This window comes from Streptosporangium amethystogenes, assembly GCF_000721075.1.
Classification (GTDB): Bacteria; Actinomycetota; Actinomycetes; order Streptosporangiales; family Streptosporangiaceae; genus Streptosporangium; species Streptosporangium amethystogenes.
In genome coordinates, this window is record NZ_JOEQ01000037.1 from 1 (window position 1) to 54,482 (window position 54,482).

The 54,482-nt window shown below is 68.1% G+C and carries 59 protein-coding genes, 2 tRNA genes and 2 pseudogenes (1 of these 63 running past the window's edge); 30 read left to right on the plus strand and 33 right to left on the minus strand.

Going from position 1 to position 54,482, the window contains the following annotated elements:
- Positions 1-320: 320 nt before the first annotated feature.
- Positions 321-4,190 carry a caspase, EACC1-associated type gene (locus tag IG98_RS0136145; RefSeq protein ID WP_169750246.1) on the minus strand — a complete coding sequence of 1,290 codons (3,870 nt, stop codon included), beginning with the start codon at positions 4,188-4,190 and terminating at the stop codon, positions 321-323.
- 28 nt (positions 4,191-4,218) lie between these two features.
- Positions 4,219-4,602 carry an effector-associated constant component EACC1 gene (locus tag IG98_RS0136150; RefSeq protein WP_051753396.1) on the minus strand — a complete coding sequence of 128 codons (384 nt, stop codon included), beginning with the start codon at positions 4,600-4,602 and terminating at the stop codon, positions 4,219-4,221.
- A gap of 170 nt (positions 4,603-4,772) precedes the next feature.
- On the opposite strand from IG98_RS0136150, the gene IG98_RS0136155 reads away from it, so the two are divergent.
- From IG98_RS0136155 to IG98_RS54975, 3 genes are all read left to right on the plus strand, one after another.
- On the plus strand, positions 4,773-4,964 hold the full coding sequence (locus IG98_RS0136155; RefSeq protein ID WP_157594719.1) for a transposase domain-containing protein: 192 nt from the start codon (positions 4,773-4,775) through the stop codon (positions 4,962-4,964).
- A gap of 11 nt (positions 4,965-4,975) precedes the next feature.
- A complete protein-coding gene (locus tag IG98_RS45735) occupies positions 4,976-5,263 on the plus strand; it encodes a hypothetical protein (RefSeq protein ID WP_030923024.1) in 288 nt (95 codons plus the stop codon).
- 429 nt (positions 5,264-5,692) lie between these two features.
- On the plus strand, positions 5,693-6,343 hold the full coding sequence (locus tag IG98_RS54975; RefSeq protein WP_245651873.1) for a hypothetical protein: 651 nt from the start codon (positions 5,693-5,695) through the stop codon (positions 6,341-6,343).
- An 84-nt stretch (positions 6,344-6,427) separates the two neighbouring features.
- Here the strand turns inward: IG98_RS54975 and IG98_RS54980 are convergent.
- From IG98_RS54980 to IG98_RS51290, 3 genes and pseudogenes are all read right to left on the minus strand, one after another.
- Positions 6,428-6,610 (minus strand): annotated as a pseudogene (locus IG98_RS54980) (transposase); the annotation flags it as partial.
- Between the two features lie 625 nt (positions 6,611-7,235).
- Positions 7,236-7,308, minus strand: a tRNA-Arg gene (locus IG98_RS0136180).
- A 490-nt stretch (positions 7,309-7,798) separates the two neighbouring features.
- Positions 7,799-8,398: a hypothetical protein gene (locus tag IG98_RS51290; protein WP_157594720.1), complete on the minus strand. Its 600-nt coding sequence runs from the start codon at positions 8,396-8,398 to the stop codon at positions 7,799-7,801.
- Between the two features lie 535 nt (positions 8,399-8,933).
- Here IG98_RS51290 and IG98_RS0136195 point away from each other — a divergent pair.
- Entirely contained in the window at positions 8,934-9,968 is a 1,035-nt protein-coding gene (locus IG98_RS0136195) for a M15 family metallopeptidase (protein WP_051753397.1), read from the plus strand.
- Positions 9,969-10,230: 262 nt separating this feature from the next.
- Positions 10,231-11,118, plus strand: a complete 888-nt coding sequence (locus IG98_RS0136200; protein WP_030923029.1) for a polysaccharide deacetylase family protein — start codon at positions 10,231-10,233, stop codon at positions 11,116-11,118.
- Positions 11,119-11,516: 398 nt separating this feature from the next.
- Here the strand turns inward: IG98_RS0136200 and IG98_RS45740 are convergent, their stop codons facing one another.
- Complete coding sequence (locus IG98_RS45740; protein WP_084195909.1) at positions 11,517-12,392, minus strand: FtsX-like permease family protein; 876 nt, start codon at positions 12,390-12,392, stop codon at positions 11,517-11,519.
- Between the two features lie 109 nt (positions 12,393-12,501).
- Between IG98_RS45740 and IG98_RS0136210 the strand changes: the two genes are divergently transcribed.
- On the plus strand, positions 12,502-13,260 hold the full coding sequence (locus IG98_RS0136210) for a sensor histidine kinase (RefSeq protein WP_051753398.1): 759 nt from the start codon (positions 12,502-12,504) through the stop codon (positions 13,258-13,260).
- A 640-nt stretch (positions 13,261-13,900) separates the two neighbouring features.
- Here the strand turns inward: IG98_RS0136210 and IG98_RS0136215 are convergent.
- Entirely contained in the window at positions 13,901-14,263 is a 363-nt protein-coding gene (locus tag IG98_RS0136215; RefSeq protein ID WP_030923035.1) for an ester cyclase, read from the minus strand.
- A 177-nt stretch (positions 14,264-14,440) separates the two neighbouring features.
- Between IG98_RS0136215 and IG98_RS0136220 the strand changes: the two genes are divergently transcribed.
- On the plus strand, positions 14,441-15,013 hold the full coding sequence (locus IG98_RS0136220) for a TetR/AcrR family transcriptional regulator (RefSeq protein ID WP_211264276.1): 573 nt from the start codon (positions 14,441-14,443) through the stop codon (positions 15,011-15,013).
- A 92-nt stretch (positions 15,014-15,105) separates the two neighbouring features.
- Here IG98_RS0136220 and IG98_RS0136225 read toward each other — a convergent pair whose 3' ends face one another.
- Both IG98_RS0136225 and IG98_RS0136230 read right to left on the minus strand, forming a co-directional pair.
- Positions 15,106-15,303 (minus strand): DUF397 domain-containing protein, encoded by a 198-nt coding sequence (locus IG98_RS0136225; protein WP_030923041.1) that lies wholly within the window; start codon positions 15,301-15,303, stop codon positions 15,106-15,108.
- A gap of 101 nt (positions 15,304-15,404) precedes the next feature.
- Positions 15,405-15,995, minus strand: a complete 591-nt coding sequence (locus tag IG98_RS0136230; RefSeq protein WP_030923045.1) for a TetR/AcrR family transcriptional regulator — start codon at positions 15,993-15,995, stop codon at positions 15,405-15,407.
- A gap of 92 nt (positions 15,996-16,087) precedes the next feature.
- Between IG98_RS0136230 and IG98_RS0136235 the strand changes: the two genes are divergently transcribed.
- Both IG98_RS0136235 and IG98_RS0136240 read left to right on the plus strand, forming a co-directional pair.
- Complete coding sequence (locus IG98_RS0136235) at positions 16,088-17,515, plus strand: MFS transporter (RefSeq protein WP_030923050.1); 1,428 nt, start codon at positions 16,088-16,090, stop codon at positions 17,513-17,515.
- Positions 17,516-17,553: 38 nt separating this feature from the next.
- Positions 17,554-18,504 carry an SDR family NAD(P)-dependent oxidoreductase gene (locus IG98_RS0136240; RefSeq protein WP_030923054.1) on the plus strand — a complete coding sequence of 317 codons (951 nt, stop codon included), beginning with the start codon at positions 17,554-17,556 and terminating at the stop codon, positions 18,502-18,504.
- Positions 18,505-18,721: 217 nt separating this feature from the next.
- Here IG98_RS0136240 and IG98_RS0136245 read toward each other — a convergent pair whose 3' ends face one another.
- Both IG98_RS0136245 and IG98_RS0136250 read right to left on the minus strand, forming a co-directional pair.
- Positions 18,722-19,330: an RcpC/CpaB family pilus assembly protein gene (locus IG98_RS0136245; protein WP_245651867.1), complete on the minus strand. Its 609-nt coding sequence runs from the start codon at positions 19,328-19,330 to the stop codon at positions 18,722-18,724.
- Between the two features lie 295 nt (positions 19,331-19,625).
- Positions 19,626-20,435 (minus strand): S-methyl-5'-thioadenosine phosphorylase, encoded by an 810-nt coding sequence (locus tag IG98_RS0136250; RefSeq protein WP_030923060.1) that lies wholly within the window; start codon positions 20,433-20,435, stop codon positions 19,626-19,628.
- Between the two features lie 239 nt (positions 20,436-20,674).
- On the opposite strand from IG98_RS0136250, the gene IG98_RS54670 reads away from it, so the two are divergent.
- Positions 20,675-20,815 carry a hypothetical protein gene (locus IG98_RS54670; protein ID WP_342666876.1) on the plus strand — a complete coding sequence of 47 codons (141 nt, stop codon included), beginning with the start codon at positions 20,675-20,677 and terminating at the stop codon, positions 20,813-20,815.
- Between the two features lie 14 nt (positions 20,816-20,829).
- On the opposite strand, the pseudogene IG98_RS54675 reads toward IG98_RS54670, so the two are convergent.
- The 3 genes and pseudogenes from IG98_RS54675 to IG98_RS0136270 all read right to left on the minus strand — a co-directional run.
- Positions 20,830-20,970: pseudogene (locus tag IG98_RS54675) on the minus strand (FmdB family zinc ribbon protein); the annotation flags it as partial.
- 118 nt (positions 20,971-21,088) lie between these two features.
- Positions 21,089-22,594 (minus strand): potassium/proton antiporter, encoded by a 1,506-nt coding sequence (locus IG98_RS0136260; protein WP_030923062.1) that lies wholly within the window; start codon positions 22,592-22,594, stop codon positions 21,089-21,091.
- Positions 22,595-22,781: 187 nt separating this feature from the next.
- Positions 22,782-23,363 carry a 5-formyltetrahydrofolate cyclo-ligase gene (locus tag IG98_RS0136270; protein ID WP_030923065.1) on the minus strand — a complete coding sequence of 194 codons (582 nt, stop codon included), beginning with the start codon at positions 23,361-23,363 and terminating at the stop codon, positions 22,782-22,784.
- 25 nt (positions 23,364-23,388) lie between these two features.
- Here IG98_RS0136270 and galU point away from each other — a divergent pair, with 25 nt between their 5' ends.
- The 7 genes from galU to IG98_RS0136305 all read left to right on the plus strand — a co-directional run bounded on the left by galU (position 23,389) and on the right by IG98_RS0136305 (position 28,042).
- Positions 23,389-24,288: a UTP--glucose-1-phosphate uridylyltransferase GalU gene (gene galU, locus IG98_RS0136275; protein ID WP_030923078.1), complete on the plus strand. Its 900-nt coding sequence runs from the start codon at positions 23,389-23,391 to the stop codon at positions 24,286-24,288.
- Between the two features lie 5 nt (positions 24,289-24,293).
- Positions 24,294-25,481, plus strand: a complete 1,188-nt coding sequence (gene glp / locus IG98_RS0136280; protein ID WP_030923080.1) for a molybdotransferase-like divisome protein Glp — start codon at positions 24,294-24,296, stop codon at positions 25,479-25,481.
- On the plus strand, positions 25,478-25,954 hold the full coding sequence (gene moaC / locus IG98_RS0136285) for a cyclic pyranopterin monophosphate synthase MoaC (RefSeq protein WP_030923082.1): 477 nt from the start codon (positions 25,478-25,480) through the stop codon (positions 25,952-25,954). Before glp ends, moaC begins: the two co-directional genes overlap by 4 nt.
- Positions 25,951-26,424, plus strand: coding sequence for a MogA/MoaB family molybdenum cofactor biosynthesis protein (locus IG98_RS0136290; protein WP_037972228.1), 474 nt, complete (start codon positions 25,951-25,953; stop codon positions 26,422-26,424). The genes moaC and IG98_RS0136290 overlap by 4 nt, the downstream gene beginning before the upstream one ends.
- Before the next feature lie 55 nt (positions 26,425-26,479).
- Entirely contained in the window at positions 26,480-27,133 is a 654-nt protein-coding gene (locus IG98_RS0136295) for a GNAT family N-acetyltransferase (RefSeq protein ID WP_030923087.1), read from the plus strand.
- Positions 27,134-27,257: 124 nt separating this feature from the next.
- The gene (gene sepX, locus IG98_RS0136300) at positions 27,258-27,908 is read left to right on the plus strand and encodes a divisome protein SepX/GlpR (RefSeq protein WP_030923089.1); all 651 of its coding nucleotides are present in this window, start codon (positions 27,258-27,260) and stop codon (positions 27,906-27,908) included.
- A gap of 57 nt (positions 27,909-27,965) precedes the next feature.
- Positions 27,966-28,042: transfer RNA gene (locus IG98_RS0136305), tRNA-Ala, on the plus strand.
- A gap of 241 nt (positions 28,043-28,283) precedes the next feature.
- On the opposite strand, the gene IG98_RS0136310 is transcribed toward IG98_RS0136305, so the two are convergent.
- From IG98_RS0136310 to IG98_RS51295, 3 genes are read right to left on the minus strand one after another with little or no spacing between them, the layout of a single operon-like run.
- Positions 28,284-30,077: a hypothetical protein gene (locus IG98_RS0136310; protein ID WP_051753399.1), complete on the minus strand. Its 1,794-nt coding sequence runs from the start codon at positions 30,075-30,077 to the stop codon at positions 28,284-28,286.
- Positions 30,074-30,790 (minus strand): hypothetical protein, encoded by a 717-nt coding sequence (locus tag IG98_RS45745; RefSeq protein WP_157594721.1) that lies wholly within the window; start codon positions 30,788-30,790, stop codon positions 30,074-30,076. The genes IG98_RS0136310 and IG98_RS45745 overlap by 4 nt, the downstream gene beginning before the upstream one ends.
- Positions 30,751-30,996 carry a hypothetical protein gene (locus IG98_RS51295; protein WP_157594722.1) on the minus strand — a complete coding sequence of 82 codons (246 nt, stop codon included), beginning with the start codon at positions 30,994-30,996 and terminating at the stop codon, positions 30,751-30,753. Before IG98_RS51295 ends, IG98_RS45745 begins: the two co-directional genes overlap by 40 nt.
- A gap of 72 nt (positions 30,997-31,068) precedes the next feature.
- Here IG98_RS51295 and IG98_RS45750 point away from each other — a divergent pair, with 72 nt between their 5' ends.
- Positions 31,069-31,383 carry a helix-turn-helix domain-containing protein gene (locus tag IG98_RS45750; protein WP_051753401.1) on the plus strand — a complete coding sequence of 105 codons (315 nt, stop codon included), beginning with the start codon at positions 31,069-31,071 and terminating at the stop codon, positions 31,381-31,383.
- 257 nt (positions 31,384-31,640) lie between these two features.
- On the opposite strand, the gene IG98_RS0136325 is transcribed toward IG98_RS45750, so the two are convergent.
- The 4 genes from IG98_RS0136325 to IG98_RS0136340 all read right to left on the minus strand — a co-directional run bounded on the left by IG98_RS0136325 (position 31,641) and on the right by IG98_RS0136340 (position 35,311).
- Positions 31,641-32,060 carry a non-structural maintenance of chromosomes element 1 family protein gene (locus tag IG98_RS0136325; protein WP_030923095.1) on the minus strand — a complete coding sequence of 140 codons (420 nt, stop codon included), beginning with the start codon at positions 32,058-32,060 and terminating at the stop codon, positions 31,641-31,643.
- Positions 32,005-33,099 carry an integrase core domain-containing protein gene (locus IG98_RS0136330; protein WP_051753402.1) on the minus strand — a complete coding sequence of 365 codons (1,095 nt, stop codon included), beginning with the start codon at positions 33,097-33,099 and terminating at the stop codon, positions 32,005-32,007. The genes IG98_RS0136325 and IG98_RS0136330 overlap by 56 nt, the downstream gene beginning before the upstream one ends.
- A 419-nt stretch (positions 33,100-33,518) precedes the next feature.
- A complete protein-coding gene (locus tag IG98_RS0136335) occupies positions 33,519-34,814 on the minus strand; it encodes a TolB family protein (RefSeq protein WP_030923102.1) in 1,296 nt (431 codons plus the stop codon).
- On the minus strand, positions 34,811-35,311 hold the full coding sequence (locus tag IG98_RS0136340; protein ID WP_030923105.1) for a SigE family RNA polymerase sigma factor: 501 nt from the start codon (positions 35,309-35,311) through the stop codon (positions 34,811-34,813). Before IG98_RS0136340 ends, IG98_RS0136335 begins: the two co-directional genes overlap by 4 nt.
- A gap of 309 nt (positions 35,312-35,620) precedes the next feature.
- On the opposite strand from IG98_RS0136340, the gene IG98_RS0136345 reads away from it, so the two are divergent.
- Positions 35,621-35,917, plus strand: a complete 297-nt coding sequence (locus IG98_RS0136345) for a hypothetical protein (RefSeq protein WP_030923108.1) — start codon at positions 35,621-35,623, stop codon at positions 35,915-35,917.
- Between the two features lie 76 nt (positions 35,918-35,993).
- On the opposite strand, the gene IG98_RS47715 is transcribed toward IG98_RS0136345, so the two are convergent.
- A complete protein-coding gene (locus IG98_RS47715; protein WP_051753403.1) occupies positions 35,994-36,743 on the minus strand; it encodes a hypothetical protein in 750 nt (249 codons plus the stop codon).
- Positions 36,744-36,919: 176 nt separating this feature from the next.
- Between IG98_RS47715 and IG98_RS0136355 the strand changes: the two genes are divergently transcribed.
- The 4 genes from IG98_RS0136355 (at position 36,920) to IG98_RS0136365 (ending at position 39,983) form a co-directional block, all read left to right on the plus strand.
- Positions 36,920-37,165 carry a hypothetical protein gene (locus IG98_RS0136355; protein ID WP_157594723.1) on the plus strand — a complete coding sequence of 82 codons (246 nt, stop codon included), beginning with the start codon at positions 36,920-36,922 and terminating at the stop codon, positions 37,163-37,165.
- Positions 37,147-37,269: a hypothetical protein gene (locus IG98_RS54985; RefSeq protein ID WP_425428145.1), complete on the plus strand. Its 123-nt coding sequence runs from the start codon at positions 37,147-37,149 to the stop codon at positions 37,267-37,269. Before IG98_RS0136355 ends, IG98_RS54985 begins: the two co-directional genes overlap by 19 nt.
- A 479-nt stretch (positions 37,270-37,748) precedes the next feature.
- Entirely contained in the window at positions 37,749-38,693 is a 945-nt protein-coding gene (locus IG98_RS0136360) for an RNA polymerase sigma-70 factor (RefSeq protein ID WP_030923113.1), read from the plus strand.
- Positions 38,694-38,786: 93 nt separating this feature from the next.
- Positions 38,787-39,983, plus strand: a complete 1,197-nt coding sequence (locus IG98_RS0136365; protein ID WP_030923116.1) for an NAD(P)/FAD-dependent oxidoreductase — start codon at positions 38,787-38,789, stop codon at positions 39,981-39,983.
- Positions 39,984-40,426: 443 nt separating this feature from the next.
- Here IG98_RS0136365 and IG98_RS0136370 read toward each other — a convergent pair whose 3' ends face one another.
- The gene (locus IG98_RS0136370) at positions 40,427-40,846 is read right to left on the minus strand and encodes a hypothetical protein (protein ID WP_030923119.1); all 420 of its coding nucleotides are present in this window, start codon (positions 40,844-40,846) and stop codon (positions 40,427-40,429) included.
- A 740-nt stretch (positions 40,847-41,586) separates the two neighbouring features.
- On the opposite strand from IG98_RS0136370, the gene trxA reads away from it, so the two are divergent.
- From trxA to IG98_RS51300, 5 genes are all read left to right on the plus strand, one after another.
- Entirely contained in the window at positions 41,587-42,030 is a 444-nt protein-coding gene (gene trxA, locus IG98_RS0136375; protein WP_030923123.1) for a thioredoxin, read from the plus strand.
- Positions 42,014-43,684, plus strand: coding sequence for an FAD-dependent oxidoreductase (locus IG98_RS0136380; RefSeq protein WP_037972231.1), 1,671 nt, complete (start codon positions 42,014-42,016; stop codon positions 43,682-43,684). The genes trxA and IG98_RS0136380 overlap by 17 nt, the downstream gene beginning before the upstream one ends.
- A 26-nt stretch (positions 43,685-43,710) precedes the next feature.
- Positions 43,711-44,160 carry a DUF1931 family protein gene (locus IG98_RS0136385; RefSeq protein ID WP_030923129.1) on the plus strand — a complete coding sequence of 150 codons (450 nt, stop codon included), beginning with the start codon at positions 43,711-43,713 and terminating at the stop codon, positions 44,158-44,160.
- Between the two features lie 177 nt (positions 44,161-44,337).
- Entirely contained in the window at positions 44,338-45,489 is a 1,152-nt protein-coding gene (locus tag IG98_RS0136390) for a glutathione-independent formaldehyde dehydrogenase (RefSeq protein WP_030923131.1), read from the plus strand.
- Between the two features lie 93 nt (positions 45,490-45,582).
- The gene (locus IG98_RS51300) at positions 45,583-45,747 is read left to right on the plus strand and encodes a hypothetical protein (RefSeq protein ID WP_157594724.1); all 165 of its coding nucleotides are present in this window, start codon (positions 45,583-45,585) and stop codon (positions 45,745-45,747) included.
- Positions 45,748-46,061: 314 nt separating this feature from the next.
- On the opposite strand, the gene IG98_RS0136400 is transcribed toward IG98_RS51300, so the two are convergent.
- The gene (locus IG98_RS0136400; RefSeq protein ID WP_051753404.1) at positions 46,062-46,559 is read right to left on the minus strand and encodes an Lrp/AsnC family transcriptional regulator; all 498 of its coding nucleotides are present in this window, start codon (positions 46,557-46,559) and stop codon (positions 46,062-46,064) included.
- Positions 46,560-46,657: 98 nt separating this feature from the next.
- On the opposite strand from IG98_RS0136400, the gene IG98_RS0136405 reads away from it, so the two are divergent.
- Positions 46,658-47,869 carry a trans-sulfuration enzyme family protein gene (locus IG98_RS0136405; protein WP_037972234.1) on the plus strand — a complete coding sequence of 404 codons (1,212 nt, stop codon included), beginning with the start codon at positions 46,658-46,660 and terminating at the stop codon, positions 47,867-47,869.
- A gap of 271 nt (positions 47,870-48,140) precedes the next feature.
- Here IG98_RS0136405 and IG98_RS51305 read toward each other — a convergent pair whose 3' ends face one another.
- Positions 48,141-48,443: an Arm DNA-binding domain-containing protein gene (locus IG98_RS51305; RefSeq protein WP_030923142.1), complete on the minus strand. Its 303-nt coding sequence runs from the start codon at positions 48,441-48,443 to the stop codon at positions 48,141-48,143.
- 115 nt (positions 48,444-48,558) lie between these two features.
- Here IG98_RS51305 and IG98_RS0136420 point away from each other — a divergent pair, with 115 nt between their 5' ends.
- On the plus strand, positions 48,559-49,092 hold the full coding sequence (locus tag IG98_RS0136420; RefSeq protein ID WP_030923145.1) for a GntR family transcriptional regulator: 534 nt from the start codon (positions 48,559-48,561) through the stop codon (positions 49,090-49,092).
- 95 nt (positions 49,093-49,187) lie between these two features.
- Here IG98_RS0136420 and IG98_RS0136425 read toward each other — a convergent pair whose 3' ends face one another.
- The 8 genes from IG98_RS0136425 to IG98_RS0136455 all read right to left on the minus strand — a co-directional run.
- Positions 49,188-49,790, minus strand: coding sequence for a hypothetical protein (locus tag IG98_RS0136425; RefSeq protein WP_030923149.1), 603 nt, complete (start codon positions 49,788-49,790; stop codon positions 49,188-49,190).
- A complete protein-coding gene (locus tag IG98_RS0136430; protein WP_030923152.1) occupies positions 49,787-50,113 on the minus strand; it encodes a PadR family transcriptional regulator in 327 nt (108 codons plus the stop codon). Before IG98_RS0136430 ends, IG98_RS0136425 begins: the two co-directional genes overlap by 4 nt.
- Positions 50,114-50,523: 410 nt before the next feature.
- Positions 50,524-50,691, minus strand: a complete 168-nt coding sequence (locus IG98_RS51310) for a hypothetical protein (protein ID WP_157594725.1) — start codon at positions 50,689-50,691, stop codon at positions 50,524-50,526.
- A 271-nt stretch (positions 50,692-50,962) separates the two neighbouring features.
- Entirely contained in the window at positions 50,963-51,136 is a 174-nt protein-coding gene (locus IG98_RS51315) for a hypothetical protein (protein WP_157594726.1), read from the minus strand.
- A 44-nt stretch (positions 51,137-51,180) separates the two neighbouring features.
- Positions 51,181-51,624 carry a Rossmann-fold NAD(P)-binding domain-containing protein gene (locus IG98_RS0136440; protein WP_051753405.1) on the minus strand — a complete coding sequence of 148 codons (444 nt, stop codon included), beginning with the start codon at positions 51,622-51,624 and terminating at the stop codon, positions 51,181-51,183.
- Entirely contained in the window at positions 51,621-52,583 is a 963-nt protein-coding gene (locus tag IG98_RS0136445) for an MFS transporter (protein ID WP_245651868.1), read from the minus strand. The genes IG98_RS0136440 and IG98_RS0136445 overlap by 4 nt, the downstream gene beginning before the upstream one ends.
- Positions 52,580-53,665, minus strand: coding sequence for an epoxide hydrolase family protein (locus tag IG98_RS0136450; protein WP_030923159.1), 1,086 nt, complete (start codon positions 53,663-53,665; stop codon positions 52,580-52,582). Before IG98_RS0136450 ends, IG98_RS0136445 begins: the two co-directional genes overlap by 4 nt.
- A 414-nt stretch (positions 53,666-54,079) precedes the next feature.
- A protein-coding gene (locus IG98_RS0136455) for a CGNR zinc finger domain-containing protein (protein WP_030923163.1) crosses the window boundary here: on the minus strand, positions 54,080-54,482 show its 3' portion. The gene runs 125 nt beyond the window's last position; only the last 403 of its 528 coding nucleotides appear in the window; its start codon lies off the right edge, out of view — the gene reads right to left on this strand; it ends in the stop codon at positions 54,080-54,082.

Genomic DNA, 54,482 nt, shown 5'->3' on the forward strand with positions numbered 1-54,482 from the left:
GCGTTGAACGCCTTCGCGATCACCTTCGAAGGTCGCCTGTCCCCGAGTTCTCGATAGAAAAATTTCAAAACCGAGTTACACCGTTAACTGGACACACCCAGGCTGGGATTGCTCAGGCCTGGCCGTTCATGCTCGGCGAGCGACGGTCGGGTATTGAGATGCCTGACAATCCCCTAAACTGTGGAGACCACCGCCCGAGCCCGCCGCGCTCAGCCGTATGGCACACCTGTCAATACGACGCATTGCAGCTCAAAGCCATGCTGCACCCCGCGAGTTCGTGTTAGAGGCTGAGAGAGTGGTCTGGTAGCTAATGCGACCAGTCAGGTCTCACAGATCTTGAGGGGATCCACGCCGCGAGCGTACTGCGACCATTCCTCCGAGCTGAGCTCTCGATCGAGGATTGCACAGGCGGCGTTCAGTGGTCGTGCGGTAATTTCAGTTACGCTGGTCAGATCCCAAACGATCGCGATGCCATCGAAACTTCCGGTGATCGCGGTGCGTCCGTCGGAAGTTAACGCCACCGCGTACACAAGGCCGGTGGGGTCTTTCATGGTGGTCACCCTGGCGGGTTGGGCGCGGTTGGTCAGGTCCCATACGATCGCGGTGCCACCATCGCCGGTGATCGCGGTGCGCCCGTCGGGAGTCACTGCCACTGCGCTCACGGGGCCGGTGTGGCCTTTCAGGGTGGTCACCTTGGCGGGTTGGGCGCGGTTGGTCAGGTCCCACACAATTGCGGTGCTGTCGTCGCTCCCGGTGATCGCGGTGCGTCCGTCGAAGGTCAACGCCACCGCAGACACGTCGCTGGTGTGGCCTTTCAAGGTCGTTAGTTTGGCCGGGTGGGCGTGGTTGGTTACATCCCACACGATCGCGGTGCTATCAACGCCGCCGGTGATCGCGGTGCGCCCGTCGGGAGTCACCCCCACTGCGCTCACGGGGCCGGTGTGGCCTTTCAGGGTGGTCACCCTGGCGGGTTGGGCGCGGTTGGTCAGGTCCCACACAATTGCGGTGCTGTCACCGTCGGTGATCGCGGTGCGCCCGTCGAAGGTTAGCGCCACTTTTATCGCGGAGCGGGTGTGGCCTTTCAGGGTAGTCACCCTGACGGGTTGGGCGCGGTTGGTCATATCCCACACGGTTGTTGCGAGATCAACGCTACCGGTGATCGCGGTGCGCCCGTTGGGAGTCACCCCCACTGCGCTCACGGGGCCGGTGTGGCCTTTCAGGGTGGTCACCCTGACGGGTTGGGCGCGGTTGGTTACATCCCACACGATCGCGGTGTTATCAACGCTGCCGGTGATCGCGGTGCGCCCGTCGGAGGTTAGTGCCGCCGCGTGCACGGGGCCTGTGTGGCCTGTCAGGGTGGCTATCTTGTCGGGTTTGGTGCGGTTGGTCAGGTCCCACACCACAGCGGTGCCATCATCGCTGCCGGTGATCGCGGTACGCCCGTCAGAGGTCACCGCCACTGCGGACACCGAGCGGGTTTGGTCTGTCAGGGTGGCCAGTTTGGTGGGGTGGGCGCGGTCGGCCAAATCCCACACGATTGCGGTGCCGTCGTCGCTGCCGGTGATCGCGGTGCGCCCATCAGGAGTCACCGCCACTGCGGACACGGGGTCTGTGTGGTCTGTCAGGGTGGCCAGTTTGGTGGGGTGGGCGCGGTCGGCCAAATCCCACACGATTGCGGTGCCATCGCGGCTGCCGGTGATCGCGGTGCGCCCGTCAGAGGTCACCGCCACCGCGGACACGACTTTGGTGTGGCCTTTCAAAGTGGCTCGGTAGTGGTTGCCGACTAAGGTGGCGACCAGGGCGGCCCGGTTTTCGGCACTGGGATTGATCCTCATCGCGGCCGCGCCGAGGCGCAGGGCGTTACCGGGGTCGTCGTCGCGGAGTGCCGCAGCAACTAAGGACAGCTTCTGCGCCGCCGTGGTGCGCTGCTCATGGCCCAAGTCGACGCTCTGTTGCTGGAGCGCAATGCCGACTGCGGCGAGGGCGATCACGAGTACAGCCAGGACGGCGGTCGCCCCGGTGCGCAGCTGGTTGCGGCGGCGAGTGGCGCGCTGCTCGGTCAGGTCGGCTTTGATGGAGGCGGCCAGGAACGCCTGGCTGAGAGGGCCGAGCCGGTCGCGGTGTCGAGGGTCGGCGGCCCAGTCCGCAGCCAAAGTGAGCCGAGAGCCCCGGTAGAGCCCAGCCGGGTCGCGGCCGTCGTGGTCCCAGGTGCGGGCGGCGTCGGCTAGGTGTTGTTCGATCAGCAGTCCCGCCCGGTCGGTTTCAATCCAGGCTCGCAGTTGGGGCCAGGCCCGGATCAGCGCCTCGTGGGTGATCTCGACGGTGTTGTTGTCTACGGTGACCAGGCGGGCCTGGATGAACCGGTCGAGAACCCGCTGGGCGATGATTCGTTGCGGCTCGGTGGAGGGGGGAAGCAGATCCTCCAGGTGCAGCCGCCGGCGGGTGTCGTCGGTTGTTTCGCCGAGCCGGACCAGCCGGGGAAGCAGTTGCCGGGCGATCTGACGGCTAGCCAGGTCCAACGGCGCCAGGGTGGCATCGGCGGTCCGGGCCAGGGCCTGGCTGATTCCGCCGGTTGCCCGATAGCCCGTCAGGGTCAACGTCTGGTCCTGGCGGTGCTGCCAGGTCGCCAGCAGCGCATGCGACAGCAGCGGCAGCACACCCCCTGCCTCTATCGTTGTCATCCCGGCACTGAGATCTTCAAACAGCAGCTCCACCAGTCCGTCCTGCAGCACTAGATCGGCCTGGCGGGCGGGTTCTTCGATGACGCGCCGCAGTTGTGCCGAGGTCATCGGGCTGACGAACACCGCCCGCTCCAGCGCGGCCAGCAGTTCGGGGTAGGCGGCGCAGCGTCCGAGGAAGTCGGCGCGCATCCCGACCACCACGACTGCGGGCGCCTGCGCCAGCGGGGCCGCGCAGGCGGCGTGCAGCGCCTGGATGAAGATCTGGCGTTGCCGTTCGTCGGGGCAGGCGGTGAACAACTCCTCGAACTGGTCCACCACGATGACCGGACGTGCGGTGCGCCCGATGCGCTCTGTCCTCGCCGCCGATGTGAGCAGTTCGCGCAGATAGAGCGGATCGGCTTCCAGATGCTGCCGCACATCGGCCGAATACAGGCCGTTCAGCGGGGCGAAGCGCTCGGCAAGTACTTGCACTGGATCCTCGCCGGGGGTGAAGCTCACCCAACTGCCGGGGGAGGATCGGTCCAGGTGCGCGATCAGGCCGGCGCCCAGCAGCGATGACTTACCCGAGCCCGAGGGGCCGGTGACCAGCAGCGGTCCCTCCCGCTCCAATTGTTCAGAAATCCGCTCCAGCAGCCTGCGGGTCAGCTCCGCCCGCCCAAAGAAGAACCGGGCATCCTGCGGCCCAAAGGCGGCCAGTCCCCGATACGGGCTGAACTGCCCTACCTGCCCTACCTGCCCTACCTGTTCTGTCTGCCCTACCTGCCCTACCTGTTCTGTCTGTCCTGTCTGGCGAGAGTTGGAGTAGGCCGGGTTCTGGACAAACGGCAGCCGGTCACCGTGGCCGGCGGCCTGACGCCGCGGCTCGGGAAAGCCCTGCTCCAGCAGCGTCCGCGACAGGCACCAGTGGACGTCATCGAGGGTGAGTAGCCTGGGAGCCGTCGGATCCCCTTCGCCGAGCAACTCGATCAGCGCCCCGGAAAACGCGGTATGCGCCCGGCCCGGCGGCGCCCACGCCGCCTCATCGCGGTTGGTCGAGGTCAGCAGATACATGCCGTGCCGCACGCTCGCGAAGACCTCGCTCACCTCGGCTCGGGCAGCCCCCTGTGCCCGGCCGGAAAAGCAGCAGTCCAGCACGATCACGGTCAGCGCGGCCTTGCACTCATCCAGCACCTGCCGCACCTGCTCGTACGGCAGCGCCTGATACGCGGGAATCCCTCGGGTTAGATCCTGGGTGGCACGGGTGGCCAGATGCAACTCGTTGCGCGCACTCACCAGGCCGTGGCCCACGTAATACACGAACAACACATCCACCGCCTGCTCGGCGGCGGCCACCACAGCGGCCCCGAACACGCCCGGATCAGCCGGATCGATGAGCGTGGTGAGATGGGCGGGATCCAGTCCGGCCCGCTCCACCAGGCACCGGCCCAGATCACTCACGGTCGCGGCGGCTGCGGGTACCGCCGAGAGCCGGGAGCCAGCCGCGTAGGTGCCCGAGCCCACCAGCAGCACCCGAGCGCCCGGCGACCCCAGCAGCAGCTCACCCGGCTCCACGGGGAACCTCGGCGTCCTTGAGCACCTCGGCCAGGTGCATGGTCAGCGCGCGAGTCTGCGCTAGATCCAGAGACTTGACGCCCTTGGCACTGATCTCCGCCACCGCCTCACCACGGGTGAGCTTCACGGTCACCTCGCCGCCGCGATTGCCCAGCCACGCGATTACCACTCCGGCCAGAGTGGCCAGCGCACCCCCGGCACCGAAGACGACCTGCAGCATCTCTGGAACCGGACCGAGCGCCCCGGCGGCCGGTTCGGCCTCGACCAGACCCACCCGGCCGCGCAGCTCCGGTTCCTCCACCAGCCAGGACCGCAAATTACGCAGACCGTCCGCTGCATCACCGACTGTGACGGTAACCAGGATCTCCATCGGGCTCCTTGAGGCCAAGGACTCACGACACCATTACCGGCCGTCATGCTCCCCGACACTCCATGAGCACAGCCAACCACCAGCTTGACCCAAGTTAACGAGATCAGCCAGTGCAGATCGGGGGGGAATTCGTGGAGGGTATTGATCAGAGGGATCGGGGTGCTGCCCGGATGTTTCCTCTGGATCTCGCGATCGATGAGCGAATCCGGGTGCTGCTGGTCTACTACTCGACGGCGATCGCGTTGTTCTTCGACTCAAGGTACGGCGAGGTGTGGAACAGGCTGCTGTCGGAGTTGTCGTGGGCGCGCCGCTACCGGCAGTGCAGCCAGTCGGAGGCGCTGGCTAAGGCCCGTCGGCGCTGAGCTGGGAGTCGATGGCTGCGGTGCTGGAGAGCGCGATGCGCCCGCTCCAGACCGGTCCCAAGCAGGCGCCGTGGGCCTACTTTCACGGGCTGCACGTGCTAGCGATCGACGGGTTCATGATGAACGTGCCCAAGACGGCGGTCAATGTCATCGTGTTCGGGATGCCCTCCAATGGCTCCGGGACGGCTGCGTTTCCGCAGATCCGGGTGGTCGCCTGCCGAGATCGGGAGTCGGCCCCTACAGAGGGTCGCGATGGGGTCGCTGAAGCGGGGCAGATGGTGGTCTGCACGCTGCTGTAGCCGCGCCTTCGTACGGGTGATGTAGTGGTCGGCGATCGGGAGTTTTGTCGTATGAGGACCTAGCCGCCGTCATCGCCTCGCGCGGACGAGGTGCTGCGGGTCAGGGCAGAGGTCGATTTGCTCGCGCTCCCGGTCCTGCCCGATGACGGCTACCTGTCGCGGATCACCGACCCCGAGCATGCGACCCGCCTTCGCCGGTTCCTGCGGTTCAACGGCCTGGCGCTGGAGCACCTGATGGCCGAGGGCTCGAGACCGACTCGCTCCGTCCGACGCCCTCACATCGTCCCTGAGAGAGACATCGATACCGGCTCGAACGGTTGATCGCGCGGTGACGGAGCGTCATGCCCCTCCCGGGGTGAAACCCCTCCGGGTGATGTAGATCACACCTGCTCTGGTCAACCGAATTCGGCCACCACCGGTCTTCACGGTGTGAACAACGCAACGACTCGCACTCGCGCCGAGTTCAAATCCCCCACCACCGACCCGGTCAGCTCCCGGCGATCCGCCGTCGTGCTCGCCGTGCTCGCCGCCGTAGCCCTCACCTCGGGTTGCGCTGCCCAGGAAACCGCTACCTCTCCCACGGTCACGGCGACTTCTACGGCGCCGGCCACGCCTACCGAGCCTGCGGCTACCCTGACACCCTTCGGCACCGAGTTCCAGCCCGCCCTAGACCATGACTGGAGCAAGGGGCAGCCGCCTCCCTTCGAGGGCATTCTGCGGGGCTGGCTCACCTCGGTGGACGACAACGGCGTCGCCGAGTACAGGCCGATCCGATTCACCCAGATGGGCGGTGAGGACGGCCACTTCGAAGGGCTCCCGGAAGGCGATGTGACCCGCTATGCGGCCCCGATTGCTCAGGACGTGGAATTCCTCGCCGACAGCGGCTGTGACGGCAACCGCCAGACTTATGACAGGGCCACCAATTTCGGCACTGAGAAGTGCCCACGCCAAACGCTGATCGACAACGTGAAGGAGGCGGCAGCCCTTAACACGGAGGGTTTCTACCAGCCCGCGCTGATCACCACTGAGAACGGCCAGATCATCAGGGTCGTCGAGATCTTCTGGCAGGGCGGCGGCTGACCTATCCGGATATTGACGGTCTGATATGGCCCGCGCCCGAATGTGATCCGGGTGTGAGCTGTGCTCATGCTTGGCTTTAATCACCGCCGACAGCGTCTTGCAGCCGGTACGGGAGACATACCGGTTCGTCGCCCTGATCAAGTGGACGACGCAGGTTTGCACGGTGGCCTGCGGCCAGGTCACGACGACCTTGGTCTCCAGCCCGGACAGCCCGTCGCAACACGTGATGAACACGTCGGCCACGCAGAGGTTCTTCAGTTGCGTCAGATCCTGTCGGCGAGTTTGGCGGTGTCGACCCGCCCCGTCGCATCCGTGGTGATCGGCGTAGCCATCCGTTGGACGCGATCAGCTGGCCCAAGATGGGTTCAGCCAGTGGGGCGCCGCCTTTACCGTCCCACTGGGCGCGCCACTCGCCGCCGGGCAGCGCGGAAACGACGCGATTAGCTTTCTCTAAATGAGAGAAGTCCGAATAGTCGGTGACAGACCTTACCTCGCCTCGCTCGCGATCGACCGCCAGTGGTTCCAGTCTTCGGATCCCACGCCTCAACGTCCCGCATCCGCCCGATCTTGGTGTCGGTCCCCGTGAAAACCGCTGTCCAGCCAGTCGGATTGCAGTAGCGCATACTGATCATTCTCGCGGAGTATTCGCATCACAGAGTCTGGCCCTGGCAGATAAACCTTGGCGGATACGACACCAATGAGAGAGGAGGTGAACAGCTTGCGCGCCCTTGAACTTCTCAGCCCGACCCGGGTAGGCGACATCAAGATCATCACGTGCATGCTCCGTGACGACTGACATGCAGTTGCCTACAGTGGCATCGAGCTGCCTGCGACTGCCGAGGGGCGAAAAGCGAAAGCCCAGGTCACTGGGTGTTTTCGCTGGTCAGAAGAGTGCCCCCGGCATGATTCGAACATGCGACACCCGCTTTAGGAGAGCGGTGCTCTATCCCCTGAGCTACGGAGGCAGGGGCTCCTAGTAAGAGTAGCGAAAGTAGCGAGTGGTTGCGCGCTCGGAGGGGGAGTTCGGGGTGGACTGCGGGTTATCGGTTCGCTGAGCTGGAGTAAAAGGGCGGCAAGTGGGCGGGTGTGCGAGGTTGGGCGGGGTTAGCGTCACGCTCCGTGATTGACAGGAGACGGAAGCGTATCCGTGGGCGCCGGGCGCTGCGGCCGGCGGTGCTGTGTGGCGCGATGCTGGCGCCCGCGCTTCTGGCCGGGGGGTTGCTGGTGGCCGAGCTCACAGGCTATGAGGCGGCCATCCGGATGGCCGACGCCGGTACGGGGCCCGATGCGGCCGGGGAAGCAGGGCGCTGGGAGGGGCGCGGGGGGCGGCAGGGATCCCGGGAGGATGCCAGGAGCGGCGCGATGGCCCAGGTGGGGGGCGGTGGCGACGAGGCGTCTCGGGTGAATGTTGGGAGCGGTACGGAGCCTCGGATGAGGATTGGGGATGATTCGGGGCTACTGAACGGAGGAGTCTCGGAGGCGGATGCGGGGCTGTTGGGCGGGGAAGCGGTGGGAGAGGGGGCGGGGCTGCCGGGTGTGGAAGTGGCGGGAGAGGGTGCGGGGCTGCCGGGTGGGGGAGCGGAGCCACTGGATGGGGAAGTGCGGGGAGCGGGAGTGCTGGATGCGGGAGTGGTGAGGGAGGACGCTGGGTTGCCGGGTGGGGAAGTGCGGGGAGCGGGAGTGCTGGATGCGGGAGTGGCGAGGGAGGGCGATGGGCTCCTGGATGGAGGAGTGCGGGGAGCGGGGGCGGGAGTGCCGGATGGGGGAGTGGTGAGGGAGAGGGCGGGGCTGCCGGACGAGGGGGCGACGGGGGATCCGGTGGCCGTGGTGCCGGTCGCGGTTGGGGCTGTGCGGAGCGGGCTGTTCGGGCCGAGGCTGGTGCCCCCGCCCCTGCGGCCGGAGCGGCTGTACGGGGGGTGGGTGCTGGTCGCCGCGCAGTCGGGGGCCGGCCGCTCGGCGGGTGGGACCGATGGGCGGGGCGAGCCGGGCCGGCTCGGCGGGACGGGCGAACTGGGAGGGGTGAGTCAACCGGGCCGGCCGAACCAACTGGGTCAACCGAACCAACCGGGCCGGCCGAACCAACTGGGTCAACCGAACCAACCGGGCCGGGCAAGCCAACTGGGCCAGCCGAACCAACCGGGCCCGGCCAGCCAACTGGGTCAATCGGGCCCGCCAGGCGGACTGAGCCGCCTGGGTGGATCGGGCCGACGAGATGGGGTGGACAGCGCGGATGAGGCGGATGTGGTCGTACCTCTGAGGGTCCCCAGAGGCCCCAGAGGGCCGCGGAGGGCCGCGTTGCGGCCGCCTGTGGAGCCTGAGCCCCGGGAGGAGCGAGAGCCCTGGGACGGCTGTCCGACGGAGTGGCGGAGGACCTGGCTCTGGGAGGTCTGCAAGGAGCACGCGCGGCAAGAAGTCTGACTTGTCCGGTCGCAAAAAGGGGTGTTCGGCGCATAACGGCTGTGGAGGTCTGGCCCGGGTAGTTGGCCAGCTGTAGTAGCGTGCGTGCCTGACCCAGGTCACGAGTTCGCAAACGGAGGGGTCGAACGTGCCACCTCGTCGATCAGCGGGTCTGATCGCCGTCGTCGCGACGATGCTTTCCCTCCTACCGGGGGCCGCTGTCGCGCAGCGGGTGCCGGCGGAGGTTCAGACCGTCGTCGTCGCCGAGCCGGTGAATCTCACAGAGCTGCGTCGCGAGGCGGAGAAGGCCACAAAGGACCTTGAGGCCGCGACCAAGGCGCTGGAGCAGCGGCGGACCCAGATCCGTGACTCGGAGAAGCAGCTCACCGCCAAGCTGAAAGAGCTGCAGGTCGCCGAGAGGGCCTTCGACCAGGTACGGCAGCCGCTCTCGGACCTGGTCGGCTTCCTCTACCAGCAGCCTCTCGGCGGGGACGTGTCCGGTTTCCTGTCCGGCGAGTCCAGCGCGGACACCCTGCGTGCCATGGCCGGTGTCACCCACCTCGTCGCCGAGCGGGACCTGGTCCTCAAGGACAGCAGCCGCCTGCAACTGGAGCGGGAGCGGCTGGCGGGCGAGGCGCAGGAGCTCCGGGCGACCAACCTCCTCGCGGAGGCGCAGATGGGCGCCGAGATCGAGACGCTCAGGGCGCGCTCGCAGAAGATCGTGCAGTCCCTGACCAAGGCGCTGGTGAAGCTGGGCGTCAAGATCAACAAGAATGGGCGGCCGGCGGCCGGGTGCGACCCGACCAGGGCGACCTCGATGAGCGACTTTCCCAACGGGCTCATCCCGCAGGCGTACCTCTGCCCACTCCAGCAACCGGGCAACCAGTTGCGCGGTGATGCCGCGCTCGCGTTCATCAGCCTCAACGAGGCGTACAAGCGGCGGTTCGGCAAGCCCATATGCGTGACCGACAGCTACCGGAGCCTGGCCGAGCAGCAGTCGGTCTACTACCGCCGCCCCGGTTTCGCCGCGGTTCCCGGGCGGAGCAACCACGGCCTGGGGCTCGCGGTCGACCTGTGCGGGGGCGTCGACCGCTTCCGCTCGGCCGAGTTCAACTGGATGGAGGCCAACGGCAAGAGGTTCGGCTGGATCCACCCCCAGTGGGCCTACGTCAGCCCCTTCGAACCCTGGCACTGGGAGTACGACCCCAAGCTCGGCTCCCTGCTGTAGGGCTCCTGGCAGAACGGTCCTTGGCCTTAGAAGTCGATCCCCCAGAAGAGTGCGCCTGCCTCTTGCGGGTCCCTGAGGATCTCCACCAGTGGACCCGGATCAGAGCAGGATCTACTCAAGCCGCTGCCGGACGAACCGTTCGAGCGAGGTCTGACCGCTGTCACCGAAGATTGATGGCCAGTAGGTGCCAGGGCGGCGCGGAGACCTTCTGAGGCGGGTAATTCCCGTGCGCGACCTCTTGTTGGCGGCTCACACTTCGGGCATGGATGAATATGCCGTCGAGCCCGCCGCACCCTTGGTGCAGTCGAGCGAACTGCTGGGCTTCCCTCCCGATGCCCGGGTGCTCATCGTCAACTGCGACGACTTCGGGATGTACGACGCGATCAACGCCGCGGTGATCGACTCGATCGAGCAGGGGATCGCCAGTTCGTGCAGCCTGATGGCCCCGTGTCCATCGGCGCCGCACGCCATGCGTCTGCTTCGCAGGCGGCCGGAGATCCCGTTCGGGATTCACCTCACGCTGGTCTGCGACACGGCCTGCTACCGGTGGGGGCCGCTGACCGCGAAGGAGAGAGTGCCCTCGCTGCTCGACGACGCGGGCGAACTGTTCGTATCCACGCCCTCGGGGCGTTCGGAGTTCCTCGCCCAGGCCCGTCTCGACGAGGTGGAGCTTGAGTTCCGCGCACAGATCAACGTCGTGGCCGACGCCGGGCTCACACCAACGCATCTGGACTTCCACTGCCTGGCCGACGGCGGACGCGACGACATCCTCGACCTGACCGTGGCGCTGGCCGCGGAGTACGGCCTGGCGGTGCGCGTCTGGCTCGAACCCGGACGTCAGAAGATGCGACAGCGGGGCCTGCCGGTCACCGACAACGAATTCCTGGACAGCTTTTCCCTCAGCATCGAGGGTAAGCCGGCCCGATACGCCCATCTGCTACGCGAACTGCCGACAGGGCTCAGCGAATGGGCGGTGCATCCCAGTGTCGGCCGCGAGGAGTCGCAGGCGATCGACAGCGGCTGGCGCGTACGCCGAACCGACTACGAGTTCCTGACCTCGCCGGAGGCTCACGAACTCCTCCAACAGGAGGGCATCACCGTGATCGACTACCGGGCCGTCCAACGGGCATGGTCCAGCGCCACCCGATAGATCGGTGGTGCGCCTTCCAACTCAACGACGGTCGGCGCTGGACAGCCGGTCGCCGTAGGCACTCAGATGCTCGTTGGTTTGGGAGCAACGCCGTGACCGGCGAAGCGGCCGACGTGGGAGCCGCGGTCGCGATGGCCTCCGGGCTTTGCCGGACGACTGTCCCTCGCGGAGGTCGCCGATCTGTCGTCCAAGCCCTGGCAGACCCGTTGGAAGCATGTGGGCTCGGTTCAAAGAGTCGCAGTCACGGGACGGCGGCCGCCGAGGCGGGCGGGAACGGCGCTGAGCGCCGCCACCGCCAGCACGGTCGCCAGCACCAGGCCGATCAGCTGCCAAGGCACCGGAAGCGTGGCCTTGTCGCTGTCGCCGCCGGTGATCGCGTTGATGGCGGCGAACAGTGCTCAGCCCCCCGGGAAGACACCCAGGACGGCGCCGACGAGCGCGGGCAGCACCTGCGCGGCCGCCAGGGCGACGGTCATTTCCTGCGGGGTTGCGCCGAGGGCGCGCGCCAGCGCCGACGCGTGCCGGTTGTCGAGCACCGTCGCCCAGGTGATGACGATGGCGTTGACCGCCGCCAGGGAGAGCAGGATGACCGTCCAGACCAGGAGCACGTGCCGCAGCACCGCCACCTGAGCCTCGGTGTACGCGCCGGTACCCGGCTGGTCACCGAGGAAGGCGTTGAGCACCAGGAGGACGTAGATCCCGCTGACCGTGACCGCGATGCTGACCACACCCAGCGCCACCCGGCGCGGACGGCGGGCGGCGACCCGCAGAGCGAGCAGCAGCGGGACCGGCAGTCGCGCCGAGAGAGCGATCAGCCAGCCGGTACGGCGGGGTGGGCGTGCCGCGTCGGCCAGCGCGCTGACGGTGCTGGAGCGGGCCGCGCGCACGGCCGGAACTGCGGTCGCCACCACCGCGACGCCGAGTGCCACGGCGGTCACCAGACCGATCGTGGACCAGGTCAACGACGCCGTTCCCGCGCTGCCGACGAGGCCGGCACTGGACTCGGTGAGCAACGGAGCGGTCAGCGCTCCGATCGTCAGCCCGGTCGCGGCCGCGACGACGGCCACCAGGAGGTACTCCGCGAGCAGCACGGCGGCGACCAGGCTCGGGGTGCCGCCGACTGCCTTGAGGAGTCCGACGCGTCGGGTCTGGTCGGCCATCCGGCCGCCGACCAGCACCGAGAGACTGGCCACGGCGAGCAGGCCGAGCAGCCAGGCGCCGATCAGCAGCAGGATCTGGGAGTCCCGGGCCAGGTCGGTGGCGTCGGAGAGGATGCTCCCCCAGGTCTACATCGACATGGCGCCGCGGGTCCGGTCGACGAATGCCTGGGCTTCGTCCGGGTCGGCCAGCTTCAGGTTCATCACGTAGGACTCCGAACGCAACGTGCACGAGCGGCTGTCCCTGCCCGGCCGTCGCAACGAGCTGAAAGACCTCGCGGACACGGTGGACGGGCTGCTCGGCCGGTTGGAGACCGCTCTCGACACGAACAAACGGTTCGTCGCCAACGCCGCCCACGAACTGCGGACACCGTTGACGGTCGAACGCGCGCTGCTGGAGGAACCGCTGATCGACCCCGAGGCCGGCCTGGAGTCGTTCCGGGCCAACTTCGAGCGGCTGCTGGCCATCACCGACCAGCGGGGACGGTTGCTGGAGTCGCTGCTCACCCTGTCGGACAGCGAGGACGCCCACAGCCGGGACGAGCCGGTGGACCTCACCGGCCTGATCGAGAAGACACTCCAGGACCGGGCACCGGATGTGAAACGGCGCGGCCTGCGGGTGCGGAGCGTGCTCCGCCCGGTATGGATACCGGGCGACCAGGTGCTGCTCGCCCGTCTGCTGGCCAACCTCTACGACAACGCGATCCATTACAACGTGCTCGGCGGCACCGTCGAGATCGGCGTACGCCACGAGGCCGGGCGGGTCGTCCTGTCCGTGGTGAACACCGGCCAGGTCATCCCACCCGACCAGGTCGACCGGCTGTTCGAGCCGTTCCAGCTGCTGCGTCGTATCGCCGACGACGGCCATCACGGTCTCGGCCTGTCGATCGTGCGAGCCCACAGGGCGGATCTCACCGCCGTCGCCCGCCCCGACGGCGGCCTCGCCATCGACATCGCGTTCCCCAAGGTCACACCGGACCCGTGAAGCCGACCACCTCGGCCGACCTGTCTCCAAGCGAGGAACCGGCCGTCGCCAGGCGACAAGCGGCGAACAAAACCACACTCAAGCCTCTTCGGCCGCATTGAGCCGCAGGCGCCTACCTCCACAGCCTGTTGGCCGTGCTCGCCCTCATCCGGCACCGCCGGATGAGGAGATCCTGCGGTGGTCTCAGATTTCTCCCGTACGTGGCTTTGTAGGCCCAAAACGAGAGCCGAATGTTGTGGCGACGTCGGCCGTAGGGCCGTGTTGGTGAGTTTGAGAGCCACCCCGGCGGACCGGCCGGCGCGATGGCGGTTCCTGGTCTTCCTCGATAGTTGCCGCCTGTGCCGTCGGCGATGCCCCAGGTCCAAGTGGAGCGGCCCGAGCAAAGCAAGGGACGACTACCTGGAGGCGGCCCTCCGCTCCCGAACGTGTCCCCAGCCCCCGGGATGAGGCTCTGATTACGCTGAGGAGCCCTCGCTAGGGTGTCGGGATTAGCTCTAATCCCGACACTGAACACATGAGGGCCCCAGTCCCCAGCACGGGGCCTGGGACGCGTGTCTTATCGCCGCCTGGCCATTCTGATGTGGGTAGCGTCAGCGTGGCGGGGCTGATCTGCCGGAGGAACTTGCGAGACTGCGGGGCCTCAGTGACGTGGGTCCGGGCCCTCGGTGACGCCCCAGGTCTCCGCGAGTCGGCCGTTGTCAATGCGGAAGATCTCGATGAGCACGGGCCGGACGTCGCTACCCGGGGCCGCCATCCCCTCAACCGATGAGCGGATGGCAACCTTGTCGCCGTCGATCAGGATGTCGTCGGCGACAACGCGCATGGCCGGGAACCGGGCAACGACCTGGACCCAGGCCTCCTTGCCCGTTTCGAACCCGGTGGCGCCAAGCGGGTGGTTAAGGAAGTCAGGGGTGAACAGATCGGCGGCCTGGTCGAACTGCCGGGTGTTAAAGCATTCCTGCATCCGCAGCACCAGGGCGCTGGCTTCCTCGCGTGTGGTCATTGAAGGGACCTCCTCGTGTTCGGTGGGGTCTGCCTCATGGCGAAACGACGCAACCACGTAAGCGGGGCTTCGCCCCGTTTACGTGGGCAGCATACGGGGCGACGCCCCGGTTAAGCTAGGCGTGAGATGTCCAGTCGAACGCCTAAACACACTCCAGCCGAGCCACCGACGGCTCCCGTGAACGACCGGGAGCTACGGGCCGACGCGCGCCGCAATCGTGAGCAGGTATTGCGGACCGCGCAGCAGCTGTTCGCCTCACAAGGCCTCGGCATCTCGCTCGACGAGATCGCCCGCCGTGCGGGTGTCGGTCCCGGCACCGTCCACCGGCACTTCCCCACCAAGGAAGCGCTGTACCTCGCCGTCGCGATCGACCAGATCAGGCAGTTGGTCGCTGAGGGAGAAGCGCTCACCGGTACCGACGATCCGGCCGCCCTGTTCACGCTGCTGTCCCGGATGATGGCCTCAGGCGCGGAGAACGCGGCGGTGAAGAGCGCGCTCACGGCCGCCGAGTTCGACCTGCGCAACGCCGCTCCGGACGCCGCTGCCGACCTCACGTACCAGGTCGCGCACCTGCTCGATCGCGCCCATAGTGCCGGCGTCGTACGCCACGACGTGACAGTCGACGAGGTGATGGCAATCGTCGCCGGCGCCTTCGCCGCGATCCGACACGCTGACGCGGACACCAACCACGAACGCTCCGCACACATCGCCCAGATCATCCTCGACGGATTACGGCCCCAACCCAGATAACAAGGGCCCAGGCAGCTCCACCCCTAGCACGAGCTTCCGCGCGATCGGACGGTTTTCTCGCCGGTTCCAGCCGCGCGGTACCCGACGTCAGGTCAGATTTCTCCGCTGCGGATGCCTGAGAGGAAGCTGTGCCAGGTCGTTGGGGAGAAGGTCAGAACGGGGCCCAACGGGTCCTTGCTGTCGCGGACGGCGACGACGCCCGGCAGGTTCGTGGCCACTTCCACGCACGCATCCCCGCTGTTGCTGTAGCTGGACTTACGGAACTCGGCACCTGGCAGATCGGAGGACATGGCTACTCCTTCATGACCGCAGCGATCATCGCTTGCGCCGCTGGTCGATGGACGGCACCTGGGACGGGCTACGGGGTGTTTGGCCCTCGTTGGGGGCTTGATCAGGCTTCTTTGGGCGACTCGCGCCAGCCGGATTCGAGAAGGTCGAAGATGGCGTTCAGCGCGGCCAGGGGGTCGGGTTCCATGCCCGCGAGTTCGGGGATCTCCAGGACGTAGCGGGCGAGAGCGCGGACGGTCATGTCGGAGGGGTCGCGGCCGCTCTCGGCGGCGATGGCCTCAGCCAGGGCTCCCTCGCTGGCTATCCAGAGCTTGCGTGAGTATTCCCGCAGGGCGGGTGTGCTGACGATCAGGTCGCGCTTGCGCCGCAGTTCAGGCGGGAGATCGTTGGTGAAGGGTCCCCGGGCTGCCATGCACTGGTGCAGGGCTTCCAGCACTGACTGGCCGGGGGGCCGGTCGCGGACCGCGGCGGCCAGCCAGACGCGTCGTTCGGTGCCGTCGTCGAAGATCAGCGCTTCCTTGCCGTCTGGCACGTGCGCGAACAGGGTGGCGATGGAGACGTCCGCCTCGTCGGCGATCTGAGCGACGGTGACGCCGTCGTACCCGTGCTCGCAGAACAGCCGCAACGCGGCGTCCGACAACGCCCGGCGGGTCTGTGCCTTCTTGCGCTCGCGGCGCCCCATCGTCGTCGGCATGTCCCCATCATATCGGAACCTGGAACGCATCCGAATCTATAATGGTTATAGTTTCTGAGTCAGTTCAGATTCGTTCCGAATGGAGATGCGTCATGGCAACCCCCGCAACCGTCGGCCCGCCGACGACCGCGTCCACCCGCCGCATGTGGTCGATCTTGGGTTTGGTGCTACTCGCCGACGCCCTCGACATGATCGACGCCACGGTCACCAACATCGCCGCGCCCACGATCACCGCCGAACTGCATGGCGGCGAGGGCCTGATCAAATGGCTCGGGTCGGCCTACATGCTCGCGATGGGCGTCCTGCTCGTGGTCGGCGGGCGACTGGGCGACAAGTACGGCCAGCGCAGGCTGTTCCTCATCGGCATGAGCGGCTTCACGATCGTCTCGGCCGTGGCCGGGCTCTCACCCGACCCGGCTCTGCTGATCCTCGCCCGCGGCGCGCAAGGCGCGTTCGGAGCGCTCTTGATCCCGCAAGGTATGGCGATCATGACAAAGACGTTCTCGCGTGACATGCTCACCAAGGCGTTCGCGTTGTTCGGGCCCCTGCTGGGACTCGCCTCGGTCGGCGGCCCGATCCTGGCCGGGTTCGTCATCGACGCCGACATCGCCGGCCTGTCGTGGCGCCCGATCTTCCTGGTCAACCTGCTGCTCGGCGGCCTCGGCCTGGTCCTGGCCGTCCGGCTGCTGCCGCACGACGACGGCGACGCGTCCACCAGTGTGGACGGGGTGGGCTCAGGGTTGCTCGCCGCCACTATGTTCGGCCTGCTCCTGGGGCTGGTCGAGGGATCGAGCAACGGCTGGACCGCCATCCCGATTCTCTCGATCGCGGCCGGCCTGTCGTTCTTCGCCGCCTTCGCCCGCCGCCAGAGCACCGCCACCGACCCGCTGCTCAAGCCATCCCTGCTGCGCAACCGCGGCTTCGGCTCCGGACTGCTCGTCGGACTGATCGTCTTCGCCGCCACCACCGGGCTGGTCTATGTCCTCTCTCTGTTCATGCAGCAAGGGCTGCACGCCTCGGCGCGAGACACCTCCCTGGGACTGCTGCCGATGACCGTCGGCATCATCGTGGCCGCGGGAGCATGCATGGCGCTGATCAAGAAGCTGGGCCGCACCCTCATCTTCCTCGGCCTGGCCGTCATCCTGATCGGCTGCGGCTGGCTGCTCGTCCTGGTCACAGCCTCCGGCACTGGCCTGAGCCTGTGGGCCCTCGCACCAGCTGTCTTCCTCACCGGCCTGGGGATGGGCGCATGTTACGGCACGATCTTCGACGTCGCGATCGGTGACATCGATCCCGACGAGGCCGGCAGTGCCAGCGGCTCCCTGTCGGCGATCCAGCAACTGGCGGCCGGTATCGGCTCGGCCGCCGTCACCTCGGTCTTCTTCCAGTCGGCCGGTTCCGGTTCCGGCTTCGGCCACGCCATGACGGCCAGCCTCATCGTCGTCATAGCCCTCACCGCCATCACCGTCCCTGCCGTGATGCTGATGCCCAGACGAGCACCGGAAGAACTCCAGCACTAACGCAGACCCGACCAGCCATCAACGCAAGGAGCCGGACGATGTCCTCCCTCCACAGCCCAGCCCCCTGGGACGTACGGCGCCTGCCGCACGCCGAGGGCAAGAACTTCCTCGTCACCGGAGGCAACGCGGGCATCGGGTACTTCGTCGCCGAACAACTTGCCGGCACCGGCGCCACCGTCATCCTCGCCAGCCGTGACCCCGCCAAGGCCGAAGCCGCGCAGGTCTCGATCCGCACCCGCGTCCCCGGCGCGCACGTCCGTCACATCCGCCTGGATCTGGCCGACCTCTCCTCGCTCAAAGCCTCCGCGGACGCCCTGAGACTGGACAGACTGGACGCGGTCGTCTGCAACGCCGGAGTGCTGCTCGACCAGCCGCCGCGGCGCGAGACCATGGACGGCAACGAGCTGATGTTCGCCACCAACCATCTGGGGCACTTCGCGCTGATCTGGTGGCTCGCCCCCCTGCTGACGGCCACACCCGCGAGCCGCGTCGTCACCACCGGCAGCTTCACGGCAAAGTCCGAGAGCCTGGATCTTGACGATCTCCAGAGCACGCGCGACTACCGGCCAAAGCGCACCTACGCACGATCCAAACTCGCGCAGATGCTCTTCGGCTTCGAACTCGACCGCCGCCTGCGCGCCGCCGGCAGCACGACGCTGAGCGTGATCACCCACCCCGGCGGCGCACTCGACTCCCTCACCCCTTCACGCCCGCCTGTCCACGTCCGAACCAGCGGCGAACGACTGCGCGGCCTGCCCGCCGGCCTCCTCTTGCAGAGCAAGGAGGCCGCCGCCTGGCCCGCCGTCCGGGCCGTCCTCGACCCGTCGGTGTGCGGTGGCCAGCTTTGGGGGCCTCGGGTATTCGGGATCCGCGGCCTGCCCACCCTCGAACCCATCCAAGGTCACCTGGCCGACACTGTACTCGCGGCGCGTCTGTGGACCGCCACCGCCAGCCTGACCGGCCTCGATCCAAGCCCGAACCTCAGGTAAGCCGACGATGGCGGAGTTTCGCGCGGTGAACATCAAGCAGCCGGAATGGGTCAGCCGCCTGATGTCGGAGTACTTCCAGCCGTAAACCTGCCCGCCTCACCCCATGACAGGTCATGAATGCGGCTGGAGTACTGATCGGACAGGCATGTCCGATCAACTGACCACCCGACCTGAGAGACACGCCCTGGCCCCGGCGATGGGAACACGCTCCTGAGAATCACCTCGCGCGAGAGCCGATCGTGATGGAGAGCCGTCCGCCCGCCTGGGCGGAGGCCAGTTCGGTCGCTTGGGCCGAGGTGGTGGCCAGCACGACGAGGGCGCCTCGCTCGGACTTCTCGTCCGGGGTGGCCAGAACCGTGACGTCCTCGGCCACGGTCGTCGCGGGGGTGGTGCCGTCCCACGTCGAGGTGGCGGCGGCGAGCACGTCCACCACGTCACCCGGCGAGAGCAGGCGTGCGGTCTCGGGGTCGGCGACGCGGACCGGGGTGGCGACCGTCCCGGGGCCGTGGGCGGCCAGCAGGCCGGGGCCGAGCAGGCGGACGTCGGTCAGCGGCTCCCCGCGTCGCGCGGGACCGGCCAGGATCTTTCCGGCGAACGGCGTGCCGGGTCTCAGCGCGCCATCGGGGACCGTGCCGGGCCTCAGGGCCGCCGGTGTCAGGTCGGTCCCCTTCAGTACGCCGCCGGGGAGATCCCTGGCGGCGGTCAGGACGATCACCGAGGCGGTGTCCGGGCGTAGCGCCAGCACGGCGCATCCCATCGCCAGGGCGGCGACGAGGGCGGCGAGCAGGCGGTGACGGCGGCCGAGGAGGCGGCGCAGGGCGCGCATGGCTGACTCCATGGATGGGAGCCGGGCGGCGCGGTGCCCGTGACGGGATGCCCACCGGGTGGCGGGACAGGGACGACTCCCGCTGGGGGGCGGGTTGGCGATCCCCGATGAAATCGGTGATCGCCGAGCTGATGTTTCCCGGGGTACGGGTTCGGTCTGGGAGGCCGAGGCTCTCCGGAACCCCGGAGAGCGATGATCATCAGGAGGCGGAGGCTCAGCGGCGAGGCGAAGGGGGAGCGGTGTCGTGGGCCGGGTGGTCCCCCTTGAGGAAGGACCTTCCCGGCAAGGCATGGGCTCAGCCGGGGAGGTCGAAGGGGAGCTTCAGGCCGTCCAGGGCGGTGGGGCAGGGGCAGGTGCGGTCTTCGGGGAGGGCGGCGACGACGTCGGTGATCAGGGAGCGCATCCGGGTGACGTTGGTGGCGAAGAAGGCGAGGACCTCCTCGTGGGTGACCCCCTCACCCGCCTCGACCCCGGCGTCGTGGTCGGTGACCAGTGAGATCGAGGTGTAGCAGAGGGTCAGCTCGCGGGCGAGGATGGCCTCGGGGAAGCCGGTCATGCCGACGATCGACCAGCCGTTGCCGCTGAACCAGCGGGACTCCGCGCGGGTCGAGAACCGCGGGCCCTGGATGACCACCAGGGTGCCGCCGTCGGACACCTCCCACTCCGAGGATCGCGCGCTGGAGACCGCCGCCGCCCGGCCCGAGGGACAGTAGGGGTCGGCGAAGGCGACATGGACGACGCCGCCCTCGTCGTAGTAGGTCTGTACGCGGCCGGCGGTGCGGTCGATGAGCTGGTCGGGGACGACCAGGGCGCCGGGGCCGATCTCGGGGCGCAGCGAGCCGACCGCGCTGGGGGCGAGGACCTGGCGCACGCCGAGGGAGCGCAGCGCCCACAGGTTCGCCCGGTAGGGGATGAGGTGCGGGGGGAAGCGGTGGTCGCGGCCGTGGCGGGGCAGGAACGCGACCGAGCGCGACCCGATGTGGCCGACGGTGACGACGTCGCTCGGCGGCCCGTACGGCGTGGTGATCTCGATCTCAGTGGCGTCGTCGAGCAGTGAGTAGAAGCCCGAGCCGCCGATGACTCCGATATCCGCGCGAGTAACCATGGCGCCGAGATTAGCGCCACGGCCGGATCCTTGAGGAGCCCGGGTGACGACCTGTGGATAACCGGCGCCACAGCTGGCTTCGAGGGGTGACCTGACACCCGCGGCCCTGAGACCCGGCGCGACGACCGACCGACCGCCCGTCGGGCGGCTGAGCAGCCGGGGCGTTAGGCCGCTGGACCGCCGAACGGCCGGGAGGCTAGGACGCCGCGGGAGCCGGGCTGCTCGCCACCTTCGTCGGCTTGGCGTCGGACTTCGAGTCCGACGAGGTCGAGGGGGTCGAGGAGGCCGACGAGTCGGACGACTTCGACGAGCTGGACGAGTCCGAGGAACCCGACGAGCTCACCGTGCTGGACGAGGACGACCGGCTGTCGGTCCGGTAGAAGCCCGAACCCTTGAAGACGATGCCGACCGCGGAGAACACCTTGCGCAGGTCACCCGCGCAGCTCGGGCACTCGGTGAGAGCGTCGTCGGAGAACTTCTGGACGATTTCGAACTGGTGGTTACAGGCACTGCAGGCGTACTGGTAGGTGGGCACGCGCTCCTCCTCGTGTGGTCCGCGCCGATTGGCACTCTAGTGGCGCGACTGCTAATGGTACGCAGCCGACAAGCTTAAACGCGAGTTGGCGTCTTCGCATTCCATAGGGAGATCTCGATCAGACACCGCGCTCGCCGTACCAGCCCGCGAGTTTGCCCCTGCGGCTGATCGCCCGCATCCGGCGCTCGACGGTGTCCCGGCAGGCGGCGGTCGTCACCACCAGGAGCTGGTCCTCGACCTTGAGCCTGGTGGAGTCGGTGGGCACGAACGTACGGCCCTCCCTGACGATCAGCGTCACCTGGGCGTCCTTGGGCAGCCGCAGCTCGAAGATCTCCACGCCCTGCAGCTTGGACGTCGGTGGCACCTTGACCTGGAGCAGGTTGGCGTTGAGCTCCTCCAGCGGCGCCGACTCGACCTCCAGGTCGAGCGCCTCGTCGGGGGTGGACAGCCCGAGGAATTTCGCCGCGAACGGCAGGGTCGGCCCCTGCAACAGTGTGTAGACGACGACGATCACGAAGACCTCGTTGAACACGAGCTTGGCCGTGCCGTTCTCGATGGAGGTGGCGGCCCAGGGGATGGTCGCGAGCACGATGGGCACCGCGCCGCGCAACCCGGCCCACGACAGGAAGGCCTGTTCCCGCCAGCTGAGCCTGGCGATGCCCGTCACGCGGGTCAGGAAGGCGGAAACCATGATCGACAGAGGGCGGGCCACCGCGACCAGGATCAGCCCGGCGACCAGGCCGGGTACGATCGCGGCCGGCATCTCCGAGGGGCTGACCAGTATCCCGAGCATGACGAACAGGCCGATTTGGGCCAGCCAGGCCACCCCCTCGGCGAAACCCCGCGAGGCCGCGCGGTGCGGCATCCGGGAGTTGCCCATGACCAGCGTTGCGAGATAGATCGCCAGGAAGCCGCTGCCGTGCAGCAGCGTGGCTCCCGCGTAGGCGACGAACGCCAGGGCCAGCACCGCGATGGGGTACAGGCCGGAGACGGGCAACGCGATGCGGCGCAGCGCGTAGATGCCGAGCGGGGCGACCGCCAGGCCGATGGCCGCGCCCACCACCAGCTCGAAGAGCACGTCGAACAGCGCGGTCCCGAGGCTGGGCGAGCTGGCGGCACTCAGCAGCATCACCGCGATCACCGTGGGCGCGTCGTTGAAACCCGACTCGGCCTCCAGGATGCCCGCGAGGCGCGGCGGCAGCGGCAGACGGCGCAGCACGGAGAAGACGGCGGCGGCGTCGGTGGAGGCGAGGATCGCGCCGACCAGCAGCGCGGTCCGCCAGTCCAGGCCGAGGATCAGGTGCACCGAGACCGCGACGGCCGCGATGCTCACCCCCACGCCGACGGTGGCGAGCACCAGGGCGGTGGGAATGGCTCCCTTGACGTGGCTCCAGGTGGTGGTCAGGCCACCCTCGGCCAGGATGATCGCCAGTGCGATCATGCCTATCTGCTGCGCCAGCTCCGGGTTCTCGAACTGCAGCCCGAGCCCGGACTCGCCGAGGAGCACCCCGAAGCCGAGGAAGAGCAGGAGGCTGGGCAGTCCGCTCCAGTGGGCGACACGTACGGCGACGATGGCCGCGATGACGACTCCGGCACTGAGAAGCAGCCAGACGTCCACCCCCATCTGGTCCCCTCTCTGTCTCCGGGGACCATTGTGTCGCATTCGGAAGGGGCGTCACACACGCCCCACGCGCACAACGGGTCACGGCCCGGGTGCACACCGACCCGGGACGGGCGGTGAATCCATCGCCGGTCGCGTGTTCACGATGGGGATTGCGGTGACTCACCGTGGTCGGGCCGGTCGGACGCCCTCAGCTGCCCGTGGTGCCCGTCCTGAAGATCCCCTCGGGTGTCGCCGCATAGCGGACCGTCAGGTCGTGCGGCTCGGCGGGCACGTCGTCGAGCAACTCGCCCTCGTGCAGCAGCGCCACGGTCGGCACGTTCGGGCCGACCCTGGCCAGTGCCCGGTCGTAGGAGCCGCCGCCCCGCCCGAGCCGTACCCCGGTGGACCTGTCCACCGCCAGCGCGGGCACGATCACCAGTGCCGCGGTCCTGATCGCGTCGACGCCGCGCCGGGTGTCGACCGGTTCCATGATCCCGAAGCGGCCGGGGGCCAGGGTGTCCGGGCCGTCGTACACGGCCCAGTCGAGATCGTTGTCGTCGCGGAGCACGGGCAGGATCACGGTCGCGCCGTGCTTCCACAGGGCGAAGACCAGCCCGTGGGTCGCGGGCTCCGTCCCGATCGACCAGTAGCAGGCGACGAGCCCGGCCATCTGGACCCAGGGCCGGTCCAGCAGGGATTCCCTGATCTGTACGGAGGCCGCATGGCGCCGCTCATCGGGGATCGCGGCCCGCGCCGCTTCGATAGTGGCACGCAGCCTCAGCTTGTCCACGGGTCCCTCCACTATGGTTTTGGTTATGGCCGACTTCGAAGCTGTGACGAAAGCCGTTGTCCCCGCGGCGGGTCTGGGCACCCGTTTTCTTCCGGCGACCAAGGCGACCCCCAAGGAGATGTTGCCGATCGTCGACAAGCCCGCCATCCAGTATGTCGTCGAGGAGGCGGTCTCCGCCGGACTGCTCGACGTCCTCATGGTCACCGGGAAGAACAAGCGTTCCATCGAGGACCACTTCGACCGGGCGGTCGAGCTTGAGGAGGCCCTGGAGGCCAAGGGCGACGACGAGCGCCTCTCCCAGGTACGCGAGCCCGCGGACCTGGCCACCATCCACTACGTACGGCAGGGTACGCCGCGCGGCCTCGGCCACGCCGTCCTCTGCGCCAAGCAGCACGTGGGCGACAACCCCTTCGCGTGCCTGCTCGGTGACGATCTCATCGACTACCGCGACGAGCTGCTCAAGCGCATGATCGAGGTGCGCGGCACGCACGGTGGCAGCGTCATCGCGCTGATGGAGGTCCCCAGGGAACAGGTCTCCCTGTACGGCTGCGCCGCCATCGTGCCCACCGACGAGGACGACGTGGTCAGGGTGACCGACCTGGTGGAGAAGCCGCCCGCGGACGAGGCCCCGTCCAACTGGGCGATCATCGGCCGGTACGTGATCGACCCGGCCGTCTTCGAGGTCCTGGAGAACACCCCGCCGGGACGCGGCAACGAGATCCAGCTCACCGACGCCCTGCGTACCCTCGCCGGGCGTGGCAACGACCAGGGCGGCCCGGTACACGGAGTGCTGTTCCGAGGCCGCCGCTACGACACCGGCAACAAACTCGACTACCTGCGGACGGTGGTGCAGTTCGCCGCCGACCGCCCCGACCTGGCGCCGGAGTTCCTCCCCTGGCTCAAGGAGTTCCTGACCGAGCGATGAGCTTCATGAGATCGGTAGACGACCACCTTTCCGACATCCTGCGTACGATCCGGGTCCTCGCTCCGCTGGAGGTGGAGCTGGAGCAGGCGCTGGGCACCACGCTGGCCGAGGAGGTCACGGCCCCGGTTCCGCTGCCGCCCTTCGACAACTCCGCGATGGACGGCTACGCCGTGCGGGCCGAGGACGTCGCCGACGCCCCGGTGACGCTCCCGGTGATCGACGACATCGCGGCGGGTGACGGCCGGGTGCAGGCCATCGGCCCCGGCATGGTCATGCGGATCATGACGGGGGCCCCGCTGCCCGCCGGGGCCGACGCGGTGATCCCGGTCGAGTGGACCGACGGCGGCACGGCGCAGGTGATGATCAACCGTTCCGCGCCGCCGGGGAACGCCATCCGCAGGGCGGGAGAGGACGTACGGGCCGGCGACGTCGTGCTGCCCGTGGGCACCCCGATCGGGCCCGCGCAGCTCGGGGTGCTGGCCGGGGTGGGCCGCCGCCGGGTGCTGGTGCGGCCCCGTCCGAGGGTGGTGGTGATATCCACCGGGGCCGAGCTGGTCGAGCCCGGCCTGCCCCTGGGCGACGGCCAGATCTGGGAGTCCAACAGCTTCGCCCTGATCGCCGCGGTCCGTGAGGCGGGTGGCGAGGGTTACCGGGCCGGGATCGTCGCCGACGACGCCGCGCGCTTCCTCGACCAGCTCGACGCGCAGCTGCTGCGGGCCGATCTGGTGATCACCAGCGGTGGTGTCTCGATGGGGGCGTACGAGCCGGTCAAGGAGGCGCTCGGGCCGCTCGGCACGGTCCGCTTCGATCGGGTCGCCATGCAGCCGGGCATGCCCCAGGGCTTCGGCGTGGTCGGTGAGGACCACATCCCGATCTTCACGCTGCCGGGCAACCCGGTGTCGTCGTTCGTGTCGTTCATGGTGTTCGTCCGGCCCGCGCTACGGAAGATGGGCGGTCTGGCCGCCGAGCCCACACCGACCGTGCGGGCGGTCACCACCGCTCCGCTCCGCTCGCCCGAGGGGAAGCGCTCCTACCTGCGCGGCGTGCTCGGCCCCGGCGGCACCGTCGACCCGGTGCGCAGGCAGGGTTCCCACCAACTCGCCGCGCTGGCCGCGGCCAACGCACTGATCGTGGTCCCCGAGGACGTCGTCGAGCTTCCCGAGGGCGCGAACGTGGAGGTCATCCCACTGTGACTGGATTCACTCACATCGACGAGACCGGCGCGGCGCGCATGGTGGACGTCTCGGCCAAGGACGTCTCCGTCCGTACCGCGACCGCCACCGGCAGGGTGTTGCTCTCGGCCGAGGCCGTGGCGCTGCTGCGGTCGGGGGAGGTCCCCAAGGGCGACGCGATCGGCACCGCGCGGATCGCCGGGATCATGGGTGCCAAGCGGACCCCCGACCTGATCCCGCTCTGCCACCCCATCGCGCTGCACGGGGTCAAGGTCGAGCTGGCCGTGGTCGACGACGGCGTGGAGATCACGGTACGGGTCAAGACCGCCGACCGTACCGGGGTCGAGATGGAGGCGCTGACCGCGGTCTCGGTCGCCGCGCTCGCCCTGATCGACATGGTCAAGGCGGTCGACCCGGCCGCCGTGATCACCGATGTCCTCCTTGAGGAGAAGACCGGCGGCAAGACGGGCGTCTGGACCAGGGGAACCTCGTGAGGGCTCTGGTGATCACCGCATCCAACCGGGCCGCCGCCGGGACCTACCAGGACACCTCGGGGAAGCTGCTGGCCCATCTTCTCGCCGAGGCCGGGTGCGAGGTGGACGGGCCGAGGGTGGTTCCCGACGGCGAGCCGGTCGAGGCGGCGCTCCGCTCCGGGGTGGCCGAGGGGTACGACGTGATCGTCACCACCGGCGGCACCGGGCTGACCCCGGCCGACCTCACCCCGGAGATGACCCGGCGGGTGATCGACAGGGAGGTCCCCGGCATCGCCGAGGCCATCCGCCAGGTCAACCGGGAGAAGGTACCCACCTCGATCCTGTCGCGCGGGCTCGCCGGGCAGGCGGGTGGCACGCTGATCGTCAATTTGCCCGGTTCCTCCGGAGGGGTGCGCGACGGCATGGCCGTGCTGGCGCCCGTGCTCCGGCATGCCGTGGACCAGATCCGCGGGGGAGACCACCCTCGCTGACCCGTACCTTCCGCGCCCCGGCTCCCATGGCACGGGAGGCGGTGTTGGGGGGATGATGGAGGGCGTGGATCGACTTCGTGGCTGGCCGGTGACCCTGACGGAAGGTCCGGTAGGACTTCGACCGCTGCGGCTGCGAGACGTACGCGTCTGGCGGGAGTCGCGGCTGCGCAACGCGAACTGGCTCCGCCCCTGGGAGCCGAGCAATCCCGAAACCCCCCTCTTCAAGACCGGCCTCGGTCCCTACATCTCGATGGCCGGAACCCTGCGCAGGGAGGCCCGGCAGGGCCTCGCACTACCGTGGGTGATCACCTACGAGGGTGCCTTCGCCGGGCAGCTCACCGTGGGTGCCATCGTCTGGGGCTCCGCCAGGTCGGCACAGATCGGTTACTGGGTGGACGGCGCCCTGGCCGGTCGCGGGATCACCCCCACCGCGGTCGCCATGGCGGTCGACCACTGCTTCTTCATCACCGGTCTGCACCGCATCGAGGCCAACATTCGCCCGGAAAATCACGCAAGCCGCAGAGTGGTTGAAAAGCTTGGTTTTAGGGAAGAGGGCATCAGACGTAGGCATCTACACATCGATGGTGCCTGGCGCGATCACATCTGTTACGCGCTCACGGTCGAAGACGCACCGAGAGGGTTGCTGGTGCGGTGGCGGCGGGCCCGTGAGGCGGCCGCCCACGGCGGCACTCCGCACGAAGAGGTTTGAAGATCTCGCGACACACCGCATCGAATGCTCGTCAAATAGTGACACGCGGTCTTACGGTGCGTGACATGAGCACATCGAAGGCGCCGGGGGACCACCCGTGTCTTCGTGCTGCCCGGAGGTGGCCGTGAGCAGCGTCGTCCTGTATCTGGCCATTGTCATCATGTGGCTATGCGTGCTCGTGCCCATGTGGCTGCGCCGCGATCGCAACACCCTCGTCGAGACGGCCAAGGACCCCGAGTCGTACGCCTACGACGAGGACTCCACTGAGACCCTGGTCGAGCCGCCGCACGCGTCGGCTGCGGAGTTCCCGCCGCCCGCCGACCACGAGACCCCGGCGGATGCCCGGACCGAGCCCGAGGCCTCGCCCGCCCGCCGGCCCAACCCGCGTAGGGCCGCGGCCGAGCGCCGTCGCGCCGAGCTCCGGCGCAGGGGGAGGCAGGTGGCCAAGCGCAGGCGGCTGACCTTCTGGTGCGTGCTGCTCCTGCTCGCCTCCGTGGTGACGGCTGCCGTCCAGATCATCCCCTGGTGGGGCGTAGCGCCCTCAGTGGTGCTTCTGGGGGCCTATCTGGCTGTTCTCCGGGTCACCGTGCAGATCGACGCCGAGCAGCGGAGAGCGGCCGCCAAGGCCCGCGCGGAACGTGCCAGACGCGCCCGCCGCCGCGCCGCCCTGCTGGAGGCCCAGCGCCCGGTGGCCGAGGTCATCGACCTGACCGCGCTCCGCGACGAACTCTTCGACCAGTACGCCGAGTCCCCCCGCCGCGCGGTCGGCGACTGACAGTGGCTCTGGATGGCGCGAGTGCCCCTGGAAGTTTGCTAATCTAGTCCACGTCTTGGGGATGTAGCGCAGTCCGGTAGCGCACTTCGTTCGCATCGAAGGGGTCAGGGGTTCGAATCCCCTCATCTCCACCAGGGGCCGTTCTTGAAACGGCTGGACTGAGGTTGACGGGATCCCGTCTGATCATCGCGATCAGGCGGGATCTTGTCGTTTCAGGGATTTCCGAATCGGGTTCGTGCTGGTTTGGAAGCTGCAGAGCAGGTGCCCGGGAAGGTCTAGGTGGTGTCAGACCGCTGGTCGAGGACCGAGTTCGCGTCGTTGGGCATGGCGAAGCCGCCGCTGAGCTGGGTGCGACAGGGGGATCTGAATTGCGGCTCATGGGATGGGTGGTGGCCTGCTCCGATTCGGGGGCGGCATGCGGTCGGCCTGTTCTGCTGTGATTTCGAGGACGTCGGCCGAGGTGTCGGCCCCGTCTGGAGGCTGCTGGGTGTGGCGCCACTGGTCGAGGAAGTGGTCGTTGGCGACCGTGACGAGCAATGCGACCAGGATGGTTTGGGCGACGCGTCCGTGGGCGAGCCGGTTTTTGGGATTACCGAGGTCGAGGTCGTGTCCCTTGAGCCGACCGTTGATGCCTTCGGTGTTGGCGCGGACAGACTTGTAGGTCCCGATCCAGGTGGGACTGAGGTAGGCCAGGTCCTGGCGGAACTTGTCGAGGTGGCCGAGGTCGTCTTTGCCCAGGGTGATGGTGTGCTGGCGGCAGATCTTCGGCAGTTCGCCGGCCTTCAGGTCGGGCTGTGGGGGCAGAACGCGGGGCTTTGCCGCGAGGTGAGCCGCTCGCTGTCGGGCGTCGGTCAGGTCGACCGCGGCAGGCCGGAGCGGCCCGCGCTGGTGGAGGCGGTCGAAGCGGGGGCAGGTGAGCGATGGAGAGGTGCCTGCTGCCGGGCACTGGAAGCGGATGGCGCCGTCTGCATTCGCGTTCTGTTTGAGACGCAGCAAGTACGGCTCTCGCGCGGTGATCAACGCGGTGAGTTCTTCCGATGGTCTGCGGATGGCGGCGTCGTCCAGGCCGGTGGTGGCGGTGGCGAGCCGGTCAGGCATCAGCGGGCAGGCCAGGGAGCCGTCGATGAGCAGCGCGCCGTGGGCGCTGCCCTGCACTCCTCGCTGATCCACTTTGTAATCGAGGGCGAGCCGGTAGCCGAGTTCTCGTGCGGGTTGGGCGAAGTGGGCGGGTTGTTGGTCGGTGTAGGCGCGGTCGACGACGGCGAAGGCGGTGGGGAAGCCGAGCGTGGACAGGGGTTTCAGGGTGGTGATGGCGTTGGCGCCGATGCGTTTGTGTGGGGTGTCGAGGACCAGGCCGAGCGCCAGTTGCGGGAAGGAACCGAGAACCGAGCGGGTGCGGGCGGCGACGGTGAGGGTGGCGCTGTAGCCGTACTCGGCTTGGCCGGCCCCGGCGGAGTGGTGCCAGCCCGCGGTGATTTCGGTGGAGGCGATCAGTTCGCCGGTGGAGCGGCGAGTTCGGGGCGGGCGGGCGAAGACCGGGGTGGCGGTGGTGTCGATGCCGACGTCACCGCGAAAGCCTGCCAGGTGGCCGCGGCCTTTGCTCCAGCGGACCGGGGTGAGCACGAGCGCGGTGACGATGTCTTGCAGCAGGTCCCGCTTGCGGATGTGGCCGGGATCGTCGTCTTGCCAGGCGGCGGCGAGCAGATCGGCCTGGTGCTGGGGCAGGCGGGTGCGGCGGTCGTGCCGGGCCACATCCAGCAGGGTGGTGAGCCGGTCGAAGGCGCGGTAGAAGCATCGGTTGTCGGCCAGGCAGGCGTGCGGATCGTCAGCGGGTGGCCCGTCGGCGTCCAGTCCCAGATGCTCCCGGGAAGCCGCAGACAGACAGAAGGCGGCCAGCCGCCAGGCATCGGCCAGGGTGGCTTTGCCGCTGTGGTGGATCGAGACCATCAGGCAGACGAGCACCGCCCGGATCGGCATTCCCGCCGGTCCGGAGCGTGGGCCAAGCTCGTCGTCGATCAACGGCATGATGCCGGAGTCATCCAGCAGGCAGGTGTAGTGGCTGGTGACGGCGTCAGGGATCTGTGCCGTCTGTTTGGTGGGAGGCCGGGGTCGGGTGGTGCGGGCTCGGGTGGTGCGCGGCGGCCAGGCGCGTGGCTTCGCCGTACTCACCTGTCGCGGCCGCGCAGCAGCGCGACCGCGGTGAGCTCGTCCAGGGCGGGGACGAAATGCTGGTAGCGGGCCAGCGCGGAGGCGCTCATCCCGGCCGCGGCGGCCACCACGCCCACGTCGATCCTCGCGCTCAGCAGTTCGACGATCCAGGAGGAGCGCAGTCGGCGCACCGACAGGGTGGGCAGGGCGCCGGTCGGGGTGTGGCGGGCCGTCCAGGAGCTGAACAGGTTCTTGGCGTGCCGGCTGGCGCGTCCGGGCCGGAAGACGAAGGCGTCGCCGGGCTGGTCTGCGGCGTGAGCGAGGATGTCCTCCCAGGCAACGCGGCAGACGATCAATCGCTGCGTGCCGGGGACGGTGACCACGATCGCGCCGGAGTCCAGGCGACGCAGGTGCCCGGTTCGGACGGCGGCCACTTCCCCAGAGGTCAGACCGCAACCGAAGGCAAGTGCCATCAACGCCAACGCGTCGCCCCTGGCCTGGCCGGGCAGGTGTTCGGCCCAGCCGCGAAGGTGGCTGAGCTGGGCCGGCGAGTACGGCGGGCTGACCTTCTTGGGAGCCTTCATCGGCGGCGGCGCCTGTTCGCCGCGTTCCAGCCAGGCCAGGGTGGCGCGCATGTGCCGCAGCCAGCTGCGGTAGGTCTGGGCCGAACTCGGGGCCAGGTCGGTGCAGCCGGTCAGGACGAACGCGTCGATCGTCTCGTGCCGCAGCCACACTTCCGGGTTATCCGGCAGGCCGGAGCGGTGCACCACACGGCCAGGCGGGTGGTCGCGGTGAGCAGCCGTTCCACCCGGTAGGGGGAGCGCTCAGCGCTGGCGGCGACCAGCATCTGCACATGCCCGCAGACGTGGTCCCACTCCGGTGGAGCTTTCTGCGGCCGGTAGCCGGTGATCTTTGCCGAGGTCGCGGGATCGAGGATCACACCCCATCCATAGCGGCAGAACAATCTGCCGTTACGCAGAGCGACGACATCCGCCGAAAGGATCTGTTTGTCATGGTCGGAGGACGCGCGCGGTCCCGCTCTCCCCGGGAGATGGCCCAGGACCCGGAGAACTGGCCCCACGCGGACCTGTCCGGCCACCCGGCCGCCATCGCCGTCCAGGCCATCGCCGCCGCTCTGCAGAACGTGATGGCCGAACAGGGGCTGAGTTTCCGCCGCCTGGCTGAGGTGTCCGGGGTGAACCGGCAGACCGTCAACGACGTAGCCGTCGGCCGATGCTGGCCCGACGTGGCCACCATCGCTCAACTGGAGGCGGGGCTGGGCATCCGGTTGTGGCCTGATCCACCCGCCGGGCCCAAGGGAAGCTGACTCGGGACGAGCTCGGTTTGAGTTTCGCCTTGGTGAGGGCATCGTCGGTCCTTCCCGCCGCGCCCCTGCCGATGGCAGGGCAGGCGAAATCCGGGCTCGACGTCTCCCCAAAACACCTCGTTCAGGTTACTCTCGGGAATGCGGGAGCAACTGTCGGTTAGTCCTGCTGGGCGCTCACGCAACCCGGGTGCCGCCGAGGGCCTAATCTCGGCGGCACCAATTCGTGCACGGCAGGGGCCGTGATCACATGTCGGCGGTCAAACGGCCTCCCAGCTGGGCGCGTGCCCGTTGATATTGGAGGCGACCGAATAAAGTCCGTCTGCTTCGTGCCGCAGCCAGCCGTCGCTCACCAGCCGCTGCAGCCGGGAGCGCATCCCCTCCACCTGTGAGCGGCTATCCGGCTTGCCGATGGCCTGCGCGATCTCCCGCGCCCGCATGGGCTCCTCGGCTGTGGCTAGAAATGCCACCACCTGCCGCCGGAAGCCCCGTAGGGGCGGCAGGCGTGGCGGCTCGTCAGCGAGATCGCTACGGGCCGAGCCGGACGGCTCCTCGATGACCACGCCGTCGTCTGCGGCCGTGTCGGTTTCGCTGGGGTCGTCGTCGGCGAACTCCGTCAGAGTCTCACGGGTGATTGCCGGTCGGCGCAGTTGCTCTTCGACGACCCCCAAGTCGGTCATGTCGGCGGATGTCGAGCGGTGCGATTCCAGCGGAGGCGGTGTCGGGAAGCGATCGAAGCGGAGCTGCCTGCCGGAGAGCGCGGTGCGGCCGATGTGAGTTGTAGAAGGTCTCGAACTCACGCAGCGCGTGGAGGAGATGGCTCTGGTTCCAGATCAAGGTCCGGTCCAGCAGTTCGCGCCGACAGGTCTGGATCCAGCGCTCCATGATGGAGTTCATCCGTGGTATCCCGACACCGCTCTTGACGATGCGTACTGCGGCATCGGCCAGCACCGCGTCGAAGGCCGCGGTGAATTCGGCGTCCCGGTCGCGGATGAGGAACCTGGCAGTGCTACCCACATCCTGCAGATCCATGGCGAGGTTGCGGCCGAGTTGGGTGACCCACTGCCCGATGGGGTGGGCGGTGACGCCGAGGACGCGGATACGGCGGGTGGCGTGCTCGATGACCGCCAGAACGTACAGGCGGGCGCCGGTGAGAGTACGGACCTCGAAGAAGTCGCACGCCAGCAAGGCACCTGCCTGGCTGCGCAGGAACGCGGCCCAGGTCGTGGCGGTCCGCTCGGGAGACGGGTCGATACCGTGCGCTTTGAGGATCTCCCACACCGTAGAGGCGGCGACCTTGATACCGAGCGCGGCCAGCTCACCGTGAATGCGCCGGTAGCCCCATGAGGCGTTCTCCCGTGCCAGTCGCAACACCAGCAGTTGTACGGACCGGACGGTACGCGGACGTCCACGCCCGCGAGGCGCGCTGGCCGCGGCGTGACGGCGCCGCAGCAGGTCACGGTGCCATCGCAGGATGGTGTCCGGTCGGACCAGCAACACAAGGTGCCGGAGCTTGTCCGTCGGCAGGCGGTGAAGTAGCCCAGCGAGGAGGAACCGATCAGTCGGTGTGAACACGGGCTTGGCCGCCTGCCGCTGCAGCACCATCAGCTGGTGCCGTAACACCAAGATTTCGATCTCCTTGTCCCGATCGGTTCGAAGTAGCAGCCCCAGGAACGAGAACATGGTCGTCATCGTGAGGTAGGCCAAGCGCAGTAACACGATCGGCCATCATGCCGTGAGAGGCGCACGACGGGAGCACAAGAGAGTGCATCACCTCCATGACCTGCACGGATGAATATTCGGCGCCCGCACCGCTGCGGTTGGGGGCGATCGACGATCCAGGGTTCGTTCCTCACCCTGGCTCACCGAGAGCGAGGGCTGACCCCGGGTTTCGCGTAACTCGGCGGCCTGGTGGAAGGGCTGGTGGGGTCTGCGCGGGCGGCTGTCCTACACGCTGATCGCGCTGACCGGGGTGGCCTTCTTCAAGGTCGAGATGATTTACAACCTCGTCATCCTGCCGTTCCCCGCCAACTGAGGCTTCCATGAAGATCGCGGACTAACTTCTCCCACCGGCCCGCAACGGCGAGCGCTGCGGGCCGATAAGGGATGGAGACCGTCACCCGGCAGACGCCTCTGATCTACTCGATCGTGGACAGGTCCAGGACGTACATCTTGTCCCCGATCGAATAGGTCATCAGCGCATCGAGTTGGCTCTGGGGAATGGATATGAGCCCTTTCGCATCCGGTCTTAGGCCGAGATCGGCCATCCTGCCGGTCTCTACGTCGTAGAGGGCCATAACACTCTCTCCTCGGGGTCCGTGGAGAATCTGTTTGAAGAATCGCTCAAGGGCGAGGTCAGTGGGGCCATACAGTGTGGGGTCCGGCAATGGTCTTTCCCCGGAACCGTCGCGGTTGCGGACGAAGCTGCGCAGGATGACCCGCTTTTGCTTCACCTTGTCCGTGCACGGCTTGACGGTGCATGTGACCTTGACCTTCTCGTAGCGCACCTTCACGCCCGCGCACCGGATGACACCGCATCTGACCTCCTCGTCGGCCGCGACCACGGCGTCGCGCCGTTCACCGGTCTCGGCGTTGAACAGTTCGGCGAAGCCGTTCTCCACTCGATGGGCGCCCACCCACGGCCATTGCAGGATGCGCTGCCGCTCGGCGCCCTTCACCGGTTGCATCTGGCCCCCGCTCAGCGGCACCCGGTAGACACCCCCCTTCTCGTAGGCGAAGATCACGTTTTTGCCCACGACGGTCAGGTCGGTGATCTGGCCCAGCTGCTTCGTGGCGTTTCCCATGGGAACGTCGCTCACCGGCCGTGGCGTACCGCCGCGGACCGGCACCGTCCAGATCTGGGCGACCTGGTTCTTGCCCGCCTCCTTGAATGCCCACCAGACGATGTTCCCGTCTCCCGCCGCGATGTCGTCGGCGAAGCTCTGCGAGCCCTTCGTCAGGGGAATCTCGGCGATCCGCGTGGGCTTGCCGCTGTGCAGATCGTAGCTCCACAGGAACCGACGCTTCCCGCCCGTGATCCCCGTGATGACCAGCAGCGTGCGATCGTCCAGAAGCAACTCCGGGTAGTAGTCGCGGCCGTCGGGCAGCGTGGCAGGGATCTTGTGTACGGCCTGTGGCCACACCTTCTCGATGGACGGAGGGATGACATCCGCCGGCGGTTTCGCCCTACCCGTCGGTTTGTCCGTCGCGTTGGCCACGGGCTGCGGCGCAACCGACGTACGTACGGCATTCACTGCCACGCCGGCTCCGCCGATCACCACGACCACGGCCACGGCCGCGAGCAGGGCCGCGGACCGCGCCCGCCGCCGGCGATGACGTGCCTTGACCGTCGCGGACAACCCTGCCGGCACCCGCGGCGCCCGTTCCGCCGCATCGACGAGAAAGCGGCTCAACTCGTTTTCAAGATCGTTCATCGCGGGCTCCCGTGGGTCGCGGGCGAGGGGGAGAGAGAGGACCGCAGCTTGTCCAGGCCCCGCGAGGCCTGACTGCGTACGGTTCCCGGGGAGATGCCGAGCACCTTGGCGATCTCGGCGTCGGTGAGCTGCTCGTAGTAGCGCAACACCAGCACGGCACGCTGCCTGCGAGGCAGAGCGGACAACTCCTCCCAGAGCCTTTGCTGCTTCTCCAAGGGGAAGACCTCGTGGCCGACCCGATCCGGCGGGTCTCCAGTGAGGTGTTCACGCCTGTGCCGCCGCCAGATGCTGATGTGCAGCCGCGCCATCGTGATCCGCGCGTAACTGTTCGGATTGTCCTTACGCCGCACTTTCGACCAGGCACCGCGCACCCGTAGGAGGGTCTCCTGGACAAGGTCGGCGGCGTCGTGAGGGTTGCCGGTCAGGACATATCCGTAGCGGAGCAGCGCGTCCGCTTGCTCGGCCACGAATCTGTCGAAGCCGGGTTCGTCGTCCAATGGGGGTCCCTTCTCGATCCTCACGACCCAGACGGCTCAAGGGGCCAAAGTGTTGCACCGCGCGGCGAGATGTTTTCCCGAACTCCTAGGAGCTTTGCCTGCGCCGAGCGGTGTCCCAAGCCGACCTGCTACTTTCCCGTCTCTGTCCGAGCCGCAGGACAGGAGGGACTTCACAACCGGCAGACAGGTGCGCGCGGCGGTGGCCACCGGATACGTCCGGGGGCACTGCTGCTCGATTGGAGGATCAGCCGCGGAGGGGTCGGCATCGACGCCATCGTCCACTGCGGTTCTACGGGAATCGTCCAGACAGTGGAGATCTTCCGTGATTTCGACACCCGTCCCGGGGCTCGGGTGCTCTTGCTGGGCATGGACGTGTTCTCCATGTCGGCCGAGCGGGTGGTGGAAGTCCTGCGGGAGCGCTTCGAGATCGAGGAGGACGGCTACAGCTGTACCGTTCCGGAGCTGTCGATTGGCCTGGGGCGCCCCATGGTTCCGGATCAGGACGCTGACGAAGAAGAGCGCGAGCGCTACACCTGTTTCGATAACGTCCTGGTCGCCGGCTCGGGTTACTACGCACCACCTTCCATGCCGGAGGCCGGACAGTAAAGCATGGAGATGACGGCATGGGGTGAGGTGCTCCAGAGATTCCGGACAGACCACTCGCGACCTTCTGCAACACCCTTTAGAGGACCGCGCTCCCGAGGATCACGCACACGATGCACACGACGAGGGAGACCGCCGCCACCACGCCTCCCGCGATCAGCGACGAGAAGAAAGCGCGTTCGAGGGCGAGGCCGAACGTCAGGATGGCGGGGACGAAGGACAGGCAGAACGGGACGAGGGCGAGCAGGCCCACCGCGCCCACGACGCTCCGGGCTCCCGTGGGCACGACGCGGTCGCCCTCGGGGGTGAGGGCGGCGGGGAAGACCTCGCCCGCCTCCGCCTCCGGCACGGTGGCGACGGTGATCGGGTTCCGCGCCGGGTCGTCGAAGACGAACCACGCCCGGCAGTCGTAGCGCCCCTTGCCGACGCGTTCGCAGGAGACGACGTGGGCGGTCCCGGGCGTGCCCTTCCGGCCGAGCGCGACCTCCAGATCGGGAAGGGTGGTCGAGATCACGGTGTAGGCCAGAAACGAGAGCCCGGCCGTCGAGAAGAGCATCATCCCTGCGGCGCCGAGGAGTTCCCTGAGAGTGCGGTGCTGCTTGATCCCCCGGCGGGCCTCCTCCTTGCGACGGGCCTTCTCCGCGAGGCGGGCCTGCTGCAGCCGGTAGTCCTTCCTGGACTGGCCCCGCTGCCGCGGGACGACGGGCACGGCCGGTTCGGGGCTCTCCGGGAACCCGGTGGCGGCGGGAGGCCCGTCGCCGGGGGACCGTCGGGTGCGGCCCTTCCGGGAGCGGGACTTCCTGCCGGTGGTGTCTGGCGTGCGGGACATGCCTCGATCATGGCCGGGGGCACTTGAGACCCACCTGCAACCAGATGGGACCGGGCTCTCAGCGTCCGCTCAGCATGGCTCAGCCTGGGCACAGGATCGCTGGGGCAGCGTAGAGGTGATCCGCAGGGCCTGATCCCCCGCCTCCCTCGTAAGGGCCTCTCATGGAGGAGTCCGTCATGCTGACCCACGCCACACGTCCGGGACATCCGGAGGAGCTTCTCACCGGCCCGGCTTTCTCCGCCGGGCTGCGCCGGGTGGAGCACCGCCTGAACCGGCCGAGCTTCGCGGCCGAAGGCGAGCACCTCCTGGCGATCGACGCGTCCTTCCCCGGGAGCCTGATGACACACCGCTGCTGTGCGGGCTACGGGGGGAACCTCACATTGCCGAGTTCAAGCCTGCCGCGCTGCTCTTCGTTGGTGTAGCCGGCGCTCTGCATTCCCACATCGCGTTGGGAGATGTGGTGATGGCTACGCTGCGCTGGCCATCGAAATGGAAGGTGCCGGTGTGGCCCAGGCCGGACATCTGAACCGGGCGCTGCCGGTGGTCGTGCCGCCGGTCCTGACGGAGCCTGCCCTTCGGCCGCGGCCGGGCGTGCGGGTGCTCACCTGGACTCGGTGGTCAACCGCATGGCCGCCCAGACCGCCACAACTACGCTGCCGCGGCCACAGGCCGACGCCGACGACTCGCTGCCGCCTACCGATTGGCTGGTCTGCCGGCCGGGCACGGACAGGAAGAAGAGCCGCGGGCGCGGATCACCGTCGGCGACGCGTATGCCGCTGATCGGCTGCCGGCGTTCCTGGAGCGGATGGGCGTGTGCGGTGGCTGTGGAGAAGGGGGCCGGCGGTGTGCGGCCACTGCGGGCGCGTCACGGACCGGCTGCGAATGGGACCTAGAGATCGACTCGGTCACCGCGATCTATTGCGGCCGAGAGGTCGGATAGCGCGTCGAACGGCGAAGGGCCCCATCGCGGCGGCCGATTCGCGCTGCGCGACCTAGGATCGGGCCATGCCCTTGACCGCAGACGACGTCGACCGGTTCGAGGCATCCAGGCCGCGCCTGGAGGCCGTCGCCTACCGCCTCCTCGGCTCCGCGGGGGAGGCCGAGGACGCCGTGCAGGAGACGTTCCTGCGCTGGCAGGCCGCCGACATCGACCGCATCGAGGTCCTTGAGGCCTGGCTGACGAAGGTTCTCACCAACCTGTGCCTCAACCAGCTCACCTCCGCGCGGGCACGTCGCGAGACCTATGTGGGCCAATGGCTTCCCGAGCCGCTGCTCGCCGGTGACCCGATGCTCGGCCCGGCCGACACCGCTGAGCAGCGCGAATCGGTCTCGTACGCGGTCCTCACCCTCATGGAGCGCCTCTCCCCTAACGAGCGGGCGGTGTACGTGCTGCGGGAGGCCTTCGACTACCCGCACCGGGAGATCGCCGAGATCCTCGACATCACCGAGGCCGCCAGCCAGCAGATCTTCCACCGCGCCAAGAAGCACGTCGCGGACGGCAAGGCGCGCACCGAGATCGACGAGGCCGCCGCCCGGCGGATCGTCGAGGAGTTCCTGGCGGCCGCCACCAGCGGCCGGACCGAGCCGCTCGTGCGCCTGCTCACCGAGGACGCCATCTCGATCGGCGACGGCGGCGGGAAGGTCCCGGCCCGCGCCAAGGCGTTCGAGGGCGCCGTCGCGGTCGCGAAGTTCCTGTGGGGCCTGTTCAAACCCGGCGAGGCCAAGCGCGCCATGGCCGGCGGCGCGCCCGAGGTCTACGCCTGGACCGCCAACGGAGACCCCGCCGTCGTGGCCGTCGTGGACGGCCGGGTCGTCGGCGTCATGTGCCTGGAGGTCACCGCCGAGGGCATCGCCGCGTTCCGCAACCAGGTCAACCCCGACAAGCTCGAACGCGCGACCGCGCACTGGGCGACCGTCGACCACGGCGAACCCCTGTTTAACGCCTTCTGATCGCTATGTGAGGTGCTTCACATCGCGTTCCTGTCAGGAAACGGCGCGCCACTCGGTTCAAGTGGCAAACCCGCGCAAGATGGGAGCAAGGAAATGCAGCACCGCATCGTCGTCCTCGGAGCCGGATACACAGGAGCCATCGCCGCCGGCCGCCTCGCCAGGCGGCTCCGCCGCGAGGACGTCGCCATCACCCTCGTCAACGCCGAGCCCGACTTCGTCGAACGCGTCCGCATGCACCAGCTGGCGGCCGGCCAGGACCTCAAGCCCCGGCCATTCAGCGAGATGTTCGCGGGCACCGGCGTCGAACTGAGGCTCGCGAAGGTCACCGGCGTCGACGTCGACCGCAAGACCATCGCCGTCATCGACGCGAACGGCGCCGAAGAACTCGCCTACGACACGCTCGTTTACGCCCTCGGTAGCGGCTGGAACGCCCAAGGCGTCCCCGGGACCGCCGAGCACGCCTATGAGATCGCCAGCCGCCCCGGAGCACTCCGGCTGCGCGAGCGCCTGGCCCGCCTCGGCGCCGGGCAGACCGTGGTCGTCGTCGGCGGCGGCCTCACCGGCCTGGAGGCCGCGACCGAGATCGCCGAGGCCTGCCCGGACCTCGACGTCGCCCTCGCCGCCCGCGGCGGCCTCGGGGACTGGCTCTCGCCTAAGGGTCGCGAGCACCTGCGGAAGGTCTTTGGCAAGCTCGGGATCACCGTGCACGAGCATGCCGCCGTCGTCGGCGTCGAAGCCGACCGCGTCGCCACCGCCGACGGGAAGGCCATCCCGGCCGCGGTCACCGTGTGGACCACCGGCTTCGCGGTGCACCCGATCGCGGAGGCGACCGCCCTGGAGGTCACCGGCACCGGCCAGATCGTGGTCGACGGGACCATGCGCTCGGTCTCGTACCCGGACGTGTACGCCGTCGGCGACGCGGCCATGGTGATGGGCCCCGGGGACAAGCCACTGCGGATGTCGTGCGCCTCGGGAGGTCCGACCGCGTGGCAGGCCGCCGACGCGATCGCGGCGCGCCTGACCGGCGGGAAGCTCCCGAACACGCCGATCCGTTACTTCAACCAGTGCATCTCACTGGGCCGCAAGGAGGGCTTGATCCAGTACGTCACCGCCGACGACCGCGCAGTGCGGGCTGTCCTGACCGGACGGCGCGCCGCCGTCTACAAGGAGCTGATCTGCAAGGGCGCCGCCTGGGGCGTCGCCAACCCGACGCTCGGGCTGCCGACCCGGCGCCGCCGCGTCACGTGGGAGCGGGCCGCGGCGGGCTCGGCCCTCAAGGCGCTGGCGTAGAGCACGAAGCGAAGCAGGCGCCCTGGATACTGCCGACCAGCGAAGAAGACGGGCGAAAAGATCAGGAAGCCTCACGGCAAGCACTTCAACGACCGCGACCCCCGCACAACTCCGGGAAACGATCACTGGAATTCCGGGAAGCGATCTTCCTGATCCCTCCTGCGTCCCAGGCCGGCCCTGCTCGTGAACACCCCACAAGAAGGCCGTTCTTGAAACGGCCGGACTGAAGTTGACGGGATCACGTCTGATCATCGCGATCAGGCGGGATCTTGTCGTTTCAGAGGTTTCCGAATCGAGTTTGTCCTGGTTTGGGAGCCGCGGAGCAGAGGTCCGGGAAGGCCCGGGTGGTGGCAGGGCGCTGGTGGAGATCGGAGTTCGCGTCGCTGGGCATGGCGATGCCGACTTCGGGCTGGGTGTTGCGACAAGGTGATCTGGATTGCGGGTTATGGGACGGGTGGTGGCCTGCTTCGGCCCGTGAGCGGCGAGCGGTCGAAGCGCTCTGCTGGGATCTCGAAGATGTCGGCGGGTGCGTCGGGCTCGTCTGGGGGCTGGTGGGTGTGGCGCCACTGGTCGAGGAAGTGGTCGTTGGCGACGGTGACGAGCAACGCGATCAGGATGGTCTGGGCGACGCGGCCGTGGGCGAGTCTGTTCTTCGGATCGCCAAGATCGAGGTCGTGGCCCTTGAGGCAGCCGTTCAGCCCTTCCGTCATGGCCCTGGCAGCGGAGTATGTCCCCCGCCACGAGGGGCTGAGGTGGTGCAGATCCTGGCGGAACTTGTCGAGGTCGCCGGGGTGCAGGGTGATGGTGTGTTGGTGGCAGATCTTCGGCAGTTGGCCGGTCTTGTGGTCGGGGGTGGGGGGCAAGGCGCGGGGGTTGGCAGCAGGATGGGCGGCTCGTCAGCGAGATCGCTACGGGCCGAGCCGGACGGCTCCTCGATGACCACACCGTCGTCTGCGGCCGTGTCGGTTTCGCTGGGGTCGTCGTCGGCGAACTCCGTCAGAGTCTCACGGGTGATTGCCGGTCGGCGCAGTTGCTCTTCGACGGCCAGCACTGCGGGAAGCTCAGGCGAAGCCTTCAAGGGCCACCGGGCAGGCACGCACGAGTGGTTGTCCTGTTGTACGCGCGGGGCCAGGATCGCTCGCGTGAGCTTCTTCTGTGAGTACTACCGGGCTGCGGATCGTGCGGCGGCGATCGTCCGACCGGACCGTTCCCGTGTGATCGACGATCCTGAGTACGGAGTTGCCGGGTTCGACGCCGTGGAGACCGGGCCTTCCACCTCACTCTCTCCTGGGAGAAGCGCTGCCTGGTCTGGGTGATCGACTCGGTTGACGGCTGGTGACACGTTCGTTGACGGCACCCCGATACGGCAGAAAGGGATCACACGCGGGGATAGCCGCTGGTCAGCGTTGGGGGGTGCTGCAAAGCGGCCTTTGGCGGCGGAGATAGCTTGGGGATGTGGAGGAGGCTGAGCAGCGGCTCGTCACCGGGCGGCTGCCGAGACCGGCGAACCGGTCGCCGGCGACGCCCTCGACGGGGCGGTCATCCATGTCGTACTGACCGGCGGCACACTCTCGATGGCGTAGGGGAATCCGGAGGTCTGACCATGCGGTCACAGGCCAAGGACGCGAGCGTCGTCCAATGCTCGAAATGCGGACGGAAGAACCGGCTGCCCAGGGCCGCCTCAGGAATCCCGCGGTGCGGCGACTGCCACCAGCCGCTTCCCTGGGTCACCGAGGCGGGGGACGACGACTTCAGCGAGGTCGTCGAGGCAGCCCGGGTCCCGGTGGTCGTCGACTTCTGGGCACCTTGGTGCGGCCCATGCCGCATGGTCAGCCCGGCGTTGGAGCAGGTCGCGGCCGATCTTGCCGGTCGCCTGAAGCTGGTGAAGGTGAACGTGGACGAAGCGCCCCGGCTCTCGGAGCGCTTCACCGTACAGGCCATCCCGACCCTTGTCGTGATCGATCAGGGCCGGGTCGTCACCCGGCGATCGGGCGCGGCGCCGGCTCCCTCCCTACGCGAATGGGTGGACGATGCGCTGGCCGCCTGAGCTTTGCGAGACACCGGACCCGCAGGGAGCCTACCCGCGGCTGAGCGACGCGCAGCTCCAGGCGCTGGCTCCGCACGGTGAACGGCGCCGCACCCGCCGGGACGAGGTCCTGTACGCGGAGGGTCTTCCGTGCACCGAGTTCTTCGCGATCCTGGCCGGCAAGGTGGCGACGGTCGAGGGATTCGGAGCGGAAGACCAGGTGATCGGCGTCCACGGGGCAGGCCGGTTCCTGGGAGAGCTCAACGTGCTCACCGGCCAGGTGGGCTTCGTCACCGGCGTGGTGGCCGAGGACGGCGAGGTTCTCGCCGTGCCGGCGGACGCGCTCCGCCGCCTGGTCGCCGGGGATCCGGCACTCGGCGACCTCATCCTGCGGGCCTACCTCATCCGCCGCACGATGCTCATCGGACTGGGGGCGGGCTTCCGCATCATCGGCTCCCGCTTCTCGGCCGACTCCCGGCGGCTGCGGGAGTTCGCGGCACGCAACCGGCTGCCGCACCGGTGGATCGACCTGGAGCAGGACGAGGAGGCGGAGCGGTTCCTGCGGAGCATGGGCGTCACCCCGCAGGAGACCCCGGTCGTGATCTGGCGTGGCGAGAGGGTGCTTCGCAACCCGAGCAACGCGGAGCTGGCCCAGGCGGTCGGGCTCCTCGCACCACGGGTGCAGGAGACCCGATGCGACCTGCTCGTCATCGGGGCCGGGCCGGCGGGGCTGGCGGCGGCGGTCTACGGGGCGTCGGAGGGCCTCGCGACGACGGTCCTGGACGATGTCGCGACGGGCGGCCAGGCGGGCACCTCCTCGCGGATCGAGAACTACCTCGGCTTCCCGTCCGGGATCTCCGGCGGCGAACTGGCGGAGCGGGCGGCGATCCAGGCCGGCAAGTTCGGCGCGCGTTTCTGCGTCCCCGCACAGGCGTGCGGACTGCGCCTGGACGCGGGCGATCACATCGTCACCGTAGGGGAGGGCGGCACGATCCACGCGCGCACCCTGATCGTCGCGACCGGCGTCCGCTACCGGAGGCTCGACGTCGGGAACCTGGAAAGGTTCGAGCCCACGAGCGTCTACTACGCGGCGACCATGTTCGAAGCCCAGATGTGCGAGCGGGATCCGATCGTCGTCGTGGGCGGAGGCAACTCGGCCGGCCAGGCCGCCCTGTTCCTGGCCCGGCACGCCGCCTGCGTCCGGCTGCTCGTGCGCGAGGACGCGCTGTCCAGGAACATGTCCCGCTACCTGGCCGTCGAGATCGAACGGCACTCCCAGATCCAGATCATGCCGAACACCGAGGTCCGGGAGCTGATGGGGGAAGAGAGGCTCGCCGCGGTCATCGCCGAGAACAACGTCACCGGCGAGCGTTCCACGATCGAGGCCCGCGCGATGTTCATCTTCATCGGCGCGGAGCCGTACACCGCCTGGCTGGCCGACGAGATCGCGCTCGACCCGCGGGGCTACATCCTGACGGGCGCGGACGCCACCCGGTCCGGTAAGGAAGGCGTACCCGACTCCGCCGGCCGGCCGTTTCCGCTGGAGACGAGCAGGGCGGGCGTGTTCGCGGCCGGGGACGTGCGGAGCGGGTCGGTCAAGCGGGTGGCCGCGGCGGTCGGTGAAGGCGCCATGGCCGTACGGCTGATCCACGAATACCTCCACACCGGAGAGTGACTCCGGCCGGAAGGAAGGAGACCTCCATGGCTGTCATGGCGGTGCCGAGATTCGAACGCTTCTTCCGTAGCGCCGCAGGTGTCGATGTCGACAAGGACGACCTCCGGCGCTACGGCGACTTCGTGAACGACAAGCTCTACGACCTTCTGGTGATCGGCCAGGCCCACGCCAAGGCGAACCGTCGCGACATCATCGAACCCTGGGATTTACCCGTCACCAAGGGCCTCCAGGAGAGCATCCACCGGTTCCGCCTCCTCGATGAGGACATCGAGCTGAAACCCATCCTGGAGCAGCTCGCCACGCTGCCTCCGCTCGACCTGTTGGTCGGCGAGGAGACCGTCGGCCGCCTGCCCGAGATCGTCGGCGGCCTGTCAGTGGCACTGGCTCAGGCTTTCAAGATCGTGGATCCGGAGGTGAAGAACCCCGCGACCGAGCAGTGGGAGCGCACGATACGTGTCTTCGACCTGCTGCTCTGAGGCGGCCGGGACGGCCTCGGCGATCAGCTCTGAACGGCCCGCCCCGGACGCCCGGTAAATCCGGCGCCGAGCAAGGAAGGAGGAACGAACCGTTGACCTGCTGGACGGCGTAGAACCTCTCGCCCCGTCTCTGGGGGGTAAGGCGATCCTTCGCAATCAACCGCATGCGAGGAAATCATGAAAGCGATCGTGTACAACGGACCTCGACAGGTCGGCGTCGAGGAAGTCCCGGACGCGCGCATAGAGCGGCCCACCGATGTCCTGGTTCGCATCACCACGACCAACATCTGCGGGTCGGACCTGCACATGTACGAAGGCCGGACCGACTTCGAGACGGGCCGCGTCCTCGGTCACGAGAACCTCGGCGAAGTGGTCGAGGTCGGATCGGCCGTCGACCGCGTCCGCGTCGGCGACGTGGTCTGTCTCCCGTTCAACATCTCATGCGGCTTCTGCGCGAACTGCGAAAAGGGCCTGACGGCCTACTGCCTCACCACCAATCCCGAGCCGGGCATGGCCGGGGCGGCCTACGGCTTCGCGGACATGGGGCCCTACAACGGCGGCCAGGCCGAGTTGTTGCGCGTGCCGTACGGCGACTTCAACTGCCTCGTCCTCCCGGACGACGCGAAGGAGAAGCAGAACGACTACGTGATGCTCGCCGACATCTGGCCGACCGGCTGGCACGCGACTCAACTCGCCCAGGTGGAGGCGGGCGACTCGGTCGTGATCTACGGAGCGGGGCCCGTCGGGCTGATGGCCGCCTACTCCGCCACGCTCAAGAGCGCGAGCAAGGTGATGGTCGTCGACCGCCACCCCGACCGGCTCGCCAAAGCCGAGGAGATCGGCGCGATCGCGATCGACGACTCCCAGTCGCCACCGGTCGATCAGGTCATGGAGCTCACCAAGGGCCTGGGCGCCGACCGGGGCTGTGAGTGCGTGGGCTACCAGGCGCACGACCCACAGGGGCACGAGCACCCCAACATGACGCTCAACGACCTCGTCAGATCGGTCAAGTTCACCGGGACCATCGGCGTCGTCGGCGTCTTCATCCCGTCGGACCCCGGCAGCCCGGACGATCTCTTCAAGCAGGGCGAGATCGCCTTCGACTACGGGATGTTCTGGTTCAAGGGCCAGATGATCGGCAACGGCCAGTGCAACGTGAAGCGCTACAACCGGAAGCTCCGCACGCTCATCCACGAAGGAAAGGCCCGGCCGTCCTGGGTCGTCTCGCATGAACTGAACCTGGACGACGCACCGGACGGCTACGAGCACTTCGACCGGAGGGATCTCGGCTGGACCAAGGTCGTCATCCATCCCGGCGAGCTCAACTGACACGCAGCGCCCGGACCACCGCCGCGATGGCGCACACCGTCACGGCGCCCGGAAGACCATGCCGGCATCGGCCAATGGCCGCGACCGCAGGCGATGACGGACTTCTTCGTCGAGTTCGAGGAGCGTGACGAGGACTACGACTGGCGAGCCGCCATGCTCGCGGTCATCGACCAGACCGCAGGCGCAAGGCTGACCAGTGAGTGGCTGGAGCAACCACATCCGTACACAACGGTCCGTATGCCCGAGGCGGCACGCTGACCCCTCGGGGGCTCGGCCGGGAAACGATCACGGCCATCTCGGGAAGCGATCTTCGAGCCACCTTCAGCGCCCCAGGCCAGACCTACTCGTGAACACCCCACCGCGGGGCCGTTCTTGAAACGGCTGGATTGAGGTTGACGGGATCCCGTCCGATCATAGTGATCGGGCGGGATCTTGTCGTTTCAGAGGTTGTGAGCCCACGTCCGGGCTGGGTACGGGTGTTATGGCGGCGACGGCCGCAGGCGTCCCTTTACTGAATTGTTCGTTCTTGCCCACGCTGGTTGGACGAGTAATCGGTAACCGGCCGGAGACGTTCACGGATTCAGCACGCCACGACCTTCGCGTACCTCGAACACCAGTTGAGTCTCCGTCCGCTGCACCACCGGGTAGATGGTCACGTGTTCCAGGATGAGATCCCGGAGTTTCTCCGGGCTCTCCACGGCGACGTGCAGGAGGAAGTCGTCATCGCCGCCCACGTGGAGAACCGTCAGCGCCCCCGGCGCCGCGACCAGCTTGTCGTAGAGGTTGCGGACGTGCTCTCGGTTGTGGCTTCCCAGGCGGACCTTGATGATCGCGTGGATCGGGTGGCCGAGCGCGCCGAGGTTGAGCCGGGCGTTGACGCTCGCGATGACACCCGACTGCCTCAGCGCGCGCACCCGATACGCGCATGTGGACTCGGCGACGCCCGCGCGGGCGGCGAGTGCGGCGTTGGTCATGCGGCCGTCCTCCACGAGCGCGGCGAGGATGGCCAGGTCGGTACCGTCGAGAGACGCCGGAGCAGGCTGCGGTTTCTTCGACGACAGGTCGGGCATGAGGGCTCCTTTTGTCGAATCTGCATTGATCCTGGCGAACAGCGCAAATTTCCACAATGGGCATTGAAATTCTCTGTGGATTTGCTCATCGTTGCGGCATGATTTCACCTCGGCTGCAGCTCGACTCCATCGCCGTCCACGCCGGCCGCGAGGACCTCGCCGAACTCGGCGTCCACGCGCTTCCCATCGATCTGTCCTCGACCAATCCGCTGCCGGACATCGAGGCAGGCGGCCTCTCATACGAGGCCATGGCCGGCGGGGGCACGCCGTACGCGGAGGGTGGAGCCGTCTACGGGCGGTTGTGGAACCCGACCGTGGCCCGATTCGAGTCGGCGTTGGCGCGGATGGAGCTCACCGAGGCAGCCGTGGCGTTCTCATCGGGTATGGCGGCGACCACCGCGGCGATCCTCGCGACGACGCAGGAGACCGGCCACCGCCACATCGTGGCGGTCCGGCCTCTTTACGGCGGGACCGATCACCTCTTGGCTTCCGGTGTACTCGGTGCCGAGGTGACGTTCTGTACGGCGGAGGGCGTCGCCGCGGCGCTCCGGCCGGACACGGCGCTGATCATGTTGGAGACACCTGCCAACCCGACACTCGACCTGGTTGACATCCGTGCCGTCGTCGAGGCGGCCCGCGGCGTTCCCGTTCTCGTGGACAACACGTTCGCGACCCCGATCCTGCAGAACCCCGTCAATTTCGGCGCCTCGATGGTGCTGCACAGCGCGACCAAGTATCTCGGGGGGCACGGCGACGTCATCGCCGGCGTCATCGCCTGCGATCAGGAGCAGGCAGCCGCGCTGCGCAGAGTCCGCGCCATCACGGGTGCCCTTCTTCACCCGCTCGGCGCCTACCTCCTGCACCGGGGGCTGGCCACGCTCCCGATCCGGGTCCGGGCGCAGCAGGCGAACGCCCAGCGCCTTGCCGCGTGGCTGAGCACCCACCCGAGCGTCTCCCGTGTGCATTACCCCGGGATCGCGGGGGATGCGCAGGGACTTCTCCACCGACAGATGAGGGGCACAGGGGCGATGATCTCGATCGACCTCCGCGGAGGTCTGGAGCAGGCCAGGCACCTCACATCGGCGGTTCGCCTGTTCACCCACGCGGTGTCCTTGGGCGGCGTCGACTCACTGATCCAGCATCCCGCGGCGCTGACGCACCGGCCCGTCGCCCCCGAGGCCCGCCCGCCCGCAGGCCTGGTCCGGCTTTCCATCGGGCTGGAGGACCACGAGGACCTGATGGCCGACCTCGACCAGGCCCTCGCCGCGCGCCGTCCGGCTGCGGCGCATGAGGACGCGTCGCACCGGTAGACCTCCGGTACCGAGAAGAACTGGATTGTCTCCATGCGCTACGACACGAGAGCCGCGTCTGAGGCGGCTCCGGCCCACACCGGCCTTCGGCCACCCATCGGTCTGACGGCCAGAGACGCCCAGCCGTACGACATCGCGACCCTGCGCGAGATCTCGCGGCGCGTCTTGTGGCTCGCCACGTCGATCGTCGACGCGACCAATCGGAGCCGGCCCAACGACACCGGAATCAAGGCGGGCGGGCACCAGGCGTCGTCGGCCTCGATGGTCGACATCATGGTGTCGCTCGGCCATCCAGCGGTCTACGTCGTCGGCGGACACGGGCGTCGAGGGCAGGGATCACGTGTGTGTTGGCGAGGAACGTCCGCGTCGTCACGGTCGCCTCGTCCCGCCCGCTGAGCCCGAACTTCAACCAGTCGCGTACGGCGTCGCCCACCGTGTAGTTGTGCGCCGTCGTGGTCAGGCCGTCGTCGTAGTCGCGGATGATCTCTTTGAGCTTGGCCTTGGCTTCGGTCTTGGTCTTGCCGCCGGCCTTCTTGACGATGCGCTTTCCTGCCGGGGTGTAGCCGACCGCCACCGAGGCGATCCAGCGCTCTCGCTGTTCGTCCCAGTGCAGGCCCGCCGTCTCACCGGCTGCGTCGTACGGTCATGATGCCCTCGCTTCCTGTTCGAGTAGTGCCACGTAATCGGAGATGGCCGAGGCCCCGCTGTTCACCGGTGAGAAGATCACCGCCAACCGGGATATCGCGATCATCCTCGGCGTCTGGAGGGGACATCCGGCCACCCACCGCCGCAGCATGTGGCACCGAGGCCACACCGCCCGCATCCACGGCGCCTCGGCCCGCCTGGAGATCAACTCCTACACCAACGCCGACATGCTGCCCGACTGGGACGACCCCAAGCGCTTCCACCAGTACCGCAAGCGGCCCGCGTTCTTCTACCAGACCCTCATCCGCGACCACGGCCCGATCCGCTGGATGACCCTGACCACCTCCCGCATCGCCTACGAAGACGAACGCGCCCGCCTGGGCATGGACTACGCCGAAGCCATCCTCATCATCCGCCGCACCGTGGCCGACCCAAACGGCCACCCGATCGAGGTCACCGAGGTCAAAGCCCCCGCCAACCGCTACGAGATCGGCTACAGCGCCGAACTCGCCGACGACACCAGCGCGGTATTCACCCCCGAAGAACTCGCCGACAACGGCATTGCCCTGACGATCTGAAAAACGCATGCTCGCTCGGTGTCTCCGCCGCTCAGCGTGGGGACACCAAAAACTCAATATGGATGTTGCAGTGATAGAAGGCGGCGTTGAGCGTTTTACTGGCCTAGTCTTTTTATTCTCTGGACATCGTCCGGTTTGGGCTCATGTGCTCTGCCGTCAGGGTGGACTTCCGGTGGAATCGGAACATAGGAGGTGCCGTCAGGGTTGAATTCGTGTCTGGCGAGCCATGAACGTCTCAGAATGGCTTTGAATGGCCGAAGGAACAGATAGGTAGATCCAATAAATACCAGCAAGGCCGAGAAGGGCGTAAAGACCATGTTCGACATAAACGACTGGAGAAACACCACGTACGGGCTCCAGAAGAGTACGACGAAGAACACATGCCGCTCAAAGAAGAACCGGCCTTGGGTATCGTCTCTGGCCCACCAGCGATACTCCCAGGGCACCTGGCTGCCCATCAGCCGGTAGAGAAACCAGTGCCCTACCGGCGGGTGCTCCCGCAGGCGCAGCATGAGCCCACCACGGAGCACGTCCAGGCTGTCGCGCAAGGCCGGGCCGCTCTGCCCCGGCTCGGCCAGATCCATCAGGGTGCCCAGGAGTTCGGCACCGCGGAACTCCCGGAAACGGGGCGGGTAGGCCAAGCGCATCAGCAACCGGCAGCGGCGCTCGTAGGCGGAGGCGGCGTCGGAACTCGTCACATCCCCATCCCAGGCTGGAGGCTCAAGCGACGCTGAGCGGTAGCGGCCAGGCGCGTCAGGCGGGCGGTCTCCTCGGTCAGCACCTGGCGACCGTGGCCGGTGAGGTCGTAGTAGCGGCGGTGACGGCCGGAAACGACCTCCTCCTTGACCACGATCACCAGTCCGTCGCCCGCCAGTCGATCCAGAGCACCGTAAAGGGTGCCCGCGCCGAGGCGTACCCGCTCTTCGGACAGTTCCTGCACTGCTTTGATCACCCCGTAGCCGTGGAGCGGGCCTTGGGAGAGGGCCAGCAGGATCAGGTAGCTCTGCTCGCGTAGTGCCATACCTGATATATATCGTCATTCGTACTATCGGTTCAAGAGCAACTACTACCAACGGCTCAGAGTTTTTTACTGGTTCAAAGCGGCAACGCTCCGCGCCGCCGCACGGCGCGGTCCACCCGCCGCCCGCCGCCCCTGGTGCGCGCTGCCGCCTGCCGTTCCGACCGCCGGCCCAACCGCTTCGCGGCCTCTTCGGGATGCCTTCGGCATTGCGCCGGCCGTCTCCACTCGGTGGTCATCAGGAACACCTCAATGGTGATGATCAAGGGCTCTGCCGCCCTGTCTCCGGTGCGCGGGTCTGGTGGCCCTGTGTTCCGGGTCAGGTTGCCACCGGATGACACGGCCACCTGATCACGGCCATCACCGGCCAGGTACGGCAACGCGACTACGAGGAGATATGTTGCCGTACCCAATCAGCGTTCATCGGGCGTCGCCCGTTTCCGGCGCATGTTTTCCGCGACTGCCCGGAGCGCGGTGGTGGAGCTGGAGCGGGTCATCGCGGCATCGGCCAGGCGGCCGAGGTTGCCCGGTTCGTACAGCATTCGGTGGCGTTCAGCGTCCTCCCAGGCCCTGATGGCCACCCCGATGTCCCCTGGCTTACCGGCTGCGATGACGACCTCGACTCGCTGATCTCTGCCGGTCGATGGCGGTGCTGGATGCGATCTTGAATCCGGATTGGGAGAGCCGCCGTCACATCGGGCGGGATCTCATCGTTTCCGAGGTCCTGTGGCCGCTGGGCGGGCTGATTTCGGCTCGTGCGGTGGGGCCCTGGCGGAGGGCGCCGGTGGTGGACCGCTGTAGGCGCGGGTGGGACCGGTCGGTGGGCGTGCGAAACCCAACGGTCGGGGTGGATCACTCATGAGGTGGTGGTCTGCTGTCCGCCCTGGGCGGGGCGAGGCCGTGCTCGTCAGGCGTTGCCGTGTCCTGAGGTGCGGGCTCGGGGCGGTCGTGGACTTGCCGCCGGCTGAGCAGGATGTGCTGGTTGGCCAGGCAGACCAAGAGCGCGGTCAGCAGTGTTCGGGCCACGTGGCCGTGCGCGAGCCGGTTCCTGGGGTCCCGAAACGCTGCTGTCAGGCCGGCGTCGAATTGAATTTCGCCGCGTGCTGGGTGGCCCATTGGGCGTAGGTGAAGGCGGGGCGCCCGGTGACCTCCTCGACGGTCGGCAGTACCTCCGCGGTCATACCGTCCATCGAGGCAAGCAAATCGAGGAGAAAATCGACGGCCGGCGGGGGCGCTCCTTGGAGTAGCTGCTCCCTGAATTGTTTCCTGGGCTGCTCCTCGAACCGCAACGGCCGCCCGATCGTCTCGCCGATGATCCTCACTCGGTCGATCTGGGTCAGCGACTGCGGTCCGGTGAGTATGTACGCCTTGCCGACATGCCGGTCGAGGAGGGCGCGGACGGCGACCGCGGCGATGTCGCGCGGGTCGACGGGGGCCGTCGCGGCCTGGCCGTAGGCTCCGCGTACGACTCCGCCATCGGCGATCTGATGTGCCCAGGCGAGGTCGTTGGTCATGAACGCGTCAGGGCGCACATAAGTCCACGGCAACCCCGATGCGGCGACGGCCCTTTCGAGTAGAAGGTGAGGAAGAAGAATCCGGCGAAGTTGCCGGCCGCCATGCACAGGACGGCCAGGTAGGCGCCGCCTCGCCGACGGTGCAGGACGACGCGGAGCGGCAGCAGTGCATGGGCGGTCCGCTTCTGGGACCAGACGAACAGGGCCAGGAGGATGAGCCCCGCCGCGAGGCCGGTCAGTGTCGAGCCCGCGTTCCAGCCATCGGATTCCGCCTGGCTGAACCCGAAGACCAGTGCCATGAGGCCTGCCGTGGCGAGGATCGCGCCGGTGACGTCCACCCGGGTGCCGCCATGATGGCGGGGCGCGTCGCGCACGGTGACGACGACACCGAATGCCGCGGCGGCCGCGATGGGCACGCTCACGAACAGGCTCCAGCGCCAGCCCGCGTAGTCGGTGAGCAGCCCGCCGAGGAGCAGACCGACACCGGAACTGCTTCCCATGACCGTGCCGTAGATCCCGAACGCCTTGCCGCGCTCGTCAGGCGTGGTGAAGGTGGTGCCGATCAGGGCGAGAACGGAGGGCGTGAACAGCGCCCCGGACACGCCCTGCAACGCCCGGGACGTGAGGATCATGGCCGGGTCGACCGCCATCCCGCCCAGGATCGAGGCGACCGCGAAACCGGACAGCCCGATCAGCAGGCACCGTTTGCGGCCGATCAGGTCCGACAGCCGGCCGCCGAGGAGCAGCAGCCCGCCGTAGCCGAGGGCGAAGATGGTGATCACCCACTGCCGTTGCGAGCCGGTCAGGCCCAGCTCCTGCTGAACGGTCGGCAGCGCGATGTTCATGATGGTGGCGTCCGCCGCGATCATGAGCTGCCCGACGGCTACCGCTACCAGCGCCCACCAGCGCCGCCGATCCGCTGTGGGGGGCGGCGCCAACTGACTGTGTACATCGGTCACCGCAGGTCGCGGAAGAACGTCCGTACGTCGTCGATGAAGAGTCCGGGCACCTCCATCGCGGCGAAGTGACCGCCGCGGTCGAACTCGGTCCAGTGCGTGATCGTGTACGTCCGCTCGGCGAGGGCGCGTATGGCAAGGGTGATGTCGTGCGGGAGGACGGCCACGCCCATGGGAGGCGGGCAGGGCAAGGGGCCGCCGGACGCGCTCTCACGGGTGAGGCGCGCCGAGGAGCCCGCGGTGCCGGTGAGCCAGTAGAGCATGACGTTGGTGAGGATGCGGTCGACGCTGATCTCGGATCGTGGATCAACCCATTCGGTGAACTTCTCGGCGATCCAGGCCAGCTGCCCGACCGGTGAGTCGGTCAGCGCGTACGCCAGAGTCTGCGGCCGGGTCGCCTGCAGCACCATGTATCCGGGTCGCTGGGCGAGGAACTGCTTGATCCGTGCCAGCCGGGCGCGGTCCTGCTCGGACAGGTCGTCCTCCTCGCCGTCCGGAGGCGGGGGCGTGGGCAGGTAGTTGACGTGTACGCCGATCACGTGGTCAGGGGCGACGGCACCCAACGTGCGAGAGATTCCCGATCCCCAGTCGCCGCCCTGAGCGCCGTACCGGTCGTAGCCGAGCCGTCGCATCAGTTCGGCCCAGGCTCGGGCGACACGGGATGTGCCCCAGCCGCGTTCCCGCGTCGGGCCGGAGAAGCCGAATCCGGGGATCGACGGGATCACGAGGTGGAACCGCTCGGACAGGGGACCGATCACGTCGAGGAACTCCACGATCGAGCCGGGCCAGCCGTGCGTGAGGATGAGCGGGAGCGCGTCCGGATCGGCGGACCGTATGTGCAGGAAGTGGATGTTCTGCCCGTCGATCTCGGTGGTGAACTGCGGGTACCGATTCAGCTCGGCCTCGTGCTCGCGCCAGTCGTACGTCGTGCGCCAGTGCTCGGCCAGTTCCTTCACTCGTGCCAGTGGGATGCCGTAGTCCCACTGGGCATCGGGCAGTTCGTCAGGCCAGCGGGTACGAGCCAGCCGGTCGGCCAGGTCGTCCAGGTCAGCCTGAGGGATGTCGATCCGGAAGGACTTAATCATGATCCTCTCCTTCGCTCTGAGGACGTTGACGTTAACCAGTACCTTTCCAACTGTCAACTTCACAACTATCAGAGTGTTTCTATGTCAACTTCCTGACCATAGGCTTGCCCGGAGAGGTAAGGCCTGTGCCTGATCAGCGGGAAGGCCGCGTGGACGAGGAGTCCGGGCCGCTGCATGAGACCATCGGTCACCTGCTACGCAGGGTCTTCGCCGGCTTGGCCGAGGCGATGAGGGACGGGGCGCGGTCTCGTGACCTCGTGGTGCTCGACATGTCGGCCGACGAGGGTCGTGCCGTGGTGAAGGCCATGCGTCAGGCCGTCGCCGACCGGGACGTCCGGCTCAGCGCTCCGCTGGCCTCGGCCGAACGGCAGCTGAGCTTTCCCCGTACGACAGCCACCGTCGCCTGCTGGCCAGTCAGGTGGGGGGCATGGACTGACGGGCGCGATGGCGGCGTACCGCATCCCGGTTGGCGCACGGCTGGGAGCAGTAACGCTGCCGTGCGGTGCGTGAGGTGTCCGCGAAGATCGTCTCGCAACCGGTGGCGGCACACCGTCCGAGCCGGTCCATGCCCCGGCTGACGAGGTGCATCGCCGTGCCCACGGAGATCAGCGCGAACAGCACCGCGCCAAGCGGCTGCAGGTCGTCGCGATAGTGCAGGTGCCAACCATGAGCGTGGTCGGTCAGTCGGGGGTAGGCGGCCGACCGGGCCAGCATCTCGTTGACCAACTCGGCCTTCGCGCGCTCGCCTGTGGCGTCGACGATGTTCGTCCAGGCGTCGATGACGGCGAGGGTCTGGTCGAGATCCGACGGTTCGACG

What these genes read in the sequence shown, in the direction of transcription:
- IG98_RS0136365 (WP_030923116.1), top strand. Translation starts at nt 38,787, where the DNA reads ATGCAGCACCGCATCGTCGTCCTCGGAGCCGGATACACAGGAGCCATC.
- IG98_RS45750 (WP_051753401.1), top strand. Translation starts at nt 31,069, where the DNA reads ATGGTCGGAGGACGCGCGCGGTCCCGCTCTCCCCGGGAGATGGCCCAG.
- trxA (WP_030923123.1), top strand. Translation starts at nt 41,587, where the DNA reads ATGCGGTCACAGGCCAAGGACGCGAGCGTCGTCCAATGCTCGAAATGC.
- IG98_RS0136155 (WP_157594719.1), top strand. Translation starts at nt 4,773, where the DNA reads ATGTTTCCTCTGGATCTCGCGATCGATGAGCGAATCCGGGTGCTGCTG.
- IG98_RS0136420 (WP_030923145.1), top strand. Translation starts at nt 48,559, where the DNA reads ATGGCCGAGGCCCCGCTGTTCACCGGTGAGAAGATCACCGCCAACCGG.
- IG98_RS0136440 (WP_051753405.1), bottom strand. Translation starts at nt 51,624, where the DNA reads ATGACCAACGACCTCGCCTGGGCACATCAGATCGCCGATGGCGGAGTC.
- IG98_RS0136355 (WP_157594723.1), top strand. Translation starts at nt 36,920, where the DNA reads ATGCTGACCCACGCCACACGTCCGGGACATCCGGAGGAGCTTCTCACC.
- glp (WP_030923080.1), top strand. Translation starts at nt 24,294, where the DNA reads ATGAGATCGGTAGACGACCACCTTTCCGACATCCTGCGTACGATCCGG.
- IG98_RS51300 (WP_157594724.1), top strand. Translation starts at nt 45,583, where the DNA reads ATGACGGACTTCTTCGTCGAGTTCGAGGAGCGTGACGAGGACTACGAC.
- IG98_RS0136430 (WP_030923152.1), bottom strand. Translation starts at nt 50,113, where the DNA reads ATGGCACTACGCGAGCAGAGCTACCTGATCCTGCTGGCCCTCTCCCAA.
- IG98_RS0136200 (WP_030923029.1), top strand. Translation starts at nt 10,231, where the DNA reads ATGGATGAATATGCCGTCGAGCCCGCCGCACCCTTGGTGCAGTCGAGC.
- galU (WP_030923078.1), top strand. Translation starts at nt 23,389, where the DNA reads ATGGCCGACTTCGAAGCTGTGACGAAAGCCGTTGTCCCCGCGGCGGGT.
- IG98_RS0136360 (WP_030923113.1), top strand. Translation starts at nt 37,749, where the DNA reads ATGCCCTTGACCGCAGACGACGTCGACCGGTTCGAGGCATCCAGGCCG.
- IG98_RS0136240 (WP_030923054.1), top strand. Translation starts at nt 17,554, where the DNA reads ATGTCCTCCCTCCACAGCCCAGCCCCCTGGGACGTACGGCGCCTGCCG.
- IG98_RS0136400 (WP_051753404.1), bottom strand. Translation starts at nt 46,559, where the DNA reads ATGCCCGACCTGTCGTCGAAGAAACCGCAGCCTGCTCCGGCGTCTCTC.
- IG98_RS0136245 (WP_245651867.1), bottom strand. Translation starts at nt 19,330, where the DNA reads ATGCGCGCCCTGCGCCGCCTCCTCGGCCGCCGTCACCGCCTGCTCGCC.
- IG98_RS0136230 (WP_030923045.1), bottom strand. Translation starts at nt 15,995, where the DNA reads ATGCCGACGACGATGGGGCGCCGCGAGCGCAAGAAGGCACAGACCCGC.
- IG98_RS45735 (WP_030923024.1), top strand. Translation starts at nt 4,976, where the DNA reads ATGGCTGCGGTGCTGGAGAGCGCGATGCGCCCGCTCCAGACCGGTCCC.
- IG98_RS0136215 (WP_030923035.1), bottom strand. Translation starts at nt 14,263, where the DNA reads ATGACCACACGCGAGGAAGCCAGCGCCCTGGTGCTGCGGATGCAGGAA.
- IG98_RS0136450 (WP_030923159.1), bottom strand. Translation starts at nt 53,665, where the DNA reads ATGATTAAGTCCTTCCGGATCGACATCCCTCAGGCTGACCTGGACGAC.
- IG98_RS0136225 (WP_030923041.1), bottom strand. Translation starts at nt 15,303, where the DNA reads ATGTCCTCCGATCTGCCAGGTGCCGAGTTCCGTAAGTCCAGCTACAGC.
- IG98_RS0136385 (WP_030923129.1), top strand. Translation starts at nt 43,711, where the DNA reads ATGGCTGTCATGGCGGTGCCGAGATTCGAACGCTTCTTCCGTAGCGCC.
- IG98_RS0136405 (WP_037972234.1), top strand. Translation starts at nt 46,658, where the DNA reads ATGATTTCACCTCGGCTGCAGCTCGACTCCATCGCCGTCCACGCCGGC.
- IG98_RS0136195 (WP_051753397.1), top strand. Translation starts at nt 8,934, where the DNA reads ATGCTTTCCCTCCTACCGGGGGCCGCTGTCGCGCAGCGGGTGCCGGCG.
- IG98_RS0136235 (WP_030923050.1), top strand. Translation starts at nt 16,088, where the DNA reads ATGGCAACCCCCGCAACCGTCGGCCCGCCGACGACCGCGTCCACCCGC.
- IG98_RS0136295 (WP_030923087.1), top strand. Translation starts at nt 26,480, where the DNA reads ATGGAGGGCGTGGATCGACTTCGTGGCTGGCCGGTGACCCTGACGGAA.
- IG98_RS0136380 (WP_037972231.1), top strand. Translation starts at nt 42,014, where the DNA reads ATGCGCTGGCCGCCTGAGCTTTGCGAGACACCGGACCCGCAGGGAGCC.
- IG98_RS0136250 (WP_030923060.1), bottom strand. Translation starts at nt 20,435, where the DNA reads ATGGTTACTCGCGCGGATATCGGAGTCATCGGCGGCTCGGGCTTCTAC.
- IG98_RS0136325 (WP_030923095.1), bottom strand. Translation starts at nt 32,060, where the DNA reads ATGACCGACTTGGGGGTCGTCGAAGAGCAACTGCGCCGACCGGCAATC.
- IG98_RS0136390 (WP_030923131.1), top strand. Translation starts at nt 44,338, where the DNA reads ATGAAAGCGATCGTGTACAACGGACCTCGACAGGTCGGCGTCGAGGAA.
- IG98_RS0136150 (WP_051753396.1), bottom strand. Translation starts at nt 4,602, where the DNA reads ATGGAGATCCTGGTTACCGTCACAGTCGGTGATGCAGCGGACGGTCTG.
- IG98_RS0136335 (WP_030923102.1), bottom strand. Translation starts at nt 34,814, where the DNA reads ATGAACGATCTTGAAAACGAGTTGAGCCGCTTTCTCGTCGATGCGGCG.
- IG98_RS47715 (WP_051753403.1), bottom strand. Translation starts at nt 36,743, where the DNA reads ATGTCCCGCACGCCAGACACCACCGGCAGGAAGTCCCGCTCCCGGAAG.
- IG98_RS0136260 (WP_030923062.1), bottom strand. Translation starts at nt 22,594, where the DNA reads ATGGGGGTGGACGTCTGGCTGCTTCTCAGTGCCGGAGTCGTCATCGCG.